Origin of the sequence: Pseudarthrobacter sp. 1C304 (assembly GCF_052245515.1) — a bacterium.
GTDB lineage: Bacteria > Actinomycetota > Actinomycetes > Actinomycetales > Micrococcaceae > Arthrobacter.
Window position 1 is genome coordinate 340,847 of record NZ_JBQQCH010000004.1, and the last position, 56,898, is coordinate 397,744.

54 protein-coding genes, 1 tRNA gene and 1 riboswitch (1 of these 56 running past the window's edge) are annotated in these 56,898 nt (G+C 68.1%); of the genes, 15 read left to right on the plus strand and 40 right to left on the minus strand.

Annotated elements, in window-relative coordinates; genetic code table 11:
* The 4 genes from ACTWQD_RS10910 to ACTWQD_RS10925 all read right to left on the minus strand — a co-directional run.
* Window positions 1-149, minus strand: the 5' end (the start) of a protein-coding gene (locus ACTWQD_RS10910) for a rhomboid family intramembrane serine protease (protein ID WP_443196137.1). 475 nt of this gene lie to the left of the window's left edge; only the first 149 of its 624 coding nucleotides appear in the window; its start codon is at window positions 147-149; the stop codon falls past the left edge of the window.
* Between the two features lie 9 nt (window positions 150-158).
* Window positions 159-1,397 carry a threonine ammonia-lyase gene (gene ilvA, locus ACTWQD_RS10915; protein ID WP_144674290.1) on the minus strand — a complete coding sequence of 413 codons (1,239 nt, stop codon included), beginning with the start codon at window positions 1,395-1,397 and terminating at the stop codon, window positions 159-161.
* Between the two features lie 33 nt (window positions 1,398-1,430).
* Entirely contained in the window at window positions 1,431-2,684 is a 1,254-nt protein-coding gene (locus ACTWQD_RS10920; protein ID WP_443196138.1) for an AI-2E family transporter, read from the minus strand.
* Window positions 2,685-2,759: 75 nt separating this feature from the next.
* Entirely contained in the window at window positions 2,760-3,767 is a 1,008-nt protein-coding gene (locus tag ACTWQD_RS10925) for an aldose 1-epimerase family protein (protein WP_443196139.1), read from the minus strand.
* A 79-nt stretch (window positions 3,768-3,846) separates the two neighbouring features.
* Here ACTWQD_RS10925 and galK point away from each other — a divergent pair, with 79 nt between their 5' ends.
* Window positions 3,847-5,007 (plus strand): galactokinase, encoded by a 1,161-nt coding sequence (gene galK / locus ACTWQD_RS10930; protein WP_443196140.1) that lies wholly within the window; start codon window positions 3,847-3,849, stop codon window positions 5,005-5,007.
* A 20-nt stretch (window positions 5,008-5,027) separates the two neighbouring features.
* Entirely contained in the window at window positions 5,028-6,266 is a 1,239-nt protein-coding gene (locus tag ACTWQD_RS10935; RefSeq protein WP_443196141.1) for an acetyl-CoA C-acetyltransferase, read from the plus strand.
* 126 nt (window positions 6,267-6,392) lie between these two features.
* On the opposite strand, the gene ACTWQD_RS10940 is transcribed toward ACTWQD_RS10935, so the two are convergent.
* Window positions 6,393-7,316, minus strand: a complete 924-nt coding sequence (locus ACTWQD_RS10940; RefSeq protein ID WP_443196142.1) for a Bax inhibitor-1/YccA family protein — start codon at window positions 7,314-7,316, stop codon at window positions 6,393-6,395.
* 555 nt (window positions 7,317-7,871) lie between these two features.
* On the opposite strand from ACTWQD_RS10940, the gene ACTWQD_RS10945 reads away from it, so the two are divergent.
* The 4 genes from ACTWQD_RS10945 to ACTWQD_RS10960 are packed head-to-tail and all read left to right on the plus strand — an operon-like array spanning window position 7,872 to window position 11,958.
* Window positions 7,872-9,155: a branched-chain amino acid ABC transporter permease gene (locus ACTWQD_RS10945; protein WP_443196143.1), complete on the plus strand. Its 1,284-nt coding sequence runs from the start codon at window positions 7,872-7,874 to the stop codon at window positions 9,153-9,155.
* 9 nt (window positions 9,156-9,164) lie between these two features.
* Window positions 9,165-10,133, plus strand: a complete 969-nt coding sequence (locus ACTWQD_RS10950; protein ID WP_443196144.1) for a branched-chain amino acid ABC transporter permease — start codon at window positions 9,165-9,167, stop codon at window positions 10,131-10,133.
* On the plus strand, window positions 10,130-11,188 hold the full coding sequence (locus tag ACTWQD_RS10955) for an ABC transporter ATP-binding protein (RefSeq protein WP_443196145.1): 1,059 nt from the start codon (window positions 10,130-10,132) through the stop codon (window positions 11,186-11,188). Before ACTWQD_RS10950 ends, ACTWQD_RS10955 begins: the two co-directional genes overlap by 4 nt.
* Complete coding sequence (locus ACTWQD_RS10960) at window positions 11,185-11,958, plus strand: ABC transporter ATP-binding protein (protein ID WP_443196146.1); 774 nt, start codon at window positions 11,185-11,187, stop codon at window positions 11,956-11,958. Before ACTWQD_RS10955 ends, ACTWQD_RS10960 begins: the two co-directional genes overlap by 4 nt.
* Window positions 11,959-12,415: 457 nt before the next feature.
* On the opposite strand, the gene ACTWQD_RS10965 is transcribed toward ACTWQD_RS10960, so the two are convergent.
* From ACTWQD_RS10965 to ACTWQD_RS11080, 24 genes are all read right to left on the minus strand, one after another.
* The gene (locus ACTWQD_RS10965; RefSeq protein ID WP_443196147.1) at window positions 12,416-13,774 is read right to left on the minus strand and encodes an ABC transporter substrate-binding protein; all 1,359 of its coding nucleotides are present in this window, start codon (window positions 13,772-13,774) and stop codon (window positions 12,416-12,418) included.
* Window positions 13,775-13,951: 177 nt separating this feature from the next.
* Window positions 13,952-14,025, minus strand: a tRNA-Leu gene (locus ACTWQD_RS10970).
* A 56-nt stretch (window positions 14,026-14,081) separates the two neighbouring features.
* Window positions 14,082-15,029, minus strand: a complete 948-nt coding sequence (locus ACTWQD_RS10975; RefSeq protein ID WP_443196148.1) for an N-acetyltransferase — start codon at window positions 15,027-15,029, stop codon at window positions 14,082-14,084.
* Between the two features lie 88 nt (window positions 15,030-15,117).
* Window positions 15,118-16,614, minus strand: coding sequence for an NAD(P)/FAD-dependent oxidoreductase (locus ACTWQD_RS10980; RefSeq protein WP_443196149.1), 1,497 nt, complete (start codon window positions 16,612-16,614; stop codon window positions 15,118-15,120).
* 39 nt (window positions 16,615-16,653) lie between these two features.
* Window positions 16,654-18,042 carry a S8 family serine peptidase gene (locus ACTWQD_RS10985; protein ID WP_443196150.1) on the minus strand — a complete coding sequence of 463 codons (1,389 nt, stop codon included), beginning with the start codon at window positions 18,040-18,042 and terminating at the stop codon, window positions 16,654-16,656.
* Window positions 18,043-18,137: 95 nt separating this feature from the next.
* Window positions 18,138-19,100, minus strand: coding sequence for a Ppx/GppA phosphatase family protein (locus ACTWQD_RS10990; protein ID WP_443196151.1), 963 nt, complete (start codon window positions 19,098-19,100; stop codon window positions 18,138-18,140).
* Window positions 19,097-19,813, minus strand: coding sequence for a DUF501 domain-containing protein (locus ACTWQD_RS10995; RefSeq protein ID WP_443196208.1), 717 nt, complete (start codon window positions 19,811-19,813; stop codon window positions 19,097-19,099). The genes ACTWQD_RS10990 and ACTWQD_RS10995 overlap by 4 nt, the downstream gene beginning before the upstream one ends.
* A 100-nt stretch (window positions 19,814-19,913) precedes the next feature.
* Entirely contained in the window at window positions 19,914-20,711 is a 798-nt protein-coding gene (locus ACTWQD_RS11000) for a septum formation initiator family protein (RefSeq protein WP_443196152.1), read from the minus strand.
* Window positions 20,712-20,830: 119 nt separating this feature from the next.
* A complete protein-coding gene (gene eno, locus ACTWQD_RS11005; RefSeq protein ID WP_443196153.1) occupies window positions 20,831-22,111 on the minus strand; it encodes a phosphopyruvate hydratase in 1,281 nt (426 codons plus the stop codon).
* Between the two features lie 159 nt (window positions 22,112-22,270).
* Complete coding sequence (locus ACTWQD_RS11010; RefSeq protein ID WP_443196209.1) at window positions 22,271-22,936, minus strand: MazG nucleotide pyrophosphohydrolase domain-containing protein; 666 nt, start codon at window positions 22,934-22,936, stop codon at window positions 22,271-22,273.
* A 28-nt stretch (window positions 22,937-22,964) separates the two neighbouring features.
* Entirely contained in the window at window positions 22,965-24,116 is a 1,152-nt protein-coding gene (locus ACTWQD_RS11015) for an adenosine deaminase (RefSeq protein ID WP_443196154.1), read from the minus strand.
* A 55-nt stretch (window positions 24,117-24,171) separates the two neighbouring features.
* Window positions 24,172-25,002 carry a DedA family protein gene (locus ACTWQD_RS11020; protein ID WP_443196155.1) on the minus strand — a complete coding sequence of 277 codons (831 nt, stop codon included), beginning with the start codon at window positions 25,000-25,002 and terminating at the stop codon, window positions 24,172-24,174.
* 113 nt (window positions 25,003-25,115) lie between these two features.
* Complete coding sequence (locus tag ACTWQD_RS11025) at window positions 25,116-25,751, minus strand: DedA family protein (RefSeq protein ID WP_443196156.1); 636 nt, start codon at window positions 25,749-25,751, stop codon at window positions 25,116-25,118.
* 144 nt (window positions 25,752-25,895) lie between these two features.
* Window positions 25,896-27,230: a thymidine phosphorylase gene (locus ACTWQD_RS11030; protein WP_443196157.1), complete on the minus strand. Its 1,335-nt coding sequence runs from the start codon at window positions 27,228-27,230 to the stop codon at window positions 25,896-25,898.
* Complete coding sequence (locus ACTWQD_RS11035; RefSeq protein WP_443196158.1) at window positions 27,227-27,631, minus strand: cytidine deaminase; 405 nt, start codon at window positions 27,629-27,631, stop codon at window positions 27,227-27,229. The genes ACTWQD_RS11030 and ACTWQD_RS11035 overlap by 4 nt, the downstream gene beginning before the upstream one ends.
* Before the next feature lie 5 nt (window positions 27,632-27,636).
* A complete protein-coding gene (locus ACTWQD_RS11040) occupies window positions 27,637-28,965 on the minus strand; it encodes an ABC transporter permease (RefSeq protein WP_443196159.1) in 1,329 nt (442 codons plus the stop codon).
* Window positions 28,962-30,362, minus strand: coding sequence for an ABC transporter permease (locus tag ACTWQD_RS11045; protein ID WP_443196160.1), 1,401 nt, complete (start codon window positions 30,360-30,362; stop codon window positions 28,962-28,964). Before ACTWQD_RS11045 ends, ACTWQD_RS11040 begins: the two co-directional genes overlap by 4 nt.
* A complete protein-coding gene (locus ACTWQD_RS11050) occupies window positions 30,355-32,049 on the minus strand; it encodes an ABC transporter ATP-binding protein (protein WP_443196161.1) in 1,695 nt (564 codons plus the stop codon). The genes ACTWQD_RS11045 and ACTWQD_RS11050 overlap by 8 nt, the downstream gene beginning before the upstream one ends.
* 169 nt (window positions 32,050-32,218) lie before the next feature.
* Complete coding sequence (locus tag ACTWQD_RS11055) at window positions 32,219-33,328, minus strand: BMP family lipoprotein (protein ID WP_443196162.1); 1,110 nt, start codon at window positions 33,326-33,328, stop codon at window positions 32,219-32,221.
* A gap of 281 nt (window positions 33,329-33,609) precedes the next feature.
* Entirely contained in the window at window positions 33,610-34,635 is a 1,026-nt protein-coding gene (locus ACTWQD_RS11060; protein WP_443196163.1) for an NADP-dependent oxidoreductase, read from the minus strand.
* Window positions 34,632-35,063 carry an organic hydroperoxide resistance protein gene (locus ACTWQD_RS11065; RefSeq protein ID WP_443196164.1) on the minus strand — a complete coding sequence of 144 codons (432 nt, stop codon included), beginning with the start codon at window positions 35,061-35,063 and terminating at the stop codon, window positions 34,632-34,634. The genes ACTWQD_RS11060 and ACTWQD_RS11065 overlap by 4 nt, the downstream gene beginning before the upstream one ends.
* A 146-nt stretch (window positions 35,064-35,209) precedes the next feature.
* Window positions 35,210-35,659 carry a MarR family winged helix-turn-helix transcriptional regulator gene (locus ACTWQD_RS11070; protein WP_443196165.1) on the minus strand — a complete coding sequence of 150 codons (450 nt, stop codon included), beginning with the start codon at window positions 35,657-35,659 and terminating at the stop codon, window positions 35,210-35,212.
* 263 nt (window positions 35,660-35,922) lie between these two features.
* On the minus strand, window positions 35,923-37,122 hold the full coding sequence (locus tag ACTWQD_RS11075) for an amidohydrolase (protein WP_443196166.1): 1,200 nt from the start codon (window positions 37,120-37,122) through the stop codon (window positions 35,923-35,925).
* 140 nt (window positions 37,123-37,262) lie between these two features.
* Complete coding sequence (locus ACTWQD_RS11080; protein ID WP_443196167.1) at window positions 37,263-38,408, minus strand: mannose-1-phosphate guanylyltransferase; 1,146 nt, start codon at window positions 38,406-38,408, stop codon at window positions 37,263-37,265.
* A gap of 314 nt (window positions 38,409-38,722) precedes the next feature.
* Here ACTWQD_RS11080 and sdhC point away from each other — a divergent pair, with 314 nt between their 5' ends.
* The 5 genes from sdhC to ACTWQD_RS11105 all read left to right on the plus strand — a co-directional run bounded on the left by sdhC (window position 38,723) and on the right by ACTWQD_RS11105 (window position 43,181).
* The gene (gene sdhC / locus ACTWQD_RS11085) at window positions 38,723-39,103 is read left to right on the plus strand and encodes a succinate dehydrogenase, cytochrome b556 subunit (protein WP_082492811.1); all 381 of its coding nucleotides are present in this window, start codon (window positions 38,723-38,725) and stop codon (window positions 39,101-39,103) included.
* A 2-nt stretch (window positions 39,104-39,105) separates the two neighbouring features.
* Window positions 39,106-39,594 carry a succinate dehydrogenase hydrophobic membrane anchor subunit gene (locus ACTWQD_RS11090; protein WP_066434163.1) on the plus strand — a complete coding sequence of 163 codons (489 nt, stop codon included), beginning with the start codon at window positions 39,106-39,108 and terminating at the stop codon, window positions 39,592-39,594.
* A 128-nt stretch (window positions 39,595-39,722) separates the two neighbouring features.
* Complete coding sequence (sdhA, locus tag ACTWQD_RS11095; protein WP_443196168.1) at window positions 39,723-41,531, plus strand: succinate dehydrogenase flavoprotein subunit; 1,809 nt, start codon at window positions 39,723-39,725, stop codon at window positions 41,529-41,531.
* A 1-nt stretch (window position 41,532) separates the two neighbouring features.
* Window positions 41,533-42,315: a succinate dehydrogenase iron-sulfur subunit gene (locus ACTWQD_RS11100; RefSeq protein WP_066434156.1), complete on the plus strand. Its 783-nt coding sequence runs from the start codon at window positions 41,533-41,535 to the stop codon at window positions 42,313-42,315.
* Window positions 42,316-42,416: 101 nt separating this feature from the next.
* The gene (locus ACTWQD_RS11105) at window positions 42,417-43,181 is read left to right on the plus strand and encodes an alpha/beta hydrolase family protein (protein ID WP_443196169.1); all 765 of its coding nucleotides are present in this window, start codon (window positions 42,417-42,419) and stop codon (window positions 43,179-43,181) included.
* Here ACTWQD_RS11105 and ACTWQD_RS11110 read toward each other — a convergent pair.
* From ACTWQD_RS11110 to glyA, 10 genes are all read right to left on the minus strand, one after another.
* Complete coding sequence (locus ACTWQD_RS11110) at window positions 43,144-44,313, minus strand: YihY/virulence factor BrkB family protein (protein WP_443196170.1); 1,170 nt, start codon at window positions 44,311-44,313, stop codon at window positions 43,144-43,146. The genes ACTWQD_RS11105 and ACTWQD_RS11110 overlap by 38 nt on opposite strands.
* Window positions 44,258-44,920 (minus strand): 2'-5' RNA ligase family protein, encoded by a 663-nt coding sequence (locus ACTWQD_RS11115; RefSeq protein ID WP_443196171.1) that lies wholly within the window; start codon window positions 44,918-44,920, stop codon window positions 44,258-44,260. Before ACTWQD_RS11115 ends, ACTWQD_RS11110 begins: the two co-directional genes overlap by 56 nt.
* 4 nt (window positions 44,921-44,924) lie before the next feature.
* A complete protein-coding gene (gene trpS / locus ACTWQD_RS11120) occupies window positions 44,925-46,046 on the minus strand; it encodes a tryptophan--tRNA ligase (RefSeq protein WP_443196172.1) in 1,122 nt (373 codons plus the stop codon).
* A gap of 18 nt (window positions 46,047-46,064) precedes the next feature.
* Window positions 46,065-46,898 (minus strand): exodeoxyribonuclease III, encoded by an 834-nt coding sequence (locus ACTWQD_RS11125; RefSeq protein WP_443196173.1) that lies wholly within the window; start codon window positions 46,896-46,898, stop codon window positions 46,065-46,067.
* 10 nt (window positions 46,899-46,908) lie between these two features.
* Window positions 46,909-47,484, minus strand: a complete 576-nt coding sequence (locus tag ACTWQD_RS11130) for a hypothetical protein (protein ID WP_443196174.1) — start codon at window positions 47,482-47,484, stop codon at window positions 46,909-46,911.
* A gap of 91 nt (window positions 47,485-47,575) precedes the next feature.
* Window positions 47,576-48,424, minus strand: a complete 849-nt coding sequence (locus tag ACTWQD_RS11135) for an ABC transporter permease (protein ID WP_443196175.1) — start codon at window positions 48,422-48,424, stop codon at window positions 47,576-47,578.
* On the minus strand, window positions 48,421-49,275 hold the full coding sequence (locus tag ACTWQD_RS11140) for an ABC transporter permease (protein WP_443196176.1): 855 nt from the start codon (window positions 49,273-49,275) through the stop codon (window positions 48,421-48,423). The genes ACTWQD_RS11135 and ACTWQD_RS11140 overlap by 4 nt, the downstream gene beginning before the upstream one ends.
* Window positions 49,268-50,230, minus strand: coding sequence for an ABC transporter ATP-binding protein (locus tag ACTWQD_RS11145; protein ID WP_443196177.1), 963 nt, complete (start codon window positions 50,228-50,230; stop codon window positions 49,268-49,270). The genes ACTWQD_RS11140 and ACTWQD_RS11145 overlap by 8 nt, the downstream gene beginning before the upstream one ends.
* A 269-nt stretch (window positions 50,231-50,499) precedes the next feature.
* Window positions 50,500-51,429, minus strand: coding sequence for a bifunctional methylenetetrahydrofolate dehydrogenase/methenyltetrahydrofolate cyclohydrolase (locus tag ACTWQD_RS11150; RefSeq protein ID WP_443196178.1), 930 nt, complete (start codon window positions 51,427-51,429; stop codon window positions 50,500-50,502).
* A gap of 5 nt (window positions 51,430-51,434) precedes the next feature.
* Window positions 51,435-52,736, minus strand: coding sequence for a serine hydroxymethyltransferase (gene glyA / locus ACTWQD_RS11155; RefSeq protein WP_443196179.1), 1,302 nt, complete (start codon window positions 52,734-52,736; stop codon window positions 51,435-51,437).
* A 177-nt stretch (window positions 52,737-52,913) separates the two neighbouring features.
* A riboswitch (ZMP/ZTP riboswitch) is annotated at window positions 52,914-53,000 on the minus strand.
* 77 nt (window positions 53,001-53,077) lie between these two features.
* On the opposite strand from glyA, the gene purU reads away from it, so the two are divergent.
* Window positions 53,078-53,935, plus strand: coding sequence for a formyltetrahydrofolate deformylase (purU, locus tag ACTWQD_RS11160; RefSeq protein ID WP_443196180.1), 858 nt, complete (start codon window positions 53,078-53,080; stop codon window positions 53,933-53,935).
* Window positions 53,936-53,991: 56 nt separating this feature from the next.
* Window positions 53,992-54,390, plus strand: coding sequence for a class I SAM-dependent methyltransferase (locus ACTWQD_RS11165; RefSeq protein ID WP_443196181.1), 399 nt, complete (start codon window positions 53,992-53,994; stop codon window positions 54,388-54,390).
* 70 nt (window positions 54,391-54,460) lie between these two features.
* Here ACTWQD_RS11165 and ACTWQD_RS11170 read toward each other — a convergent pair whose 3' ends face one another.
* Entirely contained in the window at window positions 54,461-54,976 is a 516-nt protein-coding gene (locus ACTWQD_RS11170; RefSeq protein ID WP_443196182.1) for a DUF2231 domain-containing protein, read from the minus strand.
* A 116-nt stretch (window positions 54,977-55,092) separates the two neighbouring features.
* Here ACTWQD_RS11170 and ACTWQD_RS11175 point away from each other — a divergent pair, with 116 nt between their 5' ends.
* Both ACTWQD_RS11175 and ACTWQD_RS11180 read left to right on the plus strand, forming a co-directional pair.
* A complete protein-coding gene (locus ACTWQD_RS11175) occupies window positions 55,093-55,611 on the plus strand; it encodes a gamma carbonic anhydrase family protein (RefSeq protein WP_443196183.1) in 519 nt (172 codons plus the stop codon).
* A gap of 67 nt (window positions 55,612-55,678) precedes the next feature.
* Entirely contained in the window at window positions 55,679-56,869 is a 1,191-nt protein-coding gene (locus ACTWQD_RS11180; protein ID WP_443196184.1) for an ROK family transcriptional regulator, read from the plus strand.
* Window positions 56,870-56,898: the final 29 nt, after the last annotated feature.

Here is a 56,898-nt window from a genome sequence, read left to right on the forward strand (position 1 = left end):
CCGTTGAGGGAGCGCAGCGTCAGGGCGTTGATGACCTCAATGACGTACAGCACCAGGACAAACGATCCCACCACCGCCAGCCCCTTGCGGGCGCGCCCGGCGGCTGTGTCGACGGCGCGCGGCGCGCCGTCACTGGTGGAATCAAGCATCACATCCCCCTAATGCACCACGATCGGCTGGAAGCCCTCGGCCCGGAGCGCCGCGAGGACCTTCTCGCAGTGTTCGTGGCCCTTCGTCTCCAGGTTGACGGTAATGGACACGTCCCCCATGCTGATCGAGCCGCCCACGCGGGTGTGGTCCAGGCCCGTGACGTTGGCGTCGTTCTCGGCGATGATCCGGGCGATCGTGGCCAGCGAGCCCGGACGGTCGTCCAGCATCATCCGTACCGTCATGTACCGTCCCGCGGCGGAGAGGCCGCGCTGGATGACCTTGAGCATCAGCATGGGGTCGATGTTGCCGCCGGAGAGCACCACGGCCACCGTGCCGGGGTTCTCGATCTTGCCTTCCATGAGCGCCGCGACCCCCACCGCACCGGCGGGCTCGACCACCATTTTGGCGCGTTCCAGCAGGAAGATCAGCGCCCGGGCGAGGGCGTCCTCGCTGACGGTGACGACGTCGTCGACAAGTTCCCGGATGATGCTGAAAGGCAGCTGGCCGGGCCGGCCCACGGCGATGCCGTCGGCCATGGTGGAGACACGCTTGAGCGGCACCAACGCGTCCGCGGCGAGCGACGGCGGGTAGGCGGCCGCGTTTTCGGCCTGCACGCCGATGATCCGGATCTCCCGGCCCAGTTCCTTGGCCCGCGCCTTCACTGCCACGGCGACGCCGGCCAGGAGCCCGCCGCCGCCGACGCCCATCAGGATGGTGTCGACATACGGGACCTGTTCAAGGATTTCCAGTCCCACCGTCCCCTGGCCGGCGACGACGTCGACGTCGTCGAACGGGTGGACAAAGACGGCGCCGGTCTCATCCGCGTAGCGCTTCGCCTCGGCGAGCGCCTCGTCGACGTTGTGGCCGTGCAGGACCACTTCCGCGCCGTGGCTGCGGGTGGCGGCGAGTTTGGGCAGGGCGACGCCCAACGGCATGTAGATCCGGGCCTTGATGCCCAGGCTTTTGGCCGCGACGGCCACACCCTGGGCGTGGTTGCCGGCCGAGGCCGCCACGACCCCGCGCTTCTTCTCCTCCGGGGAGAGTTTGGCCATCCGTACATACGCGCCGCGGACCTTGAAGGAACCGGCGCGCTGCAGGTTCTCGCATTTGAGGAAGACCTCGCCGCCCACCATGCCGCCCAGGGCCCGGGAGGACTCCACCGGCGTCCGCGTAATAATCCCGTCGAGCAGCTTCTGCGCCTCCAGGACATCGTCCAGCGTGACGGGCAGGCTCTCAAGGGTGTTCACGAACTAGTCTCCTTTGTCGGATCAGTTTTCGGCTCAGTCGGCGGGCTGGGGGCGCGGATCCGGCTCCGGTGCCCCGCCCGGGCCCGCGGTGGCCAGCGCACTTTCATGTTCCCACGTTCTGCCGGCAATGTAGCGAATCGACGAGTTTGCTACGGCGAGGATTGGAACGGAGAAGAGGGCGCCCGGAATGCCGGCCAGGTACGAACCGGCGGCGACGGCGAGGATGACGGCCACCGGGTGCAGCTTGACCGCCTTGCCCATGATCAGTGGCTGGAGGATGTGGCTCTCCAGCTGCTGGACCAGCAGCACCACCCCCAGCATGATCAGGGCGTTCACCCAGCCGTTGGCGACGAGGGCCAGCAGCACCGCGACGGCGCCGGTCACGAGGGCGCCGACGATCGGGATGAACGATCCGAGGAACACCAGCACACCGAGCGGCAGCGCCAGCGGCACGCCGAGGATCGCCGCACCCACCCCGATGCCGACCGCGTCCACGAAGGCGACGAGCATCTGGACCCGGACGTAGCTCACCATGGAGGACCAGCCCACCCTGCCGGCTCCGTCCGCCGCGGCGCGGGCCTTCCGGGGTAGCAGCCGCACCAGGAAGGACCAGATGCGGCCGCCCTCGAGCAGGAAGAAGATGAGGATAAAGAGGGCAAGGATCATGCCGGCGGCGAAGTGCCCGGCGGTGCTGCCGAAGGACAGGGCACCGCTGAGGATGCTGCTGCTGTTGTTTTGCAGCGCCTCGGTGCCGTCCTTGATGTACTGGTCGATCTGGGCTGCGGAGAGGTGCAGGGGCCCGTCCGCGAGCCAGACCTGGATTTTTTGGATCCCGGTGAGCGCCTCGCTCCAGAGTTCGGCGAAGCCGGACACGAGCTGCCGGCCGACGAGGGCCAGTGCCCCGCCAACCAGGCCAATGAAGCCGAGGACGGTCATGGCAACGGCGAGCCCGTTGGGAACCCGGTTCCTCCGCAGCCAGTTCTTCACCGGTGACAGCAGCCCGGCCAGCAACGCCGCCACCAAAACGGGAATCAGCAGGAAGCTGACCCTGCTCAGCAGCCAGACGAGCGCGCCGGCCACCAGGAAAATGAGTCCGAGGCGCCAGGACCAGGACGCGGCGATCCGTACCCCGTACGGGATGTCCTGGTCGATCTCCCGGTCCGTGACCACGCGCAGCGGCGGGGTGGTGCCGCCGGAGGCGCTTTCCGGGTCCCTGCCTGGTTCTCTGCCTGGTTCCGTGCCCGCGGCACGGCGGTCTCGCGGGGCGGCATCGTCAGCAGGCGTCATAGCCCCATGATTCACCAGCGCCGCCCCGGATGGGAAACGCAGATGGGAAACGCGGATAGGAAACCGTGGCCGCCGTTACGGTTCCAGGGACGCGCTGATGCCCCACGTCATGGCGAACTGCTCCCCCGGGGCCAGCCAGCGGAGGCCGTCGCCGCTGTTGAAGGCGTTGGCCGGCCCGGTCATGGGTTCGATCGCCACCGCCTTGGACCGGCCCGGGAACTGCGTGGTCACAAAAATGTGGACGTAGCCGCAGGTCTCGTCCTGCCACAGGCTCACGCTGCGCCCGTCCGGCGCCCGCAGCGTATGGCGGGCAATGCCGCCGTCGAACGTCAGGTCCGTGTAGGCGGAGTCGAGTTCCAGGCCGTCCACCAGCCGCCCTCCGCGGAGGTCGAAGTCGCCTGCCACCGGTTCGGTGCGGCGCGGGATCAGCCGCTGGTCCGTCACCAGCCTCGTGCCGGCGCGGACGGTGAGGACCAGCTCCTCGCTGGGCACGTCCCCCAGCCGGAGGTAGGGGTGGGCGCCGAGGACGAAGGGTGCGGGGTCCTGGGAGTCGTTGACCAGCTGCTGCCGGACCACCAGGCCCAGGTCGGCGGCGATTTCGTAGCGCACGCGGTGGCGCAGCAGGAAGGGGTAGCCGTGCTGCGGGAACACGGCCGCCTCGAGGGTCACCGAGAACTCCGACTCGTCCACCAGTTCATACGAGGCGTTGCGCAGCAGCCCGTGGCTGGCGTTGTTCCGGGACGGCTCGGTGATGTCCAGCTGCTGCTTCCTGCCCTTGAGGTGCCAGACGCCGTCCTCCACCCGGTTCGCCCAGGGCGCCAGCGTGATCCCGGCGGCGCCCGGCGCGATCTCCCCGTCACCGTAGCTCTCCGTCAGGACCGTGCCGCCGCGGCTGTACAGCCGTAGACCGGCGGCCAGTTCGGTGACGACGGCGAGCGCGTCACCGCGGCGCAGCTCGTACTGCCGGCCGGTGGCGTAGCGCCGGGCTGTTTCGTGCGGGCCGGCCGGGCCGAAGGAAGCGGCAACGCTGTGGTTGCGGGGGGCGTCGGGGGAAACGGGGGTCTGCGGGTCCATGGTCACCACCGTACCCAGCCGCGCACCGCGGCGTATACCGTGGAGCCATGACCCGCTCTTCCGGCACCGCCCCCGCAGGTGGCCCCGCATGACGCTCCCCCTGGACTCCGGGGCGCTGGCGGCCCGGTTTGAATCCGTCTTTGGTGCCTCACCGGCCGGGGTGTGGCAGGCGCCCGGCCGGGTCAACCTGATCGGCGAGCACACCGACTACAACGAGGGCTTTGTACTGCCGTTTGCGATCGACCGGACCGCCCGGGTGGCGGTGCGCCTGCGGCCGGACTCCACTATCCGACTGCTGTCCACCTTCGGGAACCAGGGGCTCACCACCGCGGACGCGGATGCCCTCAGCCGCGACACCGCGCGGGGGTGGACCAAGTATCCGCTGGGAGTCTTGTGGGCGCTGCAGGAACGCGGCCTCCAGGCGGGCGGGCTGGACCTGCTCCTCGATTCCGATGTTCCCCGCGGCGCCGGACTGTCCTCCTCCCACGCCATTGAGTGCGCCGTGATCACGGCCGTCAACGAGCTGGCAGGGGCGGGCCTGGACGCCCGGGACATGGTCCTGGCCACCCAGCGGGCCGAGAATGACTTCGTCGGGGCCCCCACCGGCATCATGGACCAGTCAGCATCCCTGCGCGGGGCGGCCGGGCATGCGCTCTTCCTGGACTGCCGGGACCAGGGCAGCCGGCTGGTGCCGTTCGACGCCGAAAGCGCCGGGCTGGTGACACTGGTGATAGACACCAGGGTGTCGCATTCCCATGCGAGCGGCGGGTACGCCGAGCGGCACGCCTCGTGCGAGCTCGGCGCCGGGGCTCTGGGGGTGCGGGCCCTGCGTGACGTCGGCCTGGCCGACCTGGAGGAAGCCAGCGGCCTGCTGGACCCGGTGACGTTCCGCCGGGTGCGGCACGTGGTGACGGAAAACGACCGGGTCCTGCAGACGGTACAGCTCCTGGAGGGCAGCGGCCCCGGGGCGATCGGCCCGCTGCTGGATGCGTCCCATGCCTCAATGCGGGACGATTTCGAGATCTCCTGCCCCGAGCTGGACCTCGCCGTGGAAGTCTCCCGCTCCGCCGGCGCGGTGGGCGCCAGGATGACGGGCGGCGGTTTCGGCGGCTCGGCGATAGCGCTCACCCCGGTGGCGGCCGAGCAGCAGGTGCGTGCCGCCGTCGGACAGGCCTTCCGCCGGGCCGGGTATCCGGCGCCGGATATCTTTGCCGTGCGTCCCGCGGCCGGGGCGATGCGCCTGGCATAGGCGGGGCGTAGGCTGGGCGCATGCCGGACGCCGTGATTGTTTCCACTGCCAGAAGCCCCATCGGGCGTGCCTTCAAAGGCTCGCTGAAGGACGAACGTCCGGACGACCTTGCGGCCGCCATGGTGTCCGCGGCACTGGCCCGCATTCCGTCTTTCGACGCGGCTGACGCGGCCGGCCGGGGCCTGGACGACCTCTACCTGGGCTGTGCCGAACCCAGCGGCGAGGCCGGTTCCAACATGGCGAGGGTGGTCACCATCCTGGCCGGGCTCGACGACGTTCCGGGCGCCACCATCAACCGCTTCTGCGCTTCCAGCCTGCAGACGCTGCGGATGGCGTTCCATGCCATCAAGGCCGGTGAAGGGCACGCCTTTGTGGCGGCCGGCGTGGAGGCCGTGTCCCGCTACCGGGACTGGGCCGGCGCGGGCGAGACGGATGCCAGCACCCACAACCCGCTCTTTGACGCGGCGCGGCAGCGCACGGCCGCCAGGGCCCGCTCCAACACGCCGTGGACGGATCCGCGGATGGGCGGACGCATGCCGGACATCTACATCGCCATGGGCCAAACCGCGGAGAACGTGGCCACCAGTTACGGCATCAGCCGGGCCGACCAGGACGCCTGGGCCGTACTGAGCCAGAACCGCGCCGAGGCAGCCATAGCGTCCGGGTTCTACGCCCGCGAGATCACGCCCTACACCCGCAGGGACGGCACGGTAATCGACCGCGACGATTCCCCGCGGCCCGGAGTCAGCATTGAGTCCGTCAGCGCACTGCAGCCGGCCTTCCGCCCCGAGGGCACGGTCACCGCCGGCAATGCCTGCCCCCTGAACGACGGCGCCGCCGCCCTCGTGGTGATGAGCAGTACTCGGGCACACGAGCTCGGGCTGGAGCCGCTGGCCAGGATTGTCTCGACGGGCGTCAGCGCCCTCTCCCCCGAGCTGATGGGCATGGGGCCGGTGGAGGCAAGCCGCCGGGCGCTGAAGCTCGCGGGGCTGGGCATCCAGGACATCGACCTGGTGGAACTCAACGAGGCGTTCGCGGTGCAGGTGGTCGCCAGCGCCAAAGAACTCGGGATCGACCACGACAAGCTCAATGTCCACGGCGGCGCCATTGCCCTGGGCCACCCCTTCGGTATGACCGGCGCCCGCATGGCCACCACCCTGCTCAACGGTCTCCGGGAGCGCGATGCGTCGCTCGGCCTGGCGACACTGTGCGTGGGCGGCGGCCAGGGAATGGCCGTGGTGCTGGAACGGCTGGCCTGAGGCGGCACAGCGCCAAGGGAACAACGGCCCAAGGGGACAAAGAAGGGAGCCCCGCCGTCCCGAGTTGCTCGGACCGGCGGGGCTCCCCGCTGTGGTTCTCAGCCGGCTGCGGTGAGCCGGGGTTTGTTAGTCGTCGCCGCGGAGGATGGCCAGGAGCCGGATGATTTCGACGTAGAGCCATACCAGGGTGACGGTGAGGCCGAAGGCCGCGGTCCAGGAGAAGCGCTGCGGGGCGCCGCTGCGGACGCCGGCCTCGATGCTGGTGAAGTCCATGACCAGGGAGAACGCGGCAAGGCCGATCGCCAGCACGCCGATGAAGACGCCCAGCGGGATGCCGGCAATCTGGATCTCGGTGCGCAGGCCGAAGGGGGAATCAACGGCGCCGGTCCACATCATCACCATGTTGATCAGGGCGAAGACGGCGTAACCGATGGTCGCGATCATAAAGAAGCGCATGGCCTTCGGCGTGGCCCGGACCTTGCCGTTCTTGAAGAGCACCAGCGTCACGGCGAACACGGACAGCGTGCCGACCACGGCCTGCAGGCCGACGCCCGGGTACATGTTGTCGAGGATCCGGGTCAGGCCACCGAGGAAAAGGCCCTCGAGGGCGGCGTAGGCCAGGATCAGCGCCGGTGACGGCTGCTTCTTGAAGGTGTTGACCAGGGCGAGGACAAAGCCGCCCAGCGCGCCGACGATCATCAGCGTGTAGGCCAGGCCCTCGGCCACCACCAGGGTGACGGCGGCGCCGGCAACCACTGCGCCAAGGCAGGCCGCGGTCTTCATGATGACGTCGTCATAGGTCATGCGTCCGGTGTCGGCGGGACCGGCGGCGGGCTGGTTGTACATGTCCTGCAGCTGCTGCTGGGTCATTCCCTGCTGGGCAGGGTTCCACCCGGTCTGGGTCTGACCGTACTGGGTCTGGCCGAACTGGGGCTGGCCGTAGGCGTTCTGGCCGTAGGAGCCCTGTCCGTAAGCCTGCGGGGCAGGCGGTGCCTGGGTTGCTCCACGGAAGTTCTTTCCGTTGAAGACTGGGTTTCCGCCAAGTGCCATTGCGGGTGTCCTCCAAATAAAGGGGGTGAATGATGGTCCGGTGCGCTGTACTAAGGGTGACTCTTGCACCACGCTACCAATTTCAACCGCCGACGTGCAGCGATAGTTCCCGGGACAATGCTGCCGCAACCCAACCGTGACCTCTCAGGCGGGTCCGCGGGCCCCCAGTGGGATGCTGCGGGGGTGTTGCCGCGGTGCCGGCAACACCCCAGGGAGCCGACTGTTTAGGCATACTCAGGATCAACAAAAGTTTACTTTAGGACCGGTAAAGCACCCTGCTATCACTGCTACACGGTTGTTATCCGATCGCGACGTTCTGCCTGCTCGCGACGGCATTCATCACCCCGATCGGGCTGTAACATGGGCCAAACAGGGTGACGGACATCACAAGCTCTACTGCTCCACCGCATCGCACCACGCACCACATCCCGTCACCCTGACTGTTCGCAGCGGTTGCAATGGCGCAACCCGCACCACCCCCATGTGGAGGTTTTCATTTTGAGAAGCACACCGAGAGGCCTGTCGCAGAGACGGCGCGGCAGACTGCTGAAAGTTGTGGGGGCTGTTTTTGCCGCCGTAGCCGCGCTCCTGCTGATCGTCGCGCCGGCATCCCAGGCCACGAGCCCCTCGCCGACACCATCCCCGTCGGCCACCACGTTCCAGAACAGCATCAGCGGCTTCCTGCGCGGCGATGACCGCGCGCCGATCGCCGATGTGACCATCACCGCCAAGCAGGGCGACTTCACCGGCACCACCAAGTCCGGCGCCAACGGGTCCTGGACCATCGGGGTCCCCGTCCAGGGCACCTACGAGATCGAGCTGGACGATTCCACCCTCCCGGAAGGCATCAAGCTTGCCGACGGCCAGGAGAACCCGCGGCAGGTCACGTTCAGCCAGACCTCCAACCTTTCGGTGATCTTCGCTTTCGGTGAAGGCATTGTGGTGCAGCAGCAGGACTTCGGCCAGAACCTGATCAACCGCCTGGTGGCGGGCCTGAGCTTCGGCCTCCTGCTGGCCCTCGCCGCCGTCGGCCTCTCGCTGATCTTCGGCACTACCGGCCTGACCAACTTCGCCCACGGCGAGATGGTCACCCTGGGCGCAGTGCTGGTCTTCGCGTTCAACGCCATGAACCTGCCGTTCTGGCTGGCCATCCTGCTGGCGGTCGCCGGCGGCGGCTTGTTCGGCTACGTCCAGGACGCCGGCCTCTGGAAGCCCCTGCGGCGCCGCGGTACCGGCCTGGTGCCGATGATGATCGTCAGCATCGGCCTCGCGCTGGCCGTCCGCTATGTGATCCAGTTCTTCTTCGGCGGCGCCACCCAGCAGCTGCCCTTCGCCCAGAGCGCGGAGATCCAGATCGGCCCGATCTCCATCTCGCCCAACAACCTCTGGTCCCTCGTGATCAGCGCCGTTGTCATTGCGGTCCTCGGCGTCGTCCTGCTCAAGACCCGCCTCGGCAAAGCCACCCGCGCAGTCGCCGACAACCCGGCGCTGGCCGCGGCCTCAGGCATCGACGTCGACTCCGTCATCCGGATTGTCTGGGTGACCGGCGGCATGCTCGCCGCCCTCGGCGGCATCCTGTGGGCGTACTACCGGCCCGGCGTCACGTTCGATATGGGTTCGCAGATCCTGCTGCTCATCTTCGCCGGCGTCACCCTGGGCGGCCTCGGCACGGTGTGGGGTGCCCTGATCGGATCCATCATCGTCGGTATCTTCGTGGAGCTGACCACCGTGTTCGGCCTCGCAGCCGACCTCAAGTACGTGGGAGCCCTCTTCATCATGATTATTGTCCTTCTGATCCGGCCCCAAGGCATCTTGGGCCGGCGCGAGCGCGTGGGTTAGGAGACAGCCATGGACTTCGGATTTATTTTCTCCAGTGCTGCCGGTGAGCTGTTCAGCCCGACGACGGCTGCCTACGCCCTGGCCACTCTTGGCCTGGCGGTTCACTTCGGCTACGCGGGCCTGCTCAACTTCGGCCAGGCCGGCTTTATGGCGGTGGGGGCCTACGGCTTCGCCATCTCCACCCTGTCCTTCGGTGTTCCGTTCTTTATCGGTCTGCTGATCGCGGTGGTCTGCTCGGCGATCTTCGCGCTGCTGCTGGGTATCCCAACCCTTCGACTGCGCGCCGACTACCTGGCGATCGTCACCATCGCGGCGGCGGAAATCGTGCGGTACATCGTCACCACCAACCAGCTGACCGCGGTCACCGGTTCGGCCAACGGCCTGGCCGCTTTCGAAGGCGGGTTCTATGCGATGAACCCGTTCCCCGAAGGCTCCTACTTCGGCATGAACAACCGCGACTTCTTCATCCGCGTCGTCGGCTGGTCCCTCGTGGCCGTCTGCTGCCTCCTGGTGTGGCTGCTGATGCGCAGCCCGTGGGGGCGCGTCCTCAAGGGCATCCGTGAGGACGAAAACGCCGTCCGCTCGCTCGGCAAGAACGTGTACGCCTACAAGATGCAGGCCCTGATCATCGGTGGCGTCCTCGGCGCCCTCGCCGGCATGATCTTCACGCTCCCCCGCGGCGCGGTCCAGCCGGCAAACTACGGCACCGAGCTGACCTTCTTCCTCTACACCTGCCTGCTGCTCGGCGGCCTCGGCACGGTGCTGGGGCCGGTGGTCGGCGCCATGATCTTCTGGGTGGTGCTGTCCCTCACCCAGGGCATCCTGTACGGGCTGATCGAGTCCGGCACCATCACGTGGCTGAACACCGTCCAGGCCGGCCAGCTGCGCTACATCCTGGTGGGTGTCGCCCTGATGCTCCTGATGATATTCAGGCCGCAGGGTGTCCTCGGCAATAAGAAGGAGCTGGCGTTCGCATGAGCACGCAGAACGAAGACAATATCGACTACATGACGGACACGCGTCCGATAGCCGCGGGCGAGACCGCCCCCGGCTGCAAAAAGCGCGATCCGATCGTGGTGGCGGAGAACGTCACCCGCAGCTTCGGCGGCATCAACGCCGTCGACGTCGAATACCTGGAAATCCCGCGGCACAAGATCACGGCACTGATCGGCCCCAACGGCGCCGGGAAGACCACGCTGTTCAACCTCCTGACCGGCTTCGACACCCCGAACACGGGCAAGTGGCAGTTTGAAGGCAACAGCCTCGCCGGGGTCTCCTCCTACAAGGTGGCCCGCATGGGCATGGTCCGCACGTTCCAGCTGACCAAGGTCATGGGCAAGCTCACGGTGATGGAGAACATGCGCCTGGGCGCCTCCCAGCAGTCCGGCGAGCGGCTGTCCAAGGCCCTGTTCAAAGGCATTTGGGGCGGCCAGGAAAAGAAGATCACCGAGCAGGCCAACGTCCTGCTGCAGAAGTTCAAGCTGGACGCCAAGAAGGACGACTACGCGGCGTCGCTCTCCGGCGGCCAGCGCAAGCTTCTGGAGATGGCCCGCTCCCTCATGGTCCGACCCAAGCTGGTCATGCTCGACGAGCCGATGGCCGGTGTGAACCCGGCACTGACGCAGTCCCTGCTGGACCACATCAAGAACCTCAAGGCCGAGGGCATGACCGTATTGTTCGTCGAGCACGACATGCACATGGTCCGGCACATCGCGGACTGGGTGGTGGTCATGGCCGAAGGCAAGATCGTGGCCGAAGGCCCGCCCGGCGAGGTCATGAAGAACCCGGCCGTGATCGACGCCTACCTCGGCGCCCACCACGACGTGGACCTCGGCGACTCCGAGGGAATCAAGGAACTGGCCGCAGAACTGGTCGCCGATGAGGAATCGATTGTCGGCACCGAAAACGCCGGCATCATCTCCCTCGACGTCGTTGCCTCCGAAGCAGCGGAGCCGGGCCCGGACACAAGCGGTCCGGCGCGCGGCCGGCGCAGCGCCGAGGAACCGAACCGCACAGACAAGGACACACCATGAGCGCCACCAGCGCGGCAGCCGCCGCAACGCCTGTCGACGGCGACGCACCGGTCGTCAAGGTCACCGATCTGGTGGCCGGCTACCTGCCGGGCGTCAACATCCTCAACGGCTGCAGCATCGAGGCCCGCAAGGGTGAGCTGATCGGCATCATCGGACCCAACGGTGCCGGCAAGTCCACCCTGCTGAAGGCCATGTTCGGCCTGGTCAAGGTCCATTCCGGGTCGGTTGTGGTGCGCGGCCAGGACATCACCGGGCTGAAGGCCAACAAGCTGGTCAGCCGGGGCATCGGTTTTGTGCCCCAGACCAACAACGTGTTCGCCGCCCTGACCATCGAGGAAAACCTCCAGATGGGCATGTTCCAGCGGCCCAAGGACTTCGCCAAGCGGTTCGAGTTTGTCGCGGACCTGTTCCCGGAGCTCGGTAAGCGGCGGGCCCAGCGTGCAGGGTCGCTGTCCGGCGGCGAACGCCAGATGGTCGCGATGGGACGGGCCCTCATGATGGACCCGGCCGTGCTGCTGCTGGACGAGCCCTCCGCAGGCCTCTCCCCCGTCAAGCAGGACGAGACCTTCCTGCGGGTCCACGAGATCAACCGTGCCGGCGTCTCGGTCATCATGGTGGAGCAGAACGCCCGCCGCTGCCTGCAGATCTGCGACCGCGGCTACGTCCTGGACCAGGGCAAGGACGCGTACACCGGCACCGGGCGCGAACTCATGAAGGATCCGAAGGTTATCCAGCTGTACCTGGGCACCCTCGCCGACACCGTCGAGTAGTCCCCCGCTCCGCCAGGAAGGGCCGTCACCGCACCGGTGGCGGCCCTTCTGCGTGCCCGGGCATGACGAGGGCCCCCATGGGGCTCCGGGCGCCGGCAGCAGCCACTTGCTCGGCGCCTGCGCTCGTTCCTCCCCGGCGGCTCCCTCCCCTCGCACGCTCGGGCAGGGAACCCTGCCGCCGTGGGCCCACCGCAACAACGGCGCTTTCACAAGCACCTGCCCCCGTCGCCCTCGGCTTTTGTCTCACCGAGCGCTCTCCCCCAGAACGACTACGGCGTCACACGGCGCAGGGTTCTGGCCGGTCCGCCGGGACGCCGTGCCGGACTCCCGCCGTCGGGCACACTGCGGAGCCGCCGGAAAGCCTGCCGCGCGCTGCGTACCCGGCTTCCCTCCCCCCGCACGCACGAGGCCCCCGTCCGGTGGACGGGGGCCTCGTGGTGGCTAGGAAGCGGCGGGCTTAGAGCTTGCCGAACTCTTCCTTGGATGCCTTGTAGCTGTTGTCATCCTGGTACTCGTAGATGCCGATGTAGGCTTCCGTCGGGTCGCCGGCGTCGGAGAACGTTACGGGGCCGGACTGGCCTTCGTAGTCGATGTCCTTGCCTTCGCGGAGCAGGGTGACGCAGGACGGGAAGTCGGAGCACTTCTCGCCAACTTCAGAGACTGCCTTGAGCTGAGCGGCGATGTCGACGCCCTTGGTGCTCTTGGCGGCTTCGGAAGCCAATGCAATCAGGTTCACGGCGTCGTAGGACTCGCCTGCGTAGCTGAAGTCCTTCAGGGCCGGATCGATGGCCAGGAGCTTCGTGCGGAAGTCTTCCTTCGCGAACGTGCCGGGGATGGTGCCCTGGGCGCCCTTGAGGGTGCCGGCCTGGAAGTCCTTGCTGTAGTCGGACGTGTTGCCGTCCACGAGGAACATCTGCGTGGGCTTGACGCCCTTGCCGGTCATCAGCGGGACGATGCTCTTGGCCTGGTCGAAGGTGATCAGGGCGATGGCGTCCGGCTTCGCGGCCAGGACCTTGTCGACCTGGCTGCTGAACTGGGAGTCGCCTTCGTTGAAGAGCTCCTCGGCCACAACCTTGCCGCCTGCCGCCTCGAACGCGGACTTCACGTTCTTCGCGAGGCCGGTTCCGTAAGCGTCGTTCAGTACGATCATGCCAACGGTCTGGGCGCCACAGGTAGCCATGTAGTTACCGAGGACCTTGCCCTGCAGGACGTCCGAGGGGGCGGTGCGCCAGTAGAGGCCCTTGTCGTCCCACTCGGTGAAGTCCGGCGAGGTGTTGGCCGGGGAGAACTGGATGACGCCCGCGCCGGTGATCTGGTTGATCACGGTCTTGGAGACGCCGGAGGATGCAGCACCGATGATCGCGCTGACGCCCTGGCCCAGCAGGGCGGTGGTGGACTGCGTGGCGATGTCCGTCTTGGTGTCACCGGAGTCGCGGTGGATAACCTCGACGGGCTTGCCCAGCACACCGCCGGCGTCGTTGACTTCCTTGATGCCAAGGTTGACACCCGCGATTTCGGGCGGGCCGAGGAAGGCCAGCGAGCCGGTGGTCGGCAGGAGGGAACCGATCTTCAGCGGGGTGTCGGTGGTGGTGCTCGATGCGGGAACCGGCCCGGTGTTGGTCGCGGCAGCCGTGCCGGCGCCAGCACCGGCACTGGGCGCCGGGCAAGCGATGCCCGCGGCGTTGGCGGAAGCGGTTCCGGATCCGGTCGCCGTCGGGGTGGACGAGCCACCACAAGCCGTGGCCAGAAGGGCGACGCCGATGCTCAAAGCGGTGAGCTTGGCAATGCGCGGCGCCGCCTGGGGGAGTGAAGTCATTTACAATCTCCTCGATCTAAAGGTGCGAACGGCCTTTGATGCGAAAGATCAGGTGTTCCTGATTTAACTTCAAGCTAGTGCAATTCCGGCCCGATCCAAAGTGACTACGGTCACATCCTTATAACACTCGTTGCATAGAGGAAATCTGCCGGCCTGAGCGGAGCCTGCCGGCGAAAGTGCCCCAGGTGGGACTCGAACCCACAACACGCGGATTTTAAGTCCGCTGCCTCTGCCAATTGGGCTACTGGGGCGCCCGGTCCATGGTATCCCGCCGGACCGGCAACACGGTGTACGCCCCCGTGTACAGCTAGGTGCCGCCGAACGGCTCGGCGTAGCGGAAGGTCCCGCTCGCGCCGCCGGGCCACAGGGCCAGCGGCAGCAGCTGGAAATGCGCACCCCAGGCCGGATCGGGGGCCCCCACACCGAGCGACGCCGCCGCCACGAAGCCAAACCGCGAGTAGTACTCCGGGTCGCCCAGCAGGGCAATGCCCCGCTCCCCCGCCGCGTTGGCGCGGGCAATCGTTTCCTTCATCAGGGCGCTGCCGATGCCGTGGCGCTGCAGCCGCGGCACGACGCCGATGGGCCCCAGGCCCAGGAGTGCCAGCTCCCCCGCCCTGCCCCGGGTGCTGATGACGTGCCCCACGATGTCGCCGCCCTGCTCGGCGACGATGCTGAACTGCGGCAGGTAGTCCTCGCAGTCGAAGAGCCCGGCCAGGAGCCCCACCTCTTCGGGGACGCCCTGCACGGGCAGCCCGGTGACCGGGGAGACGGCAAACGCCGCGGCGGTGAGCGCGAGAATGGCGGGGCGGTCCGCGGGCTGCTCGCTTCGCAGCACCAGCTCGGGGGCTGGCTGCTCGTCCCCGCAGGCGGCGACCAGTTCATGCAGCACCTCGAGCGCCCGCTCGGCGTCGGCCACCGGGACGAGGATGTGGTCATGGTGGAATCCGGCGAGGACGTTGCAGCTGATCTTTGCTCCGGTCAGGGCGGCGCTGACGGCTGCGGTCAAGCCGATGGCTTCGAGCGAGGAATGCACCTGCAGGGTGATCCAGGCTCCGACGAAGTCGTAGGACAGTCCAAGGCTGTCGGCCTCCGCGCGCGGCAGCACCACGGTCAGGCCCTCCGCCTCGCGGACAACGGCGGAGACCCCACCGGCGAGGGGCCGGCCTTCGGGCCAGAGGACGTAGACGAATTCGCCCTCGCGGAGCTCCGGCCGCATGGTGGCCAGCAGGGTGTGGAGGTCCTTTTCAGCGGTCATGGAGCCAGTCTAGGCGCGGTACCGCGGGTTAACGGCGACGGCGGCCGCTCCCCCAAGGGAACGGCCGCCGTCGAAGGCTGCTGCAGTGCTACTTGGACTCGGCCGAAACCGCTTCCTTGTCCGCAGGCTTACTGGCGGGCGGTTCCGCGGAAGCAGCCGCCGGCTTACCGGCGGGCGCCTCGGCGGGCGGTGCCGCGGGGGCAGCCGCCGGCTTGGGGGCCGGTGTCGCGGCGGCAACGAAGGCGCCGCGCGGGTTGTCCAGGTCCATCAGCTGCGTGGTGTCGCGGCCCAGGAAGAAGGACCAGAGCCAGTTGGAGATCACGCGGATCTTGCGCTCCACGGTGGGCATGGCCAGGCCGTGGTAGCCACGGTGTGCCAGCCAGGCCAGCGGGCCCTTGAGGCCGATGCGGCCCACGACCTTGAGGTTGGCCACACCCTTCCATTCGCCGAAGCCGGCGACGGCGCCCAGGTTCTTGTGCTTGTAGTCGGTCAGCGGCTTGTCCCAGCGGGACGCCCACAGGTTCTTGGCGAGCCGCTTGGCCTGGCGCAGGGCGTGCTGGGCGTTGGGGACGCAGGTGCCGTCCGGCAGGCCGTTGCCCGTGAGGTCCGGGACGGCGGCGATGTCGCCGGCAGCCCAGGCATTGTCAATGATGCCCTCGTCGCCCGCGATGCGCAGGTCCGGGAGGACGCGGACGCGCCCGCGCGGCTCCAGCGGGAAGTCGGTGGAACGGATCATCGGGTTCGCCTGGACACCGGCGGTCCAGACGAGGGTGTCCGACTCGAATTCCTGGGCCGGGGTCTTGTCCGGGAGGTTGATGAGCTTCAGCGAACCCTCGGCGTTGTCCAGCGAGGTGTTCAGGAGGACCTCGATGCCGCGGCTGCGGAGGTGCTCGACGACCCACTGGGCCTGGCTCTCCGTCACTTCGGGCATGATCCGGCCCATGGCCTCGACCAGGACGAAGCGGACTTCCTCCTGCTTGACGCGCGGGTTGTTCTTGACCGCGGCGCGGGCCAGGTCTTCCATTTCGGTGATGCACTCGATGCCGGCGAAGCCGCCGCCGACGACGACGAAGGTCAGGGCGCGGGCGCGCTCCACCGGGTCGGTCATGAGCGAGCCGGTTTCGATCCGCTCGAGCACGCCGTTGCGCAGGGCGACGGCCTCCTCGATGGTCTTGAGGCCGATGCCCTTGTCCGCGAGGCCCTTGATCGGGAACGTCCGGGTGATCGCACCTGCGGCCACAACGACGTCGAAGTAAGGAACCTCGAAGTTCGCTCCGCCGTCGGCCGGGGCAACCACGGCGGTGCGGTTGGCGTGGTCGATCGAGGTGACGCGGCCCTGGATGAGCTCAGTCTGCTTCAGGTGCTTGCGGTGCGAGACAACGGCGTGGCGTGCCTCGATGTTGCCGCCGGCAACTTCGGGGAGGAAGGGCTGGTAGGTCATGTAGGGCAGGGGATCAACGACGGTGACGATGCCACCGGCATTCGCGATCTTCTTCTGCAGTTTGAGGGCTACGTACAGGCCGACGTACCCGCCGCCGACGACGAGTACCCTGGGACGGTCCTGGAGCTGAGGGGAGGATGCCATGCCCTCAAGAATACCGTAGTTTGTGAAAAACTTCACTAACTACGGTTTGCCGCCGGAATCCACCGGATCAAGCACCCCGGTGCCCGGGCTGCCCGCGCCATCCGGGCCTGCCGCGGGGGCCGCGCGCACGGCCCGCCTGATCTGGAACACGGCCGCTCCCACGATGCACAGGAACAACCCGCCGAAACCAAGAACCACCATCGCGGGCACGGCGCTGTCCAGCCCGGACGGGGCTTCGGCAACCGGCACGGTGGCCTCCGGGAGGGTGGGCGCCGCACTGGTGGGCGGCGCCGCGGCGGCGGCCGGCGTCGTGGCCAGATTGCCCCGCCGGTGCACCCGGATCCAGTCGGAAATCGAGCCGAGCGGGTTCAGTCGGGTTTCGGGCACGTCGTCCTTGAGCGCAGCCTCGGCGTCGAGGATCCCGAAACCGTACAGCGGGTCGCGGCCCGGCGCACCGGCGTCCTTCGCGGTGCTGACGATTCTGTTGATGACCTGGTTGGCCGTCATGTCCGGCCACTTGGACCGGATCAGCGCGGCCACGCCGGCGACGATGGGGGTTGCCCCTGAGGTGCCGGCCCATTCGGTGTAGTCGCCGCCCGGCAGGCCGCCGATCAGGTCTTCCGCCGGGGCGGCGACGCCGATGCTGATGCCTTGGGACGAGGAATCGATGCTGGCGGTTCCCTTGCGGTCCAGCCCGGCGACGGTCAGCACCCCGGGGATGGTGGCCGGAGCCCCCACCTGGACGTTGCCGCCCCCGCGGTTGCCGGCGGCAGCTACGATTACAACGTTTTTCTGCTCGGCGTAGAGGAAGGCGGCGTCCCAGCTCTGCGGCCATTCCGGCGAGGTGCTGCCGAGTGAGATGTTGATGACGCCGGCCCCGTTGTCGACGGCCCAGCGGACGGCCTGGGGTATCTGGTCCTGGTCGCTCTTCCCGCCGGGGTTTGCCGATCCGAGCCAGGTGGAGACAGACAGGAGCTGCGCCTCGGGCGCCACTCCCACGATGCCGTCCGGCCCCACCGTGGGGCCGGCACTCGGGCTGGGCTTGGCAGTTGAATCGGCGGGCTGGTGCCCGCGGCCGGCCAGCATGGTGGCGACGAGGGTTCCGTGCTCGGGCTTCGCCCCGATGCTTTTCTGGCCGTCCGGACTCCCGGCGCCGGAGACGTCGACGCCGCCGGCCAGCACGCCGGCGAGGTCCTGGTGCTTGCCGTCCACGCCGCTGTCGATCACGGCGATCTTGACGTTGGCGCCCTTGGACACCTCCCAGGCCTTGGTGATGCCGGATTCGTCCAGCCAGTACTGCTTGTCCCGCCATTCGTCGGCATGTGCGGCGGGTGCGGCTGCGAGGGTGATGGCGGCGGTGCCGCCCGCCAGGGCCAAGGCCATCAACGCGGAGGCGGTCCGGCGGCGCCGGTCTGTTGCTCTGGTCATTCGGGTCCTATCGGCGGGGGTGGCTGGTGGCCGTACGGTCGCTCTGCTGCCAGTTGCCTGCCTGGTTCACTGCGGCCCGGCTGAACCCCTGCGGCCTAAACAATACTCAGGGCAATTCCGTCAAGAATATCGTGTTCACTGGTCACGGCCGTCGCGACCCTGCCATCTGTGGCACCGGCCAGGCGCTCCAGGACCCGCCGCCAGACGAGGGCGCCGGCGCCAATCACGTCCACCCGGCCGGGGTGCATGTAGGGCAGCGCGGCACGCTCCGCATGGGTCATCCCGAGCAGTTCGGTGCAGGCCTGGCGCACGGCGTCCAGCGAAAGTTCCGTGCCGTGGATGGCCGCCGCGGAGTACTCCGGCAGGGCCAGCGCGTGCGCCGTGATGGTGGTGATGGATCCCGCCACCCCGACGACGGCGGCGCTGCGGTCCAGCGGCACCGTCCGCGCGGCTTCATCGATGGCGGCGTCGACGTCTGCCTCTGCGGCGGCGATCTGCGCTGCCGTGGGCGGGTCGCTTTGCAGGTGCCGTTCGGTCATCCGGACACAGCCGATGTCCACGGACTTGGCGGCTATGACGCCGTCGGCGTTGCCGAGCACAAACTCCGTGCTGCCGCCGCCGAGGTCCACCACGAGGACGGGATCCTGCCCGCGAGAGGGCAGGACGCTGCTGGCGCCGGCGAAGGACAGCGCGGCCTCTTCGTCCCCGGTGACCACCTCGGGCTCGACGCCGAGGATCTCACGGATGCCGTCGACGAAGACCTGCCGGTTGCGGGCGTCGCGGGTGGCCGACGTGGCGACGAACCGCACGCTGGTGGCCTCGTAGTTGCGGATCTGCGCGGCATAGTCCGCGGTGGCGGCGAAGGTCCGGTCCAGGGCTTCCTGGGCCAGTTCGCCGGTGGCGTCCACGCCCTGGCCCAGCCGGACCACGCGCATTTCGCGCACGACGTCGGCCAGCCGGGGCGCCGCGGCGCCGTTGCCGGCATCGGCGCCGTTGACGTCGGCGATGAGCAGGCGGATCGAGTTGGTGCCGCAGTCGATGGCGGCGACGCGGGTCACTGGCCGGCCCCGTTCGCGCCGGCGGCGCCGGGTTCCTCCGTGCGGGACTTCCGGACCGGGGCCGGGCGGCCCACGATCTCGGGCAGGCCCTGCGGTCCGTGCCGGCTGAGGTCCTGCGAGGGGGCCTCCCCGCCGGTGTCCCAGGCGCCGTCGCAGTAGCACCGGTCCTTGGTCCACCATTCGCTGATCGCGGCGAGGGCTTCGTCCCCGAGCGGGTTCACCCCGGGACCGGCGGCCAGTGAGTGGCCCACCAGGACGTGCAGGCACTTGACGCGGGCGGGCATCCCGCCGGCGGAGATGCCGTCAATTTCGGGGACGGCTCCGATTCCGGACCGTGCGCCGATCTCGGCGCGGGACACCAGGTACGCTTCGTGGGCTGCACGGTAGTCCGCGGCGAGGCCGCTGTCTCCCCCGAGCCGTTCGTTCATCTCGTTCATCAGGCCCGCGGCCTCGAGCCGCGACACAGCCGAGGTGATGACGGGGTGGGTGAGGTAGAAGGTGGTGGGGAACGGGGTGCCGTTGCTCAGCCGAGGCGAGGTGGCCGCCACCAGCGGGTTGCCGCAGACGCAGCGGGCGGGGATCTCGACGACGTCGCGCACCGGACGGCCCAGCTGCCGGCTCAGGACATCGAGGTCGCGGGGCGAGGGCCGGCGTGACTCCGCAGCGGGGCGGGGGTCCTCCGGCGCTGCCGGGGTTCCTGCGCCGCTGTCCACTGCCGTGGGCGTCTGGTCCACTCGGTTCTGGTCCACGGGGGCGGCCCTTCCTGCCCTGTCTGGTTATCCGGCGGACAATCCTGCGGCGGGCACCGCGTTTTTAGTCTGTCGCCGAACGCCGGATGGAGTCCCAGAGGGAGTCCACCCACGGCAGTTCGGCCGGGTCTTGTGCTGATCCTGTGCCGGCCGCGCCACCGGTGGACCCGGCAGGAAGATCGCTGCCGAAAACCCAGTAGCCCGTCTCGCCGGGCATAACCATGTTAATGCGGTCGCGGGCCTGTTGCTTCACGTAATTCGGATCCTGCCACCGCGAGACCTGCCGCCGGAGGTCATCCTGCTCGGACTGCTTGGCCGCGATGTCGGCCTCCAGCGCGGCGATTTCGGCCCGTTTTTCGAAGTAGATCTTGACCGTGGGCGCCAGCATGATGGTGATGGCAATCATGACCACCAGCAGCGCCAGCATGCGGCCGGAGAAGGCCTTGGCGGGGACGGGGTGCTCTTCGCCCGGCCCGGTGCCGGGAGCCGGGCCGGTGGCGGCAGCCTTGCCCGGGGTGCCCGGCGCCGCCGGCTTCTGTGCCGGGCCGGTCCCGGCAGCAGCGGACTTCGCGCCGCCGGACTTGGCGGCGCCCGATGTGGCAGCGCCGGACTTGGCAGGGCCGGGCTTGACGGGGCCGGATTTGGCGGGGCCGGATTTAGCGGGGCCGGAGCCGGCGCGCGCGGCGTGGCCGGGATGCTGGCCGGGCACGGCGGGGTGCGGGGCGGTTTTTCCCGCGGGGCCGGGGTGGGCACCGCGTGTGCCGCCGAAATCAGCCTGGATGACGTCGCCGCCGTCGCCCGCTTCCGGAGACTTCGGGGCCGCAGGCGTGGCCCGGGGAACCTTGGGTCGGCGGGTGGCCATGTCACTCCTGTCATCTGTGCTGCTGTCCGCGGCCCGGGCCGGGCACCGCAGGTGCCAAAGACGGAACCGGTGGCCATGGTCTTTCAACCATAGCCACCGGTTCGCGGTTCGTGCTGTTACTAGCCCTTGAAACGCGGGAAGGCGCTCCGGCCGGCGTAGCGTGCGGCGTCGTCGAGTTCTTCTTCGATGCGCAGCAGCTGGTTGTACTTGGCCACGCGCTCGGAGCGGGCCGGGGCACCGGTCTTGATCTGGCCGGCGTTGGTGGCGACGGAGATGTCGGCGATGGTGGTGTCCTCGGTCTCGCCGGAGCGGTGCGAGGTGATGGTGGTGTAACCCGCGCGCTGGGCGAGGGAGACGGCGTCGAGCGTTTCGGTCAGCGAACCGATCTGGTTGACCTTGACCAGGAGCGAGTTGGCGGTCTTCGAGTCGATGCCGGTCTGCAGGCGCTCCGGGTTGGTAACGAAGAGATCGTCACCCACGATCTGGACCTTGTCGCCGATGGTGTCGGTGAGCGTCTTCCAGCCCTCCCAGTCGTTTTCATCCAGCGGATCCTCAATGGACACCAGCGGGTAGTCGGCAACGAGCTCGGCGTAGTAGGCGCTCATCTCGGAGGAGCTGAGGGACTTGCCCTCGAACTGGTAGGCGCCGTCCTTGTAGAACTCGGACGAAGCGACGTCGAGGGCGAGGGCGATGTCCTGGCCCGGGGTGTAGCCGGCGTTCCGGATGGCTTCCTGGATGAGGTCCAGTGCGGCGCGGTTGGACGGGAGGTTCGGCGCGAAGCCGCCTTCGTCGCCGAGGCCGGTGGACAGGCCCTTGGCCTGGAGCACAGCCTTGAGGGCGTGGTAGACCTCGACGCCCCAGCGCAGGCCCTCGGAGAAGGTCTCGGCGCCCAGCGGGACAACCATGAATTCCTGGATGTCGACGTCGGAGTCGGCGTGCGAGCCGCCGTTGAGGATGTTCATCAGCGGGACGGGCAGGACGTGCGCGTTCGGGCCGCCGAGGTACTTGTAGAGCGGCAGGTCGGCGGAGGCCGCGGCTGCGTTGGCGACCGCCAGGGAGACACCCAGGATGGCGTTGGCGCCGAGCTTGCTCTTGTTGGCGGTGCCGTCCAGGTCGATCATCGACTGGTCGATGCTGCGCTGGTCCGTGGCGTCGAAGCCGATCAGGGCCGGGGCAATCTGGTCGATGACGGCGTCGACGGCTTTCTGGACGCCCTTGCCGAGGTAACGGCCCTTGTCGCCGTCGCGGAGTTCAACGGCCTCGTGCTCGCCGGTGGAGGCGCCGGAGGGTACTGCCGCGCGGCCGATCTGGCCGTCCGAGAGCAGGACTTCAACTTCTACGGTGGGGTTGCCCCGGGAATCGAGGATCTCGCGGGCGTGGATGGCATCGATAAGCGCCATGGATTGGCTCCTTTGGGTGAAGCGGTCTGCTGGGAATCTGATGGGAAATCTAGCTGGGAATCAAGCTGAAAGACCGACGTCCTCGTCGGTACCCAGCCTAGTCGAGAGTGGGATAAGTTACAGAAACCTATCCAGTCCCCGGACGTCATTTGTGGCGGATCACTCGGCTGGTTCACTCGGTTCTTGCGGCGGGGCCGGGGCCTGGCCGGACTGGAAGCGGCGGTTCGCGCCCCGCAGGGCACGTTCGGCGTCCAGCCCCCGGGCGCGGGCGGCGGCTGTTATGGCGAAGAGCAGGTCGCCGAGCTCAGCTTCGGTCGCCGGGACCTCCACCGGCTGCGCAGGCCCCGGGAGGCCTGCCCGTTCGGCGCGGTCGAGCAGTTTCTGCGCCCGGGCCAGCGCCGGAAGGGCGGCGGGGACCCCGCCGAGCGCCGCGTGCCGGGACGTTTCAGCGCTGGAGTGCAGCACCTGCTCCGAGCGTTTGACGGCGTCCCACGTCCGGACGATTTCCTCCACGGTCGCCGGGAAGGACTCCTGCAGCGACCCGTCGGCGCGGAACACATGCGGGTTGCGGCGGACCATTTTGGCGTGGAGTCCGCGGGCGACGTCGTTGAGGGTAAAGGCGCCGCGCTCCTCGGCGAGGCCGGCGTGGAGCACTACCTGGAGCAGGACGTCGCCGAGTTCGGCCTTCAGCTCCGGATCGCTGCCGGCCGTCTCGATGGTTTCCGCCACCTCGTAGGCCTCCTCGAGGAGGTACTCCACGAGGGATTCGTGGGTGAGGGCGCCCATCCAGGGGCAGTGGGCGCGCAGGTCAGCTATCGTCCCCATCAGCGCGCCCACCGCAGTGGAGTCCGTCTCAGCCAAGGTCGGCGTAGGCCTCGTTGATGTACTCGACGAGGGCTTCCTTCTCCTCAAGCGGCAGGAAGGCGGCCTCGGCGGCGTTCAGCGTCAGCTCCAGCAGGTCATCGAGGTCGTAGTCGAACGTCTCGACCAGCAGCTCGAACTCGTCGGTGAGGGTGACGCCGCTCATCAGCCGGTTGTCCGTGTTGATGGTGACGTTGAAGCCCAGCTGGTAGAGCATGTCCAGCGGGTGGCTGTCGATGCCCTCGCCGAAGCCGGCGATGGCGCCGGTCTGCAGGTTCGACGACGGGCAGATCTCCAGGGCGATCCCGCGGTCGCGGACCCAGCTGGCCAGCTCGCCGAGGGTGACCATGCCGATGTTGTCGCCGAACTCGTCGCTCTCGGCATCCTCGTCGTCCTCGAATTCGACGGTGACGTCCTCGGCAATGCGGACACCGTGGCCCAGGCGCAGGGCCCGGCCGTCCACCAGGGCGGACTGGATGCTCTCGAGCCCCGCGGCTTCCCCGGCGTGGACCGTGGCCGGGAAGTTGTGCTGCGCGAGGTAGGTGAACGCGTCCTTGAACCGGGACGGAAGGAACCCGTCCTCCGCGCCGGCGATGTCGAAGCCGACGGCTCCGTTGTTGCGGTGGCGGACCGCCAGCTCGGCGATCTCCTGACCGCGGTCGGCGTGGCGCATGGCGGTGATCAGCTGGCCGACCTGGATGTCGCGGCCGGATTCGGCGACGGCGTCGACACCGGCATCCAGGCCCGCCTGCACGGCTTCGACGGCCTCGTCCAGGCTCAGTCCCTTCGCAAGGTGCTGCTCGGGCGCCCAGCGCACCTCGCCGTAGACAACGCCGTCGTCAGCGAGGTCCTCGACGAATTCCTTGGCGACGCGGAAGAGGCCTTCCTTCGTCTGCATCACGGCCACGGTGTGGTCGAAGGTCTCAAGGTAGCGGACCAGGGAGCCGGAGTCGGCGGATTCGCGGAACCACTCCCCCAGGGCTACGGGGTCGGTGGAGGGCAGCGTGTGCCCGACGGCCTCGGCCAGTTCAATGATGGTGGCCGGACGCAGTCCGCCGTCCAGATGGTCGTGAAGGGAAACCTTGGGGAGGCCCTTCAGGTCGAAGTCGAGGTCAGGGGCAGCGTCAAGAATTATCTCAGTCACGTTCCAACCTTAGGGTCGGAGGCCGGGCAATACCAGCCGGGCGGCCGGGTGCGGTTTAGGCTTCGACGTCGGCCGGTGACGCCAGGGGTGCCGGGGCGGCGGGACGCGCCACCGTGGTGTGCTGTGCCTTGGCCAGCGTTGTGGTGGGCTGCGCCTTCGTGGGCTGCGGTGTCTCAGCCTGCGCCTCCTTGGCGTGCACCGCCTCAGCCTGCGCTTCCTTGGCGTGCGCTGCCTTGGCGTCGGCGGCGAGGCTCGCAGCGCGGCTGGCGGCCGCGGCAGCACCGCGGGTGTCGCGCCAGCGGTGCAGCCAGGTCAGCAGGTGGTCGATCACGATGCCCAGCACAATGGCGAAGGCAATCGCGATGCCCACCCCCAGCAGCGGGTGCTCATGGACCCAGTTGCCGGCGACGATGCCGACGCCGGCGGAGTAGGCCACCCAGGTGATGGAGGCGAACAGGTCGAGGATGATGAAGCGGCGGTGCGGGTAGGCGGTGGTGCCGGCGATCCAGTTGACGGCCACGCGGCCCACGGGGATGTAGCGGGCCGTGAAGATGAGCATGGCCCCGCGCTTGTCGAGTTCGTACCGGGCCCAGTTCAGCGCGCGCTGGACCTTCGGTTTGCGCATCCAGCGGAAGCGTTCAACGCCGATATGCCGGCCCAGCAGATAGGCCATGTTGTCGCCGGCGACGGCACCCAGGGCGGCCGCAGCCATCACCCACCACATGTTCGGCTGGCCGGACGTGACGGAAAGGGCACCCAGGGCGACGATCAGGGTTTCACTCGGCAGGATCGGAACAAATCCGTCGATGAAGCAGAAGAGCGTCAGAATCGGGTAAATCCACCATTGTCCCGCGGCATGGAGGATAGCCTCATTGATAAATTCCACGCGGGCGTTGCTCCTAGGAAAGTGACGAAAAGCGCTCTTCAGTGTCCCACGGCGGACCAGGATCCGCTACGTTCCGGCCGGATAAATCTGCTGACTTCCCGGGCCGCGGAATCCTACGGCTCGGCCGGCGGGACCCGCTGTGCGGCGTCGTCGGGCAGCCTGCCGCGCAGCCGGCTGATGACGAGGTCCACCACGATGCCCAGGCCGATCGCGCAGATGACGGCGACGATCACCCCGAGCAGATGGTTCTCTTCAAACCATTGGCCGAAGAAGAGGCCGATTGCGACGGAGTAGGCAGCCCAGAGCACCGCGGAGAGGACCGTCAGCCCAACAAAGCGCGGCTGCGGGAAGTGTGTGGCGCCAGCCGTCAGGTTGACCGCCACCCGGCCGATCGGCACGAACCGCGCCACGAGGATCAGGGAGGCCGGCCGTTTCCGCAGTTCAGCGCCCGCCCACCGGAAGGCCCGCTGCATCCGGTGCCCCCGCATCCAGGCCCAGCGCCGCGTTCCGGTGCGGCGGCCGATCAGGTAGGCGATGTTGTCGCCGAGGAACGCCCCGGCAGCGGCCGTGGCGGCCAGGAGCGCCGGGTTGGGCACGTCGGCGGTGGAGGCCACCGCCGCGAGCCCCACCACCACGGACTCGCTGGGAATGGGCGGGAAAAAACCGTCAATCACGCAGCATGCAAACACCAGGTACAGCACCCAGGGTTGGCCTGCTGCGGCCAGGATGAAGTCGTTGATCGCCTGCACGGATTCCTACCAAACAACGGGGGGACAGCTGTCGTGCCAGTGTACCGGCAGCCTGCCCTGTCACTTCTGGGGGTCAACCCGCGGGTCAAGCGGGTTTAGCGACCACAAGTGACAGGGCAACGGCTCTGCCGGGCAACGCGGCTCTCAGGCGATGCGGTCGAGGATGAGCTGCTGCGCCGGCCGGGAACCCTCGGGGGCAATCACCACGGCATGCTCCAGTGCGTCCTTGGCCCGCCCGAACTTCTCCGGTGTGTCCGTCAGGAGGGTCATGAGCGGCTCCCCGGCCTTGACCACGGCGCCCGGCTTGGCGTGCATCCGCACCCCGGCACCGGCCTGGACCTGGTCCTCCTTGCGGGCGCGTCCGGCCCCGAGGCGCCAGGCGGCGACGCCGACGGCCATCGCGTCGAGCTCCACCAGCACGCCGTCGGCCGGGGCGTAGATGACCTCGGATTCCTTGGCGACCGGGAGCTTGGCGCGCGGGTCGCCGCCCTGCGCCTCGATCATCCGGTTCCAGACGTCCATGGCCCGGCCGTCACGCAGCGCGGCGCGCGGATCGGCGTCGTGGACGCCGGCGCAGGCCAGCATTTCCTCCGCCAGCCGGACCGTAAGTTCGACGACGTCTTCCGGGCCGCCGCCGGCGAGGACCTCCACGGATTCCTCGACCTCGATGGCGTTGCCCGCCGTGAGACCCAGGGGCGTGTTCATGTTGGTCAGCAGCGCCACCGTGTTGACCCCGGCGTCCTTGCCCAGGGCCACCATGGTTTCGGCCAGCTCCCGGGCCCGGGCTTCGTCCTTCATAAACGCGCCGCTGCCCACCTTGACGTCCAGCACCAGCGAGCCGGTGCCCTCGGCGATCTTCTTGCTCATGATCGAGGACGCGATCAGCGGGATGGCTTCCACCGTGCCGGTGACGTCGCGCAGCGCGTAGAGCTTCTTGTCGGCCGGGGCCAGCCCGGCGCCGGCGGCGCAGATGACAGCGCCCACATCCTGCAGCTGGGCCAGCATCTCCTCGTTGCTCAGCGCTGCCCGCCAGCCCGGGATCGCCTCGAGCTTGTCCAGGGTGCCGCCGGTGTGGCCGAGGCCGCGGCCGGACAGCTGGGGCACGGCCACGCCGAACACGGCGACCAGCGGCGCCAGCGGCAGGGTGATCTTGTCCCCCACACCGCCGGTGGAGTGCTTGTCCGACGTCGGCTTCACGCCGCCGTCGGGCCGGCGCAGGCTGGAGAAGTCCATCCGCTCACCGGAGGCGATCATCGCCGCGGTCCAGCGGGAGATCTCGGAGCGGTCCATGCCGTTGAGCAGGATGGCCATGTTCAGGGCGGCCATCTGTTCGTCCGCGATCGCGCCGCGGGTGTAGGCGTCGATGGTCCAGTCGATCTGGGCCGGGCTGAGCACGCCCTTGTCCCGCTTGATGCGGATGATGTCGACGGCGTCGAACGCGTTAGCGTTACCGGCGCTGGGGTTCGGGGTGGTTGTCACCGGGTTTCCTCCAGGTGTTGGGGGCCAAAGGCGTCGGGAAGGACCTGGTCCATGGTCTTGATTCCCTGTGTGGTCATGAGCTCCATGTCGGGAGCCCGGAATTCGTAGAGCAGCTGCCGGCAGCGTCCGCAGGGCATCAGGACGTTGCTGCCGGCATCCACGCAGTAGAAGGCGCGGAGCAGGCCGCCGCCGGTCATCTGCAGGTTGCCCACCAGCGCGCATTCGGCGCACAGGGTCAGGCCATAGCTGGCGTTTTCGACGTTGCAGCCGCTGACAATCCGGCCGTCCGCGGTGAGGGCCGCTGCCCCCACCGCGAACTTCGAGTACGGCGCATAGGCGTTCTTCATGGCGGCGACCGCGGCGGCCTCGAGGGCGGCCCAGTCGACGTCGTTCCCGTCCACCGCCGTCAACCCTTCACGTACGGTATGCCGCTCGCGGCCGGAGGCCTGGTACGGCCGACCAGGCCGGCCACGGCAAACACGGTCACGAGGTACGGCAGCATCGCCATGAACTGGCTCGGCACCGGGGTGCCGATGATCGTCACAATGCTTTGCAGGTTGTCCGCGAAGCCGAACAGCAGCGCCGCGAAGAAAGCCCCGATCGGATTCCAGCGGCCCAGGATCATAGCGGCGAGGGCGATGAAGCCGCGCCCGCCAGAGATTTCCTTGGTGAAGCTGTCAATGGCCACAAGGGTGAAGAACGATCCGCCGATGCCGGCCACCGCGCCGCCGAGCGTGACGTTCCAGAAGCGGGTGGCGTTGACCTTGATGCCGAGGGTGTCGGCAGCCTGCGGGTGTTCACCCACGGAACGGACGCGGAGGCCCCACTTGGTCTTGAACAGCCCGATCCAGACAACAATCACGGCCACGTACATCAGGTAGCCGACGACGGACTGCTTGAAGAGGATGGGGCCGAGGACCGGGATGCTGGACAGGACGGGGATCTCGATGATCGGCAGCCGGCCGGGCGAATTGAACATTTCCTTGTTGGCCTGCATCACGGTGCTGAACAGGAAGCCCGTGAGCCCGGAGACGAGGACGTTGAGCACCACGCCGACGATGATCTGGTTGACCACGTACTTGATGCTGAACACGGCCAGCACCATCGACACCAGGGCGCCGGCCACGGCCGCCGCGAGCAGGCCGAGGTACGGGTTGTCCGTCACGCTGGCGACGATCGCGGCCGTGAAGGCGCCGCCGAGGAGCTGGCCTTCGATGGCGATGTTCACCACGCCGGCGCGTTCGCAGAGGACTCCGGAGAGGGAGCCGAAGACGATCGGCACGGCGAGGGTCACGGACCCGGCGATCAGGCCGGCCAGCGAGATGCTGGGCGTCCTGGCGCCGCCCACCACCCAGATCAGGAACGCGACCACAAAGACCACGGTGAACACGACCGGGAGCCAGCGCGGCGGCCGCCGGTTCTGCTTGGCCTTCAGGACCAGGGCGTAACCAGCCAGGCCCAGCAGGACCAGCGAGAGGACAATCCCGGACAGGAAGGCCGGAACTTCGATGGCCGGCAGCTGGAAGAAGTCGCCGCCGGAGGACACACCGAACTTCGCAGTCGACTGGGGGCCCAGCAGGCCGAAGAAGATAAAGCCGACGACGGCCAGCACGGCCAGTGTCACCGGCAGCTTCCAGGTCACGGGCTTGGCGGACATTCCCTGTGCGGGTCCTTTGGCCTGTTCTGGTTTTCCCTGCGGGCCGCCCGGAACGGGCGCTGTTGCTGTTGTGCTCATGCTGCACCTCCGGTGGTTGCTGCCTTCGGGGACTTGCCGGCGGGTGCGGCTTTCTTCTTGCGCGGGTTCAGTCCGAAGATCGCCCGGACCAGCGGCGGCGCCGCGATAAACAGCACAATGAGGGACTGGACCACCAGCACGATGTCGATGGGAGTACCGGTCTGGATCTGCATCTGGACCGCACCGGCCCGGAAGGCGCCGAACAGGATGCCGGCAGCGAACGTGCCCCACGGCGTCGAGCGTCCCAGCAGCGCCACGGTGATGGCGTCAAAGCCGTACGTTGCGGCGACGCCGTCGGTCAGGACCTTCTCGGTGCCTGCCACCTGCGCGACGCCGGCCAGCCCGGCCAGGCCGCCGGCCATGGTCATCACGAGGATGGTGGCGCGGGGGACGTTGATGCCGGCGGTCAGTGCGGCCTTGGGGTTGGCGCCGACGGCGCGGAATTCGAAGCCGATCGTGGAGCGGTTCAGCAGCCACGAGACGAACAGGGTGGCCGCGATGGCCAGCAGGAAGCCAAGGTGCAGCCGGTACTGGCTGCCGAAGATCTGCGGGTACAGCGCGGACGGGTCGAGGATGGGGGAAATCGGGGTGGTCTCCCCCGGCCGCTGGAACAGATCCGTGTCCAGCAGGTAGCGCAGGAAATACAGGGCGATGTAGTTGAACATGATGGTCACGATGACCTCATGCGCTCCGGTCTTCGCCTTGAGCACACCCACCAGTCCGCCCCAGACGGCACCGCCGATCACGCCGGCGACCAGGACGAGCAGCAGGTGCAGCCCCACCGGCAGGTGCAGCGCGAAGCCCACCCAAGCGGCCAGGATGCCGGACATGATGATCTGGCCCTGGGCGCCGATGTTGAACAGGCCGGCACGGAAGGCCAGGGCCACACCGAGGCCGGCGGTGATCAGCGGGGTGGCGATGGTGAGGGTCTCCATCAGCGGCGCGAACTGTCCGGAGACGGCGTTTGCGCGCGGGTTGAAGACGGCGCCCTGGAAGAGCGCAACGTAGGAGCTGGTGGCGGCGGACCAGACGGCCGCGAAGAAGTCGGTGGGCCGGGCGAAGAAGTACGTCGACGTGGCCGCGACCACCTTGTCCGTACTCGCGATGAGCAGCCCGCCAAGGATCAGCGCGAGGAGGACGGCCAGGATGGTCACGATGCCGTTGCCGGTGAAGATCTGGCGCAGCACGGAGTCCGGCCGTTCCTCGCCGGGGAGGGTCCCGCTCTGGGCGGAGACCGGGACGGCGGACGGCCGCATCGCGCCGCCGGCGGTGTCCAGCGTGCTGACGAACTCGGCGTCGTCCTCCAGGGGCTCCGCTTCCCCTGCCGGGGACTGGGTGGTGCGGATCCGGTCCGGATCCGGGTCGGCCGGGCGTTTCGGCTCGTTGTTCTCACTCATGGTCGTCTCCTACGGCGCCGGAGCGGGGCTCCTGCACGGGCTGGGCGGCGGGCGCCTGGTCTGTTGCTGTTCTCTCGGCGGCGGTTCCGGCGGTCTGGGCGGCGGTCTGGTCGGCGGGCTGGCCGGCGGGCTGCTGCCGGCTGGCGGCGTCGGCCTGCTGCCGGCTCGCGGCGTCGGCGAGGGCATCCTGCGGGGAAAGGCCTGCCATCATCAGGCCGAGGACGTCGCGTCCGGTGCCGGCCGGGACGATCCCGACCAGCTTGCCCTTGTACAGCACGGCGATCCGGTCGGCGAGCTCGATCACCTCGTCCAGTTCGGTCGAGACGATCATGACGGGTGTCCCGTGGTCGCGCTCGGCCACGATGCGCTTGTGCAGGAACTCGATGGACCCCACGTCCACGCCGCGGGTGGGCTGGGAGGCGATGAAGAGGCGCAGCGGCCGGGAAAGCTCCCGGGCCATGACCACCTTCTGCTGGTTGCCGCCGGACAGGGTGCCGGCGGCAAGGGAACCGGACGGGGTGCGGACGTCGAACTCGTCGATCCGGGTCTTGGCGTTCTCCAGGACCTTGGCCGGGCTCATGCTGATGCCCTTGGCGAACGGGGCCTTGTCATAACGGTCCAGAATCAGGTTCTCGGCGATCGAGAACGTGCCGATCAGGCCGTCCACCGAGCGGTCTTCCGGCACGAAGCCGACGCCGGCGTTGAGGACGTCCTTGACGCTGCGGCCAAGGAGCTCCTCGCCGTCGAGCAGGATGGAGCCGTGGGCGCGTTCCTGCAGGCCGAGGATCGCCTCGGTCAGTTCGGTCTGTCCGTTGCCCTGGACACCGGCGACGGCGAGGATCTCGCCGCGGGCGATGTCGAAGCTGATGCCGTCCACCACGTGCTGGCCGCTGGGGGCGATGACAGTGAGGTCCTTGACCTGGAACGTGGTTTCCTGCGGGGTGGCCGGGGCCTTGTCGAGGGTCAGGCTCACGGCCCGGCCCACCATGAGCGAGGCCAGTTCGGTGGTCGAGGCGCCCGGGTCGGCGGTGCCCACCACCTTGCCGCGCCGGATCACCGTGATGGTGTCGGAGACTGCTTTAACCTCGCGGAGCTTGTGCGAGATGAACACAATCGAGGTCCCGTGGCTCTTGAGCTGGCGCATGATGTCCAGCAGCTCGTCGGTGTCCTGCGGGGTGAGCACGGCGGTGGGCTCGTCGAGGATGAGCACCTTGGCATCGCGGACCAGGGCCTTGATGATTTCCACGCGCTGCTGCACGCCGACCGGGAGGTCCTCGATCAGCGCGTCGGGGTCGACGTCGAAGCCGTAGCGGTCCGAGATCTCCTTGATCTTCCGGCGTGTGTCGTCCAGGTTCAGGAAGCCGCCGGCCTTGGTGGTCTCGGCGCCCAGGGCAACGTTTTCGGCGACCGTGAAGACCGGGACCAGCATAAAGTGCTGGTGCACCATGCCGATGCCTGCGGCCATGGCGTCGCCCGGGCCGCGGAAGGTGACGGGTTTGTCGTCGATGAGGATCTGGCCCTCGGTGGGTTCGTACAGTCCGTAGAGGACGTTCATCAGCGTGGACTTGCCCGCGCCGTTCTCACCGAGCAGACAGTGAATCTGCCCGGGTTCAACCACCACGTCAATGTGGTCGTTGGCTACCAGGGAGCCGAAGCGTTTGGTGATCCCCTTGAGTTCAAGTTTCAAAACTCTGACCAATCTCGAAGTGTCCGGAGGCTTGTGGCCCGGACGGGTGATGGGGCTGCAGAACCAGCGTAGTGCCTGCAGCCGGAAGCGGAGCCTGCCCGCCCAACGAAAAGCGCCACAGCCCGTGCGGTGGTGACCGGACGGGCCGTGGCGCTGTAGCTAAAGGAAGTTAGACCTTCGGGCTTGCTGCGGATTCAACCTTCAGCTTGCCGTCGGCGATGTCCTTCTTGATCTGGTCCAGCTCCGACTTCAGTTCGGCCGGAACCGCGGACTCCAGGTCGTGGAACGGTGCCAGCTGCACGCCGTCGTTCGCGAGGGTGCCAACGTACGGGGTGTTGTTGAACTGGCCGTCCTTGTCCTGCTTGACAACGGTGTAGACAGCCTCGCCCATCTGCTTCATGACGGAGGAGAGCATGATGTCCTTGTAGTCCGGTGCCGTGAGGAAGCCGTCGGAGTCAACCCAGATGAGCTTGACGTCCTTGCCTGCTGCCTTGGCTTCCTTCAGGGCCGCTCCCGCGCCCTTGCCGACCGGACCGGCGACGGGCATCACGATGTCCGCGCCCTGGTCCAGGAAGTTCTGGGTGAACTGCTTGCCCTTGTCCTGCTTTTCGAAGTCACCGGTGAAGGAACCGTCCTGCTTGGCCTTGTCCCAGCCGAGGACCTTGACGTCGGTGCCCTTCTGCTCGTTGTAGTACTTCACGCCGTCGGCGTAGCCGTCCATGAAGATGGTGACCGTGGGGATCTTGATGCCGCCGAAGGTGGCAACCGTTCCGGTCTTGGTGGTCCCGGCGGCGAGGTAACCGGCGAGGAAGGCGGCCTGCGCCGTGTCGTAGATGATCGGCTTGACGTTGCTGATCGGGGTCTCGTAGCCGAAGTCGATGATGGCGAAGTGGCTGTCCGGGTTGGCCGTGGCCTGGGCCTTGGTGGCGTCGCCGAGGAGGAAGCCGACCGTAACGGTCAGGTCGCAGCCGGCCGTGACCATGGCGCGCAGGTTCGGTTCGAAGTCGTTGTTGGTCTTGGACTCGGCCTGGTTGACCTTGATGCCCAGGTCCGCTTCGGCCTTCTTCAGCCCCTCGTAGGAGGACTGGTTGAATGACTGGTCGTCGAATCCACCCGAGTCGGACACGATGCAGCCCGTGAAGTCGCTGGCCGTGGCGGTGGCAGTGCTGCTGGCCGTCGGGGCGGCACCGCAGCCGGTCAGCAGGAGTGCAGCCGCACCGGCGGTGGCAACTCCGGCCATCGAACCGCGCTTGAAGGTTGCACGCAGAGAGTTCTTCAATTTTCCTCCAGGAAGAAAGAGATAGGCGCTACGACGGAGCTCAATGAGTGTCTGTTGGCGGGATTGCCGCTGAAACGCTGTTTTCACTGATGGATTTCGCAGCACTGCGCCGAGGCGCACTGATGCAAGCCACTTTAGTGTCCTGGGACACGTCCAAGTAGCACAGTTCACAGCGATTCCACAGATTGTTGAGAACTTGTTACCAAGCGGTACAAAGAGAACGCCCCGCACCGGACGTTTCCGGTGCGGGGCGTTCTCTGCCGTCGTGGGGCGGCGTGGGGTTAGAGCCGCACCAGCATCTTGCCGGTGTTGGCGCCGTCCAGGAGGTCCATAAAGGCCTGCGGGGTGTTTTCGAGCCCGTCCACGATGGTCTCGTCGTAGCGCACGGTGCCGTCGGCGAGCCAGCCGGACATGGTTTCGACGAACTCGCCCATGTACTGCCAGTAGCCGCCGACCAGGAAACCCTTGAGGGTCAGCTGCTTGCCGATGGCCTGCATGAGGTTCCGCGGGGCGGGCGTGGGTTCGGTCGAGTTGTACTGCGAGATGGCGCCGCACATGGCCACCCGGCCTCCGACGGTGAGCGCCGACAGCGCGGCTTCGAGGTGTTCGCCGCCGACGTTGTCGAAGTAGACGTCGATCCCGCGCTCCCCCGCCGCCTCGGCCAGCTGCGCGGCCACCGGGCCGTCGTGGTAGTCGAATGCTGCGTCGAAGCCCAGCTCCAGCAGGCGTGCCACCTTCTCCGGCGAGCCGGCGCTGCCGATGACGCGGGACGCGCCCATCGCCTTGGCGATCTGCCCCACGAGGGACCCGACGGCGCCCGCGGCGCCGGAGACGAAGACAACTTCCCCGGCCTTGAACTCGGCCACCTTGAGCAGGCCGGCGTAGGCCGTCAGCCCGGTCATGCCCAGGGCCCCGAGGAACGCCTGCGCCGGCGCCAGGTCGGTGCGGGCCGGCGTGGTGGAAGCGGCATCGAGCACGGCGTATTCGCGCCAGCCGAGGGAATGGACCACTGCGTCGCCCACTTGGCGGTCATCGGAACGGGAGGCGAGGACCTCGCCCACGGCGCCGCCGTCGAGCGCTTTGTCCAGCGCGAACGGTGCCGAGTAGGACTTGACGTCGTTCATCCGCCCGCGCATGTAGGGATCCACGGAGATGAAGAGGTTGCGGACCAGGACCTGGCCGTCCTGGAGTTCCGGGAGGGCCGATTCGGCGAGGCGGAAGTTCTCCGGCACGGGCCGGCCGTGCGGGCGGGATGCCAGCTGGATCTCACGGGTGGTGGCGGGAAGGGTCTTGGTGTTGGTGCTCATGCAGCGACCTCCAGGATCTTGATGTCGACGGTGATGTTGCCGCGGGTGGCGTTGGAATAGGGGCAGACCTCGTGGGCCTTGGCCACGAGGGCCTCGGCGCTTTCCCGGTCGACGCCGGGCAGGGCGATCTCGAGTTCGGCGGCGATGCCGAAGCCGGCCCCGTCGCCAAGGGCGCCGAGGTGGATCCGGGCGGCGACGGCGGAATCGGTCAGGTCCGCTTTCGCCTGCCGGCCGACGAGGCGCAGGGCTGAGTGGAAGCAGGCCGCGTATCCGGCGGCGAAGAGCTGCTCGGGGTTGGTGCCTTCGCCGCTGCCGCCGAGTTCCACCGGGCTGGCCAGGGCGACGTTGAGCTTTCCGTCCCGGGTTACGGCGGTGCCGTCCCGGCCGTCGCCTGAGGCCAGGGCCTCGGCTGTATAGAGAGTCTTCAAGGGGGATCCAATCTGTTGGGGAAATCTGGTGGCCGGCGGCGGATTCGCTGGAAGCCCGCGCAGTCGCCGCAAACTTCCGGCGAGCCAGCACGATTCCGGCGATTTCGGCGTCGGCGGCTTCCGCGGCGCCGGGGCGGAAGGAACCTTTAGCGCGGTGCCTGCAGCGCGGCGGCGAGCCGGCCGAGGGTCTCGCGGAGCTGGTCGAGCTCCGCCGGAGAAAGTCCGGCCGCGTCGGCGAGTTGTTGCGGGATGCCGGTGGCCCGGGCGCTCAGGGCAGTCCCGGCGTCGGTCAGGAAGACCTCCACCCGGCGCTCGTCCGCAGCCGAGCGCCGGCGTTCCACGAAGCCCAGGGCCTCGAGCCGCTTGAGCAGCGGAGAGAGGGTGCCGGAGTCCAGCCCCAGCTCCTCCCCCAGCTCGCGGACGCTGCGCGGATCCTCTTCCCAGAGCACCAGCATCACCAGGTACTGCGGGTAGGTCAGGCCCAGCTCGTCGAGCATCGGCCGGTAGGCCGCCGTGGCCGCCCGGGAGGCCGAGTACATGGCGAAGCAAACCTGCCGGTTCAGGCGGGGTGCGTTGAGGCGAGGGGCGTCGGTCATGCTGATAACCCTAGTCCACAATTCAATTGTGCACAACTTAACTGCGCACAACCCGGCGCAACAATTAAGCTCTCCCCGGCGAACTTGCAATGCGGGGCGATGCCGGATCTCCCCACGTTTCCCGGCGCGCAGCGGCGTGGCGGTCGCCACCGCCGGTGTGTCCCGGCGTCGTGCGGTCACAGGTGGGGAAACTCCGCACGCCAAAAGACCCGCAGGACCTGCCGGGGAACCGGCGGCGGCCAGGGCGGGGAACCGGCGGGGGTTTAGAGGTCGCGGATGGTGCGCAGGGCGGCGGCGGTGAGGACCTGGATGCCGAGGCCCAGGGCGCGTTCGTCCAGGATGTAGTCGCCGCGGTGGAGGTCGTACTCCTCGCCGCCCGGGGTCTTGGTGCCGAGGCGCATCATGGCGCCGGGGAGGTCCGCGAGGAACCACGCAAAGTCTTCGCCGCCCATGGACTGCGGGGTCAGAACCACGGCACCTTCGCCGATCTCGGCGCGGGCAGCGGCCTCAATCAGGGCCGTCTCGTGTTCGGAGTTCACCACAGGGGGCACACCGCGGGTGTGTTCCAGGTGCACGTCCACGCCGTAGGGCGCCGCGATCTGCTGCACCACCTCGTCCAGGATTTCGCCGGCACTGTGCCACGCGTCGCGGTCGAGGCAGCGCATGGTGCCCGCCATGTAGCCGCTCGCCGGGATCGCGTTGGGCGCGGAGCCGGCGGAAATGTGGCCCCAAACAACGGAGACGCCGCTCCGGACATCGACGCGGCGGGACAGCACCGCCGGAACGTTGACGGCGATCTGCGCCAGGGCGAAGACGAGCTCCTCGGTCAGGTGGGGGCGGGAGGTGTGGCCGCCGCGGCCGGTCAGTTCGATCTTGATGGTGTCCGAGGCGGAGGTGATGGCACCGATCCGGGTGCCGATCTTGCCTACCTCGATGCGGGGGTCGCAGTGCAGGGCCAGGATCCGGGGAACCCCTTCCAGGACGCCCTGTTCAATGCAGCTCTGGGCGCCGCCGGGCATGGTTTCCTCGGCCGGCTGGAAGATGATCCGCACCGTGCCGCCCAGCGGGGACACCTCATGCATCCGCTGCAGCACCAGGGCCGCGCCAAGCATGGTGGCGGTGTGGACGTCATGGCCGCAGGCGTGCGTGACGCCGTGGTTCTTCGAGGCGAACGGCAGCCCGGTCTCCTCGATGATGGGCAGGGCATCAATGTCCCCGCGCAGGGCGGTGGCGATGGGCCCTTCCCCGATGTCCACCGTGAGGCCCGTCTCCTCGAGGCGGCGGGGCTGAAGCCCCGCTTCCTCGAGCCGCTTGGCGAGCCTGTCGGTGGTGCGGAACTCCTTGAAAGAGAGCTCCGGGTGCGCGTGCAGGTCCCGCCGGAAGTCGATCAGCTCCGGCAGCAGGGGTTCGAGCCACGGCCCCACCAGTGTGGTGGGCTCAGCTTCAGTAGAGTAGTTGCGCACGGAATAACTCTAGCGAGCGCACAAAAATTAGCGGCATCGGGTACGGCGCATTACGGCTCGGAGAACATTTCCCGTCGCCGCGAACAGGGCCGGAAGGCCCTGTTGGTCCGGAACCCGGGGAACCCGAAGGACGCCGGAACCTAGAGGACGTCGGTGTCGCCGCTGGCCTTGAGGGCGTCAACGGCCTGCTTCACGCGCTGGGAGTGTTCCTTGTGCATCACCAGCAGCGCGTCCGGGGTGTCCACCACCACCACGTCCTTGATCCCGATCAGGGCGATCACGCGCTTGGTGTCGGACACCACCACGCCGCTGGCGTCCTCGGTGAAGACGCGGGCGCCCTCGCCGATCACGGTGACGTCCTTGACTTCCTTGGCGCTGTTCAGCCGGCCCACGGAGGCGAAGTCCCCGACGTCGTCCCAGCGGAAGGTTCCCGGCACGACGGCGACGTCCCCGGCGGCAGCGGCCGGCTCCGCCACGGCGTAGTCGATGGCAATCTTGGGCAGGGTGGGCCACACGCGCGCCTTGACTTCATCCCGCTGCGGGGTGTCCCACGCCTGCGCGATTTCCTGGATCCCGGCGAAAAGCTCGGGCTGGTTGGCCTCGAGGTGCTTGAGCATCAGCGCCACCGGAGCAACGAACATGCCGGCGTTCCAGACGTAGTCGCCGCTGTCGAGGTACTCCTGGGCGACTTCCTCGCTCGGCTTCTCCACGAACTCGACGACGGCCTGCGCGCTGGGGGCGCCGTCCACGCCGAGGTTCTTTCCGGCCCGGATGTAGCCGAACCCGGTGGAGGCATGCGTGGGCTTGATGCCGATGGTGACGATCTTGCCGGCGGCGGCAGCGTGGATGGCTTCCCGGACGGCCTCGTGGAACAGATCGTCGGGGCTGATCACCTGGTCCGCGGCGAAGGAGCCCATGATGGTGTCCGGATCGCGCTCGTGCAGGATCGCGGCGGCCAGGCCGATGGCGGCACCGGAGTCTTTCGGCTCGCTTTCCAGCACCAGGTCCGCGTCGTCAATCTCGGGGAGCTGGCGGCAGACCGCGTCACGGTGGGCCATCCCTGTCACCACGAGCATGTGCGCACCGGCGAGCGGCTCAAGCCGGTCGAAGGTGGACCTCAGCAGCGTACTGCCCGAGCCCGTGAGGTCGTGAAGGAACTTGGGGGCTGCTGCCCGCGACAGAGGCCATAGGCGGGTCCCCACCCCACCTGCCGGAATCACGGCAATAAACCGGCTCAAGGCCGAATCGTTTCGTGAGTCCTGGCGTGTCGCTTTATCTGTAGTCATCACGGCTACTTTAGCCGAACGGGGTGCGGCCGTCCCTGATCCTGCGGCGGACACGGCGTCGCCGGCGCAGGATCGGGGACTGCCGCGAGCGGCGGCCGGCACGCCGCAGGCCGGGCCCCGGCGGCCGGGAATGTGGCGTTCGTCTCAAAATCGGGCGAAAACCGCGCGGTGCAGAGTCACCGACCGGCGGCTGAATTGAATAAGCTGTTAGCGAAGCCTAGATTTAGGCTTGAGCTTACGAGTGCTCTCGCAGCAGGCGTTCCCCCCGCGTGGATCCCATGCCAGCGCCGCTGTGTTGCAGGGAGGTTTATTCAGTGCCGACAAAACCAGCTGGCACCTTGTACCGCGGCCGTGAAGGCATGTGGTCTTGGGTTGGACACCGCATTACCGGTGTAGTGATCTTTTTCTTCTTGTTGGTCCACGTGCTGGACACCTCATTGGTGCGTGTGTCCCCCGAGGCCTACACCGCCGTGATCGGTGCCTACAAGAACCCCCTGATGGCCCTGGGTGAAACGGGCCTTGTCGCAGCGATCGTGTTCCACGCCTTCAACGGCCTGCGGATCATCGCCGTCGACTTCTGGAAGAAGGGCGCGAAGTACCAGCGCCAGATGCTGTGGACGGTGCTCATTCTCTGGGCAGTCGTCATGGTGGGCTTCTCCATCCGCCACCTTTCCCTCGCCCTTGGAGGACACTAGCCATGAGTGCAACTGAGATTCAGAGCCCCCGCAGCAAGGCGCCCGGCGTCGGAAGCGGCCGGATCGCCCCGCAGTACCGCCGCAGCGGCACGTCCAAGGGCAACTTCGAAATGCTGGCCTGGCTGTTTATGCGGCTTTCCGGCGTTGTCCTGGTGGTCCTGATCTTCGGGCACCTGACGGTCAACCTGCTGGTGGGCGAGGGCATCCATGCGATCGACTTCGGCTTCGTGGCCGGCAAGTGGGCCGACCCGTTCTGGCAGATCTGGGACTTGGCCATGCTGTGGCTCGCCATGCTGCACGGCACCAACGGTGTCCGCACCATCATCAACGACTACGCCGAGAAGGATGCCACGCGCATGTGGCTGAAGGTGGTGCTCTACGCGGCCACCACCGTGATCATCATCCTGGGCACCCTGGTCATCTTCACGTTTGACCCGTGCCCCGTGGTCAACGGCGTCCAGCTGCCCGGCGGTTTCTGCCCCGCCCCGTAGCGGCGCAGTCCCAGCGGCACTTGATCCCTTGCCTGCCCGGTGCGGGCAAGGGATTTCCACGAGATGTCACCGGCCCGGCTCCGCCGGCCGGTGCTGTAAAGCGAATTTTTAGAGAAAGAGCGTCTGGTATGCAGGTCCATAAGTACGACGTCGTCATCGTCGGTGCCGGTGGCGCCGGGATGCGCGCGGCGATCGAATCCGGTCAGCGCGCCCGAACAGCAGTACTGACCAAGCTGTACCCCACCCGCTCCCACACCGGCGCGGCGCAGGGCGGCATGTGCGCAGCCCTGGCGAACGTCGAAGAGGACAACTGGGAGTGGCACACGTTCGACACCATCAAGGGCGGCGACTACCTGGTTGACCAGGACGCTGCCGAGGTCATGGCAAAGGAAGCGATCGACGCCGTCCTGGACCTGGAAAAGATGGGCCTGCCGTTCAACCGCACGCCCGAGGGCCGGATTGACCAGCGCCGCTTCGGCGGCCACACCCGCGACCACGGCAAGGCACCGGTGCGCCGCGCCTGCTACGCCGCTGACCGCACCGGTCACATGATCCTGCAGACGCTCTACCAAAACTGCGTCAAGCACAACGTGGAGTTCTACAACGAGTACTACGTCCTTGACCTCCTGACCGTCGAGGAAGACGCGGTCCGCGAGGACGGCACCCCGTACAAGCAGAAGCGCGTTGCCGGCGTTGTGTCCTACGACCTGGCCTCCGGCGAACTGCACGTGTTCCAGGCCAAGTCCGTGGTGTTCGCCTCCGGCGGCGCGGGCAAGGTCTTCAAGACCACGTCCAACGCGCACACCCTGACCGGAGACGGCATGGGCATCGCGTTCCGCCGCGGCATCCCCCTGGAGGACATGGAGTTCTTCCAGTTCCACCCGACAGGCCTCGCCGGCCTGGGCATCCTGCTCTCCGAGGCTGCCCGCGGCGAGGGCGCGATCCTGCGCAACTCCGAGGGTGAGCGCTTTATGGAGCGTTACGCCCCCACCATCAAGGACCTCGCCCCCCGCGACATCGTGGCCCGCTCCATGGCCAACGAGGTCCGCGAAGGACGCGGCTGCGGCCCGAACAAGGACTACGTCCTCCTGGACCTGACGCACCTTGAGCCGGCGCACATCGACGCGAAGCTGCCGGACATCACCGAGTTCGCCCGCACCTACCTTGGTGTGGAGCCGTACACGGAGCCGGTTCCGGTGTTCCCGACGGCGCACTACGCCATGGGCGGCATCCCCACCAACATCAGCGCCGAGGTCCTCCAGGACAACGACACCGTGGTCCCGGGCCTCTACGCCGCCGGCGAGGTGGCCTGCGTGTCCGTGCACGGCTCCAACCGGCTGGGCACCAACTCCCTCCTGGACATCAACGTCTTCGGCAAGCGCGCCGGCATCGCCGCCGCGGAGTACGCCAAGACCGCCGACTTCGTGGAGCTCCCGGCGGACCCGGAGGCCTACACCCAGGAACTCCTGAACCACGTCCGCACCGCCGACGGCACCGAGAAGGTCGCTGCGATCCGCAAGGAACTGCAGGACACCATGGATGCCAACATGCAGGTGTTCCGCACGGCCGAAACGCTGAACCAGGTCCTGAAGGACATCGCGTCCTTCGAGGAGCGGTACAAGCGCATCAGCGTCCAGGACAAGGGCAAGCGCTTCAACCTGGACCTCCTGGAGGCCGTGGAACTCGGCTTCCTGCTGGAACTGGCCAAGGTCATGACCGTGGCGGCCCTGCACCGCGAGGAGTCCCGCGGCGGACACTTCCGTGAGGACTTCCCCGAGCGTGACGATGAAAAATTCATGAAGCACTCCATGGCGTACAAGGATGAGCATGCTCCGGCGGATGGAACCGCCGGGACGGCGAAAACAACTGCCGGCATCCGGCTGGCCACCAAACCGGTGGTCTTTACGCGCTACGAGCCGATGGTGAGGAAGTACTAAGATGACCGCTGAACTCGCTGAGCCAGCCTCCAAGATCGAACTGCCCGCCGGCGTCGGCGGGGGCGGGGAAATCCCGTCCTTCGACGTCACGCTGCGCGTGCGCCGCTACAACCCGGAGGTCTCCGAGGACGCCACCTGGGATGACTTCCAGGTCACGATGTACGGCACCGACCGTGTGCTCGATGCCCTGCACAAGATCAAGTGGGAGATGGACGGCAGCGTCTCCTTCCGCCGGTCCTGCGCCCACGGTGTCTGCGGCTCCGACGCCATGCGCATCAACGGCCGCAACCGCCTCGCCTGCAAGACCCTGCTGAAGGACCTGGACACGTCCAAGCCCATCACGGTCGAGCCCATCAAGGGCCTGCCGGTGGAGAAGGACCTCATTGTGGACATGGAGCCGTTTTTCCAGTCCTTCCGCGAGGTTATGCCCTTCCTCATCAACCGGGGCCACGAGCCCACCAAGGAACGCCTGCAGTCCGCCGAGGACCGCGAACGGTTCGACGACACCACCAAGTGCATCCTGTGCGCCGCGTGCACCTCGTCCTGCCCGGTGTTCTGGACCGACGGCCAGTACTTCGGCCCGGCGGCCATCGTGAACGCCCACCGCTTCATCTTCGATTCCCGCGATGATGCCGGCGACATGCGGCTGGAGATCCTGAACGACAAGGAAGGCGTGTGGCGCTGCCGCACCACCTTCAACTGCACCGAAGCGTGCCCGCGCGGCATCCAGGTCACCCAGGCCATCGCCGAGGTCAAGCAGGCCATCCTGTCCCGCAAGGTCTAGCGGTACCGCTCCTGGAGCACCAAAAACAACAGACGACGGCGCCTCCCACCTCTTGGTGGGGGCGCCGTCGTCGTCCTCCCCCGTACCGAAAGGCGGACACCGTGTCCCGCTCCGAAAAAGTCTCCTTCCAGGGTTCCACCGGCGAATTGCTCTCCGGCATCGTTGACGTCCCCGAGGGCCCGGTGAAGGGCTGGGGCGTGTTCTCGCACGGTTTCACCCTGGGCAAGGACAGCCCCTCGGCGTCGCGGATGTGCAAGGCCCTGGCGGACAACGGGGTGGGGATGCTCCGGTTCGACAACCTGGGCCTTGGCGAATCGGCCGGGATGTGGTCTGAGGGGTCCTTCAGCCACAAGGTGGCCGACACCGTCAAAGCCGCCGAATACATGCGGGAGACCGGCCGCCCGGTGTCGCTGCTGGTGGGTCACTCGTTTGGCGGCGCCGCCGTCCTGTCCGCCGCCGGCTCCATTCCGGAGCTCGACGCCGTCGCGACGGTGGGCGCGCCGTTCTCCCCCAAGCACGTGGCGCATGTCTTCGACGCCGCGCTGGACCGGATCCTGAGCGAGGGCAGCGCGGAAGTGGACCTGGGCGGCAAGCGCGTGGAGATCCGGCGGCACTTCGTCGAGGACCTGGAGAACGCGGACCTGACGGACTGCATCCGGAGGCTCGGTAAACCGCTCCTGGTGCTGCACTCCCCCACCGACAACACCGTGGGCATCGAGAACGCCAGCACCATTTTCCAGACCGCCCGGCATCCGCGGAGCTTCGTCTCGCTGGAAGGCAGCGACCACCTGCTGACGGCCAAGGGCCAGGCGGCCCGGGCCGCGAAGATTATTTCGGCGTGGGCCGACCAGTACCTCGACGCCTGAACGCGGCGGACCACGCGGCCCGGCGCGGCCGCGCCTCGGACTCGGACGGGGTCCTGCCGGGCTGGACCTGCCGGGCGCCCCACCCGGTGGTGCTGGCGGCCGGTTCCGTGGCGCGGTCCTGCTCCCGGATTGCCACCCAGGCGGCGCAGATCACGTAGACCTGGCTCACCAGGTTGAACCAGATCAGCAGGCCGATAATGATGGCAAAGGGCGCCAGGATAGGGTTCTTGCCCGCACTGGCCAGCAGCTGGGTGCTGAAGATCTGCAGCACCGTGGTCCCGATGGCGGCTAAGACAGTCCCCTCCAGCAGCACCCGCCAGGCGGGTTTCACCCCCGCGGCCACCCGGAACATGATCAGGGCGGTCCCCCAGCCGAGGAGCAGCGGCACCACGATCATCACGGACGTGGTCAGTGGCCCGGCCACCGCGGGGTCGAGGTTCAGCTGCGCCGTCACCCAGTCCGCCGCCGTGCCGAACACCAGTGACACGGCGGCGCTGGTCACCAGTGCCAGTCCCAGCAGGATGAGCGTTCCGACGTCGCGCAGGATCTGCAGGATGGGGTTGGCCCCCCGGGGGCCCAGCTGCATCATGCCCCGCACGCCGTCGCGGATTCCGCTGATCCAGCCGAGGGACGTGAAGACCGTGACGATGGCGGCGATCAACGCCGCCCAGCCCAGGCTGGACGGGTTCAGCAGCGCGTAGGGGTCAACCAGTCCCTCGCTGCCGTCGACCTGCAGGAGGCCGGGCGCCGTCAACGCCACGCTCTTGATGATCTGGTCCAGCAGGGCCGGCTGCCCGCTGAGGAAGAGGCCGGCCAGGGAGAACCCGGTGGCCAGGAGGCCGGTGACGGAGAAGAACATCCGGAACCCGATGCCGGCGCTCATCAAGGGGCCGTGCTGCCGGCCGTAGTGCGCGAAGGCGCGCGCCGGAAGGAGCGCGTTGACCCGGGCCACCAGCCACGGCACCATGGCCATCAGCGACGCCATGCCGCCGCCGGAGCGCCGGGCCCGGCCCCAATCGACCTGCTTCCGGATGACTTCCAGTTTCAGACCGGCCAGGTCGGTGGGAAGGGGCGGCTTAGCCGGCGTCCGCGGGGACGTGCGGGCCTCCGTCGTGGTGCTGTTTGGTCCCAAAGTGAAGCTCTTCCCGTAGCTGCCAAATACCGTTGTCGTCGTGCTCGTAAAGCCCCATGCTAGCCACCGGGAACGTGGCCCTGTAATTCTTCAGCGCTTCCTCGGCCTCATCGAGGCTCTCCGGGGCGACGTCGTGGGCCACCGTGACGTGCGGGTGGTAGTCGAACGGCAGCTCGCGCTCCAGCGGGCCGGCCTGCAGCTGCCGGTGCAGGCCCACGCAGTCGCCGAAGCCCTCCTCGACGTTCAGGAAGACCACCGGGGAGACCGGCCGGAACGATCCTGTTCCCGCGATGGTCACGGTGAAGGGTTCCTGCTTCCGCGCAATGTCCCGCACATGGCTGCGCGTCGCTTCCCAGTCCTGCGTCATGGTGGTGGTGACCAGCGTGATGTGGGCCGGGATGACGGCGGCCATGGGGTCGCCGAACGAGGCACGCCAGCGCTGGAGCTCCTCCGCGATGTCCGCGGGGAAACCCAGGATCACGCCGATGCTGATGCCGTCGCCGCGTTGTCCGTTGCCCTGGGGGTCCCCTGCCGCCGGAGCCGTGGTCCCTCCACGCAGGGAGGCGCGTGCGCTCTGGTGGGCGGTGACTTTGCTGGCGGAGGACATGGGCCTAGCGGGCTCCGGAGCTGCCGGCGTAGGGCAGGAACCCCACCTTGGCGTAGACATCCTGCAGCGTGGCCGACGCGATCCCGCGCGCCTTGTCGGCGCCCAGGGCCAGCAGCCGGTCGAGTTCCGCGGGATCGTCCAGGAGCTCGTTGGCCCGGTCCCGGATGGGGGTCAGGGACTCCGTGACCACCTCTGCCAGGTCAACCTTGAGGTGGCCGTACATCTTGCCCTGGTAGGCCGCGACGAGGTCCTCGACGCTCCGCCCGGTGAGGGCCGAGTAGATGGTCAGGAGGTTGGAGACCCCGGGCTTGGCCTCGCGGTCGAACCGGATCTCCGTCTCCGCGTCCGTCACCGCGGACTTGATCCGCTTGGCGATCACCTTCGGGTCATCAAGCAGGTTGATGAGCCCCGCCGGCGACTCCGCCGACTTGGACATCTTGGCGGTTGGGTTCTGCAGGTCGTAGATTTTGGCGGATTCCTTCTGGATGAAGGGTTCCGGAACCCGGAACGTCTCGCCAAAACGCGTGTTGAAGCGCTGGGCCAGGTCGCGGCTGAGCTCCACGTGCTGCCGCTGGTCCTCGCCCACGGGCACACCCTGCGGCTGGTACAGCAGGATGTCGGCCGCCTGCAGGATGGGATACGTGAACAGGCCCACGCTGGCCTGGTCCGAACCGTGCCGCGATGCCTTGTCCTTGAACTGCGTCATCCGGGAGGCTTCGCCGAAGCCGGTGATGCAGTTCAGGACCCAGGCCAGCTGGGCGTGTTCGGGCACCTGCGACTGGACGAAGAGCGTGCACTTGTCCACATCCACGCCGCCGGCGATGTACTGCGCTGCGGTGACGCGGGTGCGGTGCGCCAGCTCGGCCGGGTCCTGCGGGACGGTGATCGCGTGCAGGTCCGGGATGAAGAAGACGGCGTCATATTCGTCCTGCATCCGGACCCAGTTCACCAGGGCGCCGAGGTAGTTGCCCAGGTGCAGGGAGTCCGCGGAGGGCTGCATGCCGGAGAGGACGCGCTGGCGCACCCCTGAAGCAAGCCCGGAGGGCACGGCGGGAGCCACGACGGTAGCCGCAGCCGGAACGGCGGCGGTGTCGGTCACGGGGGTCACAGTGGAAGGAGAGGTCATTCGCAAAGGGCCTTAAGGCTAGAGCCGGTAGTCCACTACCAGCGGGGCGTGGTCGGAGAAGCGGGTGTCCCAGGACGGTGCCCGGTCGACAACCGCGGACACTGCGGCGGCAGCGAGGGCGGGCGTGGCCACCTGATAATCGATGCGCCAGCCGGTGTCGTTGTCAAAGGCCTTCCCGCGCTGCGACCACCAGGTGTAGGGGCCGTCGACGGCGCCGGCCAGGCCCCGGTGCACGTCCTTCCAGCCGATGTCCTCACCGAAGAACCGGTCGAAGTACGCGCGCTCCTCCGGCAGGAAACCGGCCCGTTTGACGTTGCCCTTCCAGTTCCTGATGTCCAGCTCCGTGTGGCCGACGTTGAGGTCGCCCACCACCAGGGCGTGGTCGCTATGCTTGGCGAGCTCGGGCAGCCGCGTGATCATGGCATCGAGGAAGCGGAACTTATCGTCCTGCTTCGGGGTGCCCGCCTCGCCGGAGTGCACGTAGGCGCTGGCGACGGTCAGCTGCGACGCTTCGCCCTGGGAGTTGCGGACGATGAAGTCGGCCTCGACCCAGCGGCCGGCGGTGGCGAAGTAGTCCACGCCGATGCCCACCCGGGTCTGCTGGGGCTCGGTGCGGGAAGCGATGGCAACGCCGGCGCGGCCCTTGGCCTCGGCCTCCGCGTGCAGGATGAACCAGCCCTCGCCGAGCAGCTCGCGGACGATCGCGTCCGGCGCGCGGACCTCCTGCAGGCACAGAATGTCGACCTCGCGGGGCTCCAGCCATTCGGCCATGCCGTTCTTGTAGGCGGCGCGCAGGCCATTGACGTTGACTGACGCGATGCGAAGGTTGTCCTTCTTCAATGCCTGGCTCACCCGATCCACTCTAGTCGACAATGGTTCCGGAGACCGGTTCGTCGGCGCCGCCGGAGGACTTGATCATGTCCCGGGCGTTGGTGGCCGTGATCTCGATCGTCTCCAGGGCGCGGCGGATGGTGTCCTGGTCCGAGGCGGCGCCCTTGGCCCGCTCCTGCTCCACGACGCGGACCTGCACCTGCACAATCTTGAACGAGTGGTCGAGCTTCATGTCCCGGACCTCGTCCGCTTCGCGGCGGACCTCCACGAGGCGGGTGCTGCCGTGGTCGGCACTGCCCGACGACGGCGCCAGGCCGGCGGCCGCGTTGAAGGCATTCTGGGCTTCGGTGAGCTTGGCTCCCGCCTTCTTGGCCGCCTTCTGGATGCTGAAGACGACGAAGGAAGCCAGCGCGAGCCAGAAGCCGGCGATGATCGCCACGATCCAGCCGACGACGTCGTTCTGGTTGGCCGCGAAGATGACCGCCACGACGAAGGCGATGATGAACACCATCATGCCGGGTCCGCTGATGCGGAACAGGGAGAACTTGCCGGTGGCGGAGTTGTACGCGGACGGCTTGGAAGACTCGGAGTTGCCCAGAGATTGCATGAGCCTATTATCGCAAACCCCCGGGGGCGCCCTGCCCCCTTCCACCCGGGGCGAACGGGCGCCCCGTCCAACCCCGGGGACGGCGGACGCCCTACTTGAGGAACAGCTTGCGCAGCCGGCCGGTGGTGAGCAGCACGCCCAGGACGATCATCACCAGGTAGTAGCCGATGTGGATGGCCGTGGCCGGGGTGAAGACGCCCACGCTGATCTGGCGCAGCAGCTCCACGCCGTGCCACAGCGGCATGGCCTGGATGAACCACTGGATGGGCTGCGGGTAGACGCTCAGCGGGTAGAAGGTGGCGCTGAACAGGAACATGGGCAGCATTACGAAGTTGATCCAGTCCATCTGCTGGAACGTCTTCATGTAGCTGGTGATGCCCATGCCGAAGCTCGCGAAGCCGAAGGCGATCAGCACCGCGGCCGGGATCATCAGTATGGCCCACGGGGTGGTGATCAGCCCCATCAGGCCCATCACCGCGGTGAATCCGGTGGCGTACATCAGTCCGCGCAGCAGGGCCAGGAAGATCTCCCCCATCGCGACGTCCAGCGGTCCCAGCGAGGTATAGAGCATGCCCTGGTACAGCTTGGCGAAGTTCATCTTGAAGAAGACGTTCCACGTGGAGTCGTAGACGGCACCGTTCATCGCGGACACCGCCAGCAGCGCCGGGGCGATGTACGCGGCGTAGGAAATCTCCCCGCCGCCGGGGCCCTGTACCGAGCCCACGATCGCGCCGAGCCCCACGCCCATCGAGATCAGGTACAGCACGGGTTCGAAGAAGCCCGAGAGCATCACCATCCAGTTGCTGCTCTTGGTGGCCATCAGGCCGCGGGCGATCACCGCGCGGACGTTGCGGGAGTAGAGCGGGCCGAAGCGCCGGTTGCGGGCCGCCTCGGTGACGCTGTGGCTCCCCGGTCCCGGGCCGGTGGTGACGGCGCTCATCCGCCCATCCTTTTCACGAACTGGCGCTTGGTCAGGACCCACCCGGCGGCGCAGAGCGCCAGCAGGAACACGACGTGCGCGATGGTCAGCAGCGGGGACTCCTCATAGCCGTAGCTGAGCACCCGGCCCAGCTCCGTGCCGTGCCAGATCGGGGAGATCCAGCCGATCCAGCGCACGGCCAGGGGCAGCGTGTCCAGCGGAAAGAAGGTGCCGGAGAACAGAAACAGCGGCATCACGATGAAGCGCATCACCACGGCGAACTGGCCTTTGTCCTCCTTGATGGAGCCCGCGTAGGCCATCAGGGGCAGGCCGAAGGACAGCCCGGCTATGGTGGCCACCAGGATGGAGGCCCACCCCCAAGGGCTCGGCGACGCGCCGAACAGCGCCACCACGGCGAAGTAGATGGCGGATTGCAGCACCAGGCGGACCGTGACGGCGATGATCTGGCCCAGCGCAATCTGCTCCGGCGTCAACGGCGAGGCGTGCGGCCCGTAGTAGACCCGGCGCCATTTGAAGCCGTCCGTCACCGGGAAGGTGAACTCGTTTGCGGCCGTCATGACGGCGGCCGAGACCAAGAGCGCCGGGGCGATGAACACGAGGTAGCTGACCCCGCCGAAGGCCGCTGTGCTGTTGGTGTCCACGAGCGTGGCGAGGCCGACGCCCATGGCGAAGAGGTAGGCCACCGGCTGCCCGACGCCGTACATGACGATGGTCCAGCCGTAGCCCTTCATCACCCGCAGGACCTGCTCGGCGTAGTAGAAGGCCCCCCACTTCCGGGCCTTTGCCGCCGAGACCTCCGGCGAGTGCGCGCGCTGGGCGGGCGCCGCCGTCGTGGTTTCTGCCTTAGTCAACGAGGCTCCTGCCCGTCAGTCGCAGGAAGACGTCTTCCAGCGAGGAGCGGCGCACCAGGGAGGTGACCGGGCGCAGTCCGCGGGCGGAGACCTCCTCGAGGGCGGCCTCGCCGTCGTGCGCGTAAATCAGCACGCGGTCCGGCAGGGTTTCCAGCCGTTCGCCGATCCCTTCGAGTTCGGCGCCGATGGTGGCGTTGCGTTCGGAACCGAAGCGCAGTTCCAGGACCTCGCGGGTGGAGTATTCGCGGATCAGGCTCGCGGGCGAGCCCTCGGCCATGATCCTGCCCTTGTCCACCACGATCAGCCGGTCGCAGAGCTGCTCGGCCTCGTCCATGTAGTGGGTGGTGAGGATCAGTGTGACGCCCTGCTCCTTGAGCCGGAACAGCCGGTCCCAGAGGATGTGGCGGGCCTGCGGGTCCAGCCCGGTGGTGGGTTCGTCCAGCAGCAGGATGCGGGGTTCGTTGATGAGGGACCGGGCGATGGTGAGCCGGCGCTTCATGCCGCCGGACAGTGCGTCCACCTTCGACTTGGCCTTGTCCGTGAGCTGGGCGAATTCCAGCAGCTCGTCAGCCTTGGGCTTGAGGTAGCTCATGGGCAGGCCGAAGTAGCGGCCGTAGACCAGCAGGTTGTCGCGGACCTTCAGCTCCTCGTCCAGGTTGTCCTGCTGCGGGACAACGCCAAGGTGCGCCCGCACCTCGGGGCCGTTCTGGTCGGGGTCCAGGCCCATGATGCGGAGCGTTCCGGAGGTCCGCTGGGACACCCCGCCGATCATCTTCATCGTGGTGGACTTGCCGGCGCCGTTGGGGCCGAGGAGGCCGAACGCCTCGCCCGCGGGGACGGAGAAGGAGATCCCGTCGACGGCGGCGACGTCGCCGTAGAGCTTGGTCAGGTTCTCGGCGGTAATGACGTACTGCGGAGCCCCGGCGGTGGCGGCGCTGCTGCTGGTGGTGCTCAAGGGGGCGTCCTTTGAGGAGGCTTCCGCGGATTGGGTGTGTTTGGAGACGAGTTCAGGCACCCGAACACGGTAATGGAAACCGCCGAACTATGAAAGAGTCTTTTCGTAAAAAAATCCAGACGTTTGCTGTTCCGGTATGTCCGGGGCCTCAAACGCGCCAGGGCGCCGCCTCCAGCGAAGGAGGGGCGCCCTGGGAGAGGAACCGTTCAGACGGCGTTTACTTGCCGCGCTTACTTGCGGCGTTTACTTGCCACGTTTACTTGCGAGGTTTACTTGCGGCCTTCGGCCGTCTGGCGTTCCGCGGTTTCCACCACGTTGGCCAGCAGCATGGCGCGGGTCATGGGCCCCACTCCCCCGGGGTTCGGGGAGAGCCAGGCGGCGACGTCCGCGGCGGCCGGGTCCACGTCCCCGGTGACCACGGCCTTGCCGGAACCGTCGTCGACGCGGCTGACGCCGACGTCGAGCACAATGGCGCCCGGCTTGAGGTCCTCGGCCCGGATCATGTGCGGCTGGCCGGCCGCAGCGATCACGACGTCGGCCTGCCGCAGTTCCGCGGGCAGGTCCACGGTGCCGGTGTGGGCCAGGATGACGGTGGCGTTGACGTCCTTGCGGGTGAGCAGCAGCCCCACGGGGCGGCCGATGGTGACCCCGCGGCCCACCACCAGCACCCGCTTGCCGTTGAGGTTGATGCCGTGCCGGGTGAGCAGCTCCACACAGCCCTTGGGGGTGCAGGGCAGCGGGGACTTCACGGGCCCGCCGACGTTGGCCACCAGCCGGCCCAGGTTCATCGGGTGCAGGCCGTCGGCGTCCTTGTCCGGATCCATGGCCTCCAGGATGGTGTCCTGGTCGATGTGCTTCGGCAGCGGAAGCTGGACGATGTACCCGGTGCACTCCGGGTTCTCGTTGAGCTCCCGGACCACGGCCAGGAGCTCGTCCTGGGTGGTCTCCTCCGGCAGGTCGCGGCGGATGGACGTGATGCCCACCTCGGCGCAGTCCTTGTGCTTGCCGCCGACGTACCAGGTGCTGCCCGGGTCGGAGCCCACCAGGATGGTGCCCAGGCCCGGGACGATCCCCTGGGCCTTGAGGGCGGCGACGCGTTCGGTCAGTTCGGCCTTGATCGTGGCGGCAGTGGCTTTGCCGTCAAGGATCCGGGCGGTGCCGGCCGTGCTGGCGGGGTTGCTGGGGGTTTCCGTCGTCATTGCCATCACCACTGCTCGTGCTGCGGGTACAGCGGGAAGTCGGCGGCGAGCTTGTCCACGCGGGTCTGCAGCGCTTCCACGTCCGTGCCGGAGCCGGCCTTCAGCGCGGTCGCGATGATCTCGGCGACCTCGGTGAACTCCTCGGCGCCGAAGCCGCGGGTGGCCAGTGCGGGGGTGCCGATGCGCAGGCCGGAGGTGACCATCGGCGGGCGCGGGTCGAACGGAACGGCGTTGCGGTTGACCGTGATGCCCACCGAGTGGAGCAGGTCTTCGGCCTGCTGGCCGTCCAACTGGGAGTTGCGCAGGTCCACCAGGACCAGGTGCACGTCGGTGCCGCCCGTGAGGACGGAGACGCCGGCCTCGGCCACGTCGGCCTGGTTCAGGCGGTCGGCGATGATGCGGGCGCCTTCCAGGACGCGTTCCTGGCGCTCCTTGAATTCCGCCGTGCCGGCGATCTTGAAGGCAACGGCCTTGGCGGCGATGACGTGCATCAGCGGCCCGCCCTGCTGGCCCGGGAAGACGTTGGAGTTGATCTTCTTGGCCCAGTCCTGCTTGGCCAGGATCACACCGGAACGCGGGCCCGCGAGGGTCTTGTGCACCGTGGAGGTGACGACGTCGGAGTGCGGGACCGGGCTGGGGTGCAGCCCGGCGGCGACGAGGCCCGCGAAGTGCGCCATGTCGGTCCAGAGCAGGGCGCCCACCTCGTCGGCAATCGAGCGGAACGCGGCGAAGTCCAGGTGGCGCGGGTAGGCGGACCAGCCGGCGATGATCACCTGGGGCTTCTCGGCGATGGCCTGCTCGCGGAGCTTGTCCATGTCGATGCGGAAGTTGTCTTCCTCGACCTGGTACGCGGCGACGTCGTAGAGCTTGCCGGAGAAGTTGAGCTTCATGCCGTGGGTGAGGTGCCCGCCGTGGGCGAGGGACAGGCCCAGGATCTTGTCGCCCGGCTTGATCATTGCGGACAGGGCCGCAGCGTTCGCCTGGGCGCCGGAGTGCGGCTGGACGTTGGCGTACTCGGCGCCGAAGAGCTCCTTGACCCGGTCGATCGCGAGCTGCTCGGCGATGTCCACGTACTCGCAGCCGCCGTAGTAGCGGCGGCCGGGGTAGCCCTCGGCGTACTTGTTGGTCAGCACCGAGCCCTGGGCTTCCATCACGGCGCGCGGGGCGAAGTTCTCGGAGGCGATCATTTCCAGGGTGCCGCGCTGGCGGCCGAGCTCCTGGGCGAGGACTGCGGCGATTTCAGGGTCGAGGTCCGCCAGAGGCTGGTTGCTCACGGCGGCGGACGAAAGGCTAAGAGACGTGGTCACGGGGAACTCCTGGCTAGTCAATGGGCACGGCTTTTGGTCAGGTTACCGGCTGGCCCGCGGCGGCGCCCCCAGATTACGGTCCCGGAATGCGGGCACACAGCAACGGCAGGGGCCGGCACCCGCAAGCGGGATGCCAGGCACGGGCCGGCAGCGGTGTGCTGCCCGCCGGAAAACGTGACCCTCGGCCCAGGCGTACGATCCGTGGTCTTCACTGCGTGCCGCTCCCCGGTGGTTAACCACCCAACGCCAGTTGCGACCGTTCCAGACTACCCCAGGCCCGCAGCCGCCGGCACGGCACCCGCGGCACGGCCCCCGCGCTCTGCGCGGGTAGGCTGTTCTCCGTGAATGACCAGCTGAGTGCTTCCTACATCCTGACCCTCTCCTGCCCGGACCGCCCCGGAATCGTGCACGCCGTCGCCGGCGCCCTGCTCGTCGCGGGCTGCAACATTACGGACTCGCAGCAGTACGGCAGCCAGGGCACGGGCACGTTCTTTATGCGCGTCGAGGCCACGACCGCGGCCCCGCAGTCCGAACTGCAGGCCGCCCTGGAGCCTGTGGCCCAGGCCTTCGGCATGCAGTGGAGCCTCAACCCGGCCGGCCGGAAGGTCCGCACCCTGCTGATGGCCAGCACGTCGGCGCACTGCCTCAACGACCTGCTGTTCCTGCAGCGCTCCGGCACCTTGCCGATCGAAATCCCGGCGATCGTGTCCAACCACCGCGACCTGGCGGGCCTGGCCGAGTTCTACGGGATCCCGTTCCACCACATCCCCGTCACACCGGGCACCAAGGCCCAGGCCGAGGACGAACTGCGGGCACTCATGGCCCGGCACGACATCGAGCTCACGGTCCTGGCCCGCTACATGCAGATCATTTCCGACGAACTGTGCCAGGAACTGACCGGCAAGGCCATCAACATCCACCACTCCTTCCTGCCGTCCTTCAAGGGCGCCAAGCCCTACCACCAGGCGCACGCCCGCGGCGTGAAGCTGATCGGCGCCACCGCGCACTACGTGACGGCCGCCCTGGATGAGGGCCCCATCATCGAGCAGGAAGTCATCCGCGTGGACCACCGGCGCACCGCCGAACAGTTCGTCCAGATGGGCCGCGACGTTGAGGGCCGCACCCTGGCCCAGGCGGTGCAGTGGCACGCCGAGCACCGCGTCCTGCTCGACGGAAACCGGACGGTCGTCTTCAACTGACGTGCCTTCAAGCGGGCCCTGTTGTCTTCAAGTGACGCCGGTCATTGAATAGGGGTATGGCACTTTCCCCGCAAGACCCGTTCCCGGACTTCGTGGCCCTGCTCAAAGCCGAGGGCCGCAGGGGTGTGCTGGGCCTCGACTGCGGCCAGGGCGCGGACGGGCTGCGCTTCGTGCGTTCCGGCATCCACTTCACCGGCGTCGACCCCTCCGAGGAGAACGTCCACTCGGCGCGGGCCCACGGGCTGGAGGCCTCGGTAGCCGCCGCCCCCGCGCTGCCGTTCGCTGACTCCGTCTTCCCGGCGGTGTGGGCGCCGGACGCCCTGGCAGGATTGCCGCCGGCGGAATGGGACGACGTCGTCAGCGAGCTCCAGCGGGTCGCGGCGCCCGGCGCCCCGATCGCCGTCGTCCTTCCCGAACCCGGGAAGGGCTTCACCGTGGTCCGCTCCCCCGCCTGATCTCCGTTGCGCCATCACTTAGAGGGCTTAACCGCGCCCGTTGGGCCCTACAACTGATAGGGCAACGGGCTTAGCGGCGCCGGCTGCGCATGTAGCCGCCCAGGAAGCCGCCGACAATCGCGGCGGCGCCGCCCAGCCGGGCCAGGCGCACGCCCAAGCGGTGCCGGTCCCGGGTCCGCGCCACCCAGGACGCCGAGAAGATCAGGGTGGCAACGAGGTTGGCCGCGGCATGGACGACGCCGACCCGCCGGGTGGGGTGGTCCGCGCGGGCCCACTCGGCCCAGCCGCTGATTCCGGTGGGCGCGGCCGCGACGACGCCCAGCCCCACCAGCCGGGTGGCTGCCCGGCGTGTGCCCTCGTCCGGAAAAAAGTCCAGGAAGATCGCCATGAACCAGGCCCCGAAGGGCACGTCGGTGGCGATGACGTGCGGCGGAATGCCGGTGGCGTCGCCGGAGAAGAAACGCCGCAGCCGGGAATCGGCCACGAGCTTTTCCGCGAAGGGCCCCGCGGCCCGGACGGCCGGGTCCAGCCGCTGGGACTCCTCCAGACGACGCACCGTGCGCAGGTACATCCCGTTGTCAGCCACTGCGGACCACCTCCCGGAAAGCGCTATTGATGGCCCGATCCTACTCAGCGCACGTCCCGGTTCAACCCCCTGCTGCCCAACTGACTGCAGCCGGGGCCTTGTCCTAGGCTGGGCTCATGGCTCCCATTTACGCATTCGCCGGGGACACCCCGGCCGTCCATGATTCCGCATTCGTCGCGCCCACCGCCTCGGTGATCGGCAAGGCGACCCTCGCCGAGGACTCGAGCGCCTTCTATGGCGTTTCCGTCCGGGCCGACACCGCCGCCATCACCGTGGGCGCCGGCACCAACCTGCAGGACAACGTGGTGCTGCACGCCGACCCGGGCTTCCCCTGCACGGTGGGCGCCCGGGTGAGCGTGGGCCACAGCGCGGTGGTGCACGGCTGCACCGTGGAGGACGACTGCCTGATCGGCATGAGCGCCACCATCCTCAACGGCGCGGTCATCGGTGCCGGCTCCCTCATCGCGGCCGGCGCCGTGGTCCTGGAGGGAACCGTGGTCCCGCCCCGCTCGCTCGTCGCCGGCGTCCCGGCCAAGGTCCGGCGCGCGCTCACCGACGAGGAATTCGCCGGGGTCCAGCAGAACGCCGCGCACTACCTGGAACTGGCACGGGCGCACCGGGAGCTGCATGCCTGACCCGACACGGACGTTCCAGTTGCGTTAACTTCTTGACTACAAGAGCGTGATGCGGGAACCTTCATGCATGCCCTCACCAACGCGCTCAACGAGGAGCCGCACCAAAAACCCCGGATCGCAGTCCGCCCTCCGCCACCTGAACCAGCAGCGGATCATCGAATGCCTTCTCGCCGGGCCTTCCACGCAGGCGGAACTGGCCCGGCAGACCGGCCTGTCGACGGCCACCGTCTCGAACATCGTCAGGATCATGCAGGACGCCGGACTCGCCTCCACCGAGCCCACCACCAGCTCCGGCCGCCGCGCCCTCAACGTCCGACTCAACAGCAACGGGGCCGTGGCGGTCGGCATCGACTTCGGCCGCCGGCACCTGCGCGTTGTCCTCGCGTCCCTGAGCTACCACGTCATCGCCGAGGAATCCGTCCTCCTCCCCCTTGGCCACCAGGCCGAGGAGGGCATCACCGCCGCCGTCGGACTGGTGGACCGGCTGCTGGACCACAGCGGCGTGGAACGCAGCGCCGTGGTGGGGGCCGGCGTCGGGATCCCCGGCCCCATCGACCGCCGCACCGGGACGGTGGCGCAGGGCGCCATCCTGCCCGAATGGGTGGGCATCAACATCCTCGAACGCCTCGAAGAGGCCCTGGATCTGCCCGTTTTTGTCGACAACGACGCCAATCTGGGCGCCCTCTCCGAAGTCACCTGGGGGCCGCACACCGGCATCAGCAACCTGATGTTCCTGAAGATCGGGTCCGGCATCGGCGCGGGGCTGATCCTGAACGGCATGCCCTACTACGGCAACGTGGGAATCACGGGCGAAATCGGCCACGCGACCATCCATGAACACGGGTTGGTCTGCCGCTGCGGGAACCGCGGGTGCCTTGAAACCATTGCCTCCACCACCACCATGATCGAGCTCCTGGGCCGCGGCGACGACGCTCCACTCACCCCGGAGGACATCGTCCGGAAGGCCCTGGCACGGGACTCGGCGACCTTGCGCGTGGTGGACGACGCCGGTCTCGCCGTCGGCCGGGCGCTGGGCAACGTGGCCAACCTGATCAACCCCGAGGTGATTGTGGTGGGCGGCCCGCTGGCAGGGCTCGGCGAGCTGCTGCTGGACCCGATCCGGCGGGGCCTGGTCCGCCACGCCGTGCCCGTGATCGGCGAAACCACCACCCTCACCATGTCCTCGCTGGGCGACCGCGCCGAGGCCCTGGGGGCCACCGCATTGGTCTTCCAGCACGCGGGAATCCGGCGAAACTGAGTTTTCGTTATCGGGCCGTTGCGTTAAAG

Coding starts and splice junctions, on each gene's coding strand:
- ACTWQD_RS10920 (WP_443196138.1), bottom strand. CDS start 2,684: ATGACGCCTGCTGACGATGCCGCCCCGCGAGACCGCCGTGCCGCGGGC.
- galK (WP_443196140.1), top strand. CDS start 3,847: ATGACGCTCCCCCTGGACTCCGGGGCGCTGGCGGCCCGGTTTGAATCC.
- ACTWQD_RS10935 (WP_443196141.1), top strand. CDS start 5,028: ATGCCGGACGCCGTGATTGTTTCCACTGCCAGAAGCCCCATCGGGCGT.
- ACTWQD_RS10940 (WP_443196142.1), bottom strand. CDS start 7,316: ATGGCACTTGGCGGAAACCCAGTCTTCAACGGAAAGAACTTCCGTGGA.
- ACTWQD_RS10950 (WP_443196144.1), top strand. CDS start 9,165: ATGGACTTCGGATTTATTTTCTCCAGTGCTGCCGGTGAGCTGTTCAGC.
- ACTWQD_RS10955 (WP_443196145.1), top strand. CDS start 10,130: ATGAGCACGCAGAACGAAGACAATATCGACTACATGACGGACACGCGT.
- ACTWQD_RS10960 (WP_443196146.1), top strand. CDS start 11,185: ATGAGCGCCACCAGCGCGGCAGCCGCCGCAACGCCTGTCGACGGCGAC.
- ACTWQD_RS10965 (WP_443196147.1), bottom strand. CDS start 13,774: ATGACTTCACTCCCCCAGGCGGCGCCGCGCATTGCCAAGCTCACCGCT.
- ACTWQD_RS10975 (WP_443196148.1), bottom strand. CDS start 15,029: ATGACCGCTGAAAAGGACCTCCACACCCTGCTGGCCACCATGCGGCCG.
- ACTWQD_RS10980 (WP_443196149.1), bottom strand. CDS start 16,614: ATGGCATCCTCCCCTCAGCTCCAGGACCGTCCCAGGGTACTCGTCGTC.
- ACTWQD_RS10985 (WP_443196150.1), bottom strand. CDS start 18,042: ATGACCAGAGCAACAGACCGGCGCCGCCGGACCGCCTCCGCGTTGATG.
- ACTWQD_RS11000 (WP_443196152.1), bottom strand. CDS start 20,711: ATGGCCACCCGCCGACCCAAGGTTCCCCGGGCCACGCCTGCGGCCCCG.
- eno (WP_443196153.1), bottom strand. CDS start 22,111: ATGGCGCTTATCGATGCCATCCACGCCCGCGAGATCCTCGATTCCCGG.
- ACTWQD_RS11010 (WP_443196209.1), bottom strand. CDS start 22,936: ATGGGGACGATAGCTGACCTGCGCGCCCACTGCCCCTGGATGGGCGCC.
- ACTWQD_RS11040 (WP_443196159.1), bottom strand. CDS start 28,965: ATGAGCACAACAGCAACAGCGCCCGTTCCGGGCGGCCCGCAGGGAAAA.
- ACTWQD_RS11045 (WP_443196160.1), bottom strand. CDS start 30,362: ATGAGTGAGAACAACGAGCCGAAACGCCCGGCCGACCCGGATCCGGAC.
- ACTWQD_RS11060 (WP_443196163.1), bottom strand. CDS start 34,635: ATGAGCACCAACACCAAGACCCTTCCCGCCACCACCCGTGAGATCCAG.
- ACTWQD_RS11070 (WP_443196165.1), bottom strand. CDS start 35,659: ATGACCGACGCCCCTCGCCTCAACGCACCCCGCCTGAACCGGCAGGTT.
- ACTWQD_RS11080 (WP_443196167.1), bottom strand. CDS start 38,408: ATGACTACAGATAAAGCGACACGCCAGGACTCACGAAACGATTCGGCC.
- ACTWQD_RS11090 (WP_066434163.1), top strand. CDS start 39,106: ATGAGTGCAACTGAGATTCAGAGCCCCCGCAGCAAGGCGCCCGGCGTC.
- sdhA (WP_443196168.1), top strand. CDS start 39,723: ATGCAGGTCCATAAGTACGACGTCGTCATCGTCGGTGCCGGTGGCGCC.
- ACTWQD_RS11100 (WP_066434156.1), top strand. CDS start 41,533: ATGACCGCTGAACTCGCTGAGCCAGCCTCCAAGATCGAACTGCCCGCC.
- ACTWQD_RS11115 (WP_443196171.1), bottom strand. CDS start 44,920: ATGTCCTCCGCCAGCAAAGTCACCGCCCACCAGAGCGCACGCGCCTCC.
- trpS (WP_443196172.1), bottom strand. CDS start 46,046: ATGACCTCTCCTTCCACTGTGACCCCCGTGACCGACACCGCCGCCGTT.
- ACTWQD_RS11130 (WP_443196174.1), bottom strand. CDS start 47,484: ATGCAATCTCTGGGCAACTCCGAGTCTTCCAAGCCGTCCGCGTACAAC.
- ACTWQD_RS11135 (WP_443196175.1), bottom strand. CDS start 48,424: ATGAGCGCCGTCACCACCGGCCCGGGACCGGGGAGCCACAGCGTCACC.
- ACTWQD_RS11150 (WP_443196178.1), bottom strand. CDS start 51,429: ATGACGACGGAAACCCCCAGCAACCCCGCCAGCACGGCCGGCACCGCC.
- ACTWQD_RS11165 (WP_443196181.1), top strand. CDS start 53,992: ATGGCACTTTCCCCGCAAGACCCGTTCCCGGACTTCGTGGCCCTGCTC.
- ACTWQD_RS11175 (WP_443196183.1), top strand. CDS start 55,093: ATGGCTCCCATTTACGCATTCGCCGGGGACACCCCGGCCGTCCATGAT.
- ACTWQD_RS11180 (WP_443196184.1), top strand. CDS start 55,679: ATGCCCTCACCAACGCGCTCAACGAGGAGCCGCACCAAAAACCCCGGA.